Origin of the sequence: Streptococcus shenyangsis (assembly GCF_006385785.1) — a bacterium.
GTDB lineage: Bacteria > Bacillota > Bacilli > Lactobacillales > Streptococcaceae > Streptococcus > Streptococcus shenyangsis.
The window spans coordinates 1-57,671 of the sequence record NZ_VFSH01000011.1 but is presented as its reverse complement, the minus strand read 5'-3'; the positions used below and the strand labels follow the sequence as shown (position 1 = coordinate 57,671).

Below are 57,671 nucleotides of genomic sequence, written 5' to 3'. Positions count from 1 at the left end.
TAGCCTCTCCAAGAAAGGGAAGGAGAAGGTTGTTCTCTATGCTCGCAACCTGGCTCAAGAAGAACAAGCCCAGAAAGTGATAGCTATGCCAGAGCGCCTCTACGAGTACCGTGTTTATGAACGCATGTCAGCAGGGATTGGGGCTTCGGTCTACGATGATCAGAATTTTGATACGGTTTACTTTAATGAGGAGTTGGCCCACGATTTTGCGTCTTGGGTGTCTGGGGACTCCATGGAACCTAAATACCAAAATGGTTCAGTAGCTCTGATTCGAGAGACAGGATTTGACTATGACGGGGCGGTTTATGCAGTGGTTTGCAACAACCAGACCTATATCAAACGGGTCTATCGAGAGGAGAATGGATTGCGTCTGGTCTCTATCAATCCTAAATACAAGGATATTTTCATCTCCTATGAGGAAGATCCTCGGATTGTTGGCATTATCGTTGGGAACTTTGTGCCGATGGAGGGCTAGCCAATGGGCTACTTTGATTATTCTAGAGAGCCCAAAAGTGACATTGCCTTTGTCGATATGAAATCTTTTTATGCCAGTGTCGAGTGTGTGAAAAGGGGCTTGCATCCACTGAAGACCTCGCTTTGTGTCATGAGTCGCGCGGATAATTCAACTGGCCTTATCCTAGCCTCCTCTCCCCTGTTTAAGAAGATTTTTGGCAAGTCAAATGTTGGTCGAGCCTATGATTTGCCTTTTGATATCAAAACGCGAAAATTTTCCTATTACAATGCTCGAAAGCAAGGGCTACCTAACGACTCAGACTATGTTCGCTACATCGAAGATTGGGCTCAAGTGACCTTGATTGTGCCACCTAGGATGGATGAGTACATCGCAGTCAATATGGAAATCCAGCGAATCTTTCAGAATTATGGCAGTCCAGATGATATTTATCCCTACTCTATCGATGAGGGGTTTATTGACCTGACTAGTTCACTTAATTATTTCATTTCAGACAAGAGTCTCTCTCGCAAAGACAAGCTGGATATGCTTTCTGCTCGTATTCAGAGGGATATTTGGAGGCAGACAGGGATCTACTCTACAGTAGGTATGTCCAATGCCAATCCCTTACTGGCCAAGTTGGCTCTGGATAATGAAGCCAAGCACACTCAGACCATGAGGGCCAACTGGTCTTACCAGGATGTGGAAGAGAAGGTCTGGTCCATTCCCAAGATGACGGATTTTTGGGGGATTGGCAGGCGGATGGAGAAACGCTTGCATGCTCTGGGGATTTTTTCAATCAAAGAATTGGCTATCAGCAATCCAGACCAGATACAGAAAGTTCTCGGTCAGGCTGGCCTGCGTTTGTGGTTTCATGCTAACGGGATTGATGAGAGCAATGTTCATAATCCCTATAAAGCCAAGTCCCAAGGTTTGGGAAATTCTCAAATCTTGCCGAGAGACTACGTGAAGCTACGGGATATCGAAATTATTCTTCGAGAAATGGCTGAGCAGGTGGCTATTAGACTGAGAAGGGCGGGCAAGAAAACAACCCTTGTCTCTGTCTATGTCGGTTTCTCTAAACAGGAAGTCAGGCCCTCTATACACACACAAATGAAGGTCGAACCGACCAATAATACAGCTGTCTTAACGGACTATGTTTTGAAGTTATTTCATAATAAATACACTTCAGGAGCGGTCAGAAGTGTTGGAATCAACTATTCAGGCTTTGTGGATGAGTCCTTTGGTTTGATATCTCTCTTTGATGATGTTGATAAGTTAGAAAAAGAAGAAAGGCTCCAGACGGCCATTGACTCCATTCGGGAACAATTTGGTTTCACTTCTCTTTTAAGAGCCAATGCACTGGAAGAAGCCTCTAGGAGTCTTGCCAGAAGCAAGCTGATTGGGGGACATTCTGCTGAAGGATTAGATGGATTAAAATGATTGATCGTTCTTATTTACCCTTTCAATCCGCGAGAGATTATCAAGATCCAGGTATGCAGAAGTGGATGGGATTTTACCTTTCAGAACACACCAGTTCGCTCAGTGAAGAAAAAAATCGGGTTGATTTTTCGACAGATTTGATTCTAGATGAGAAACTACACTTGCTTTCTCAGCTTTATGTTGGCCAACTGAAGGGAAGTTTTGTGGTCAAGGAAAAGAAGCAGAAAGCCACTATCATCGGTAAGGTGAGAGAGTTATCTTCTAAATCATTATCTATTAGAACAAGCGAGGGCTACAGGCTGATAGAGCTTGCAGATATCCTAGAAATTCGACTGTGGGAGGAAGGGGTGTATGACTAGAAAAGAGTTGTATGAAAACAAACTGCAGATGGATTATTTTTCAGATGCCTATATTCGTTTTGAAGAGGATTTTCAAAAATACTCTGCTATGAATGTACCACTGACTTTTTTGATCGATGACATCCTACGCACTATGGCCTTGAATCAGAAAAACTACTTTGTCCTAAACAAGGAGAATGCCAAGGATGGGCGGGAGCATCGCTTTTATTTTAGGGTAGTAACGGAAAAAGAGTGTCCTAGAAATAGAACCTATGCATATGCTGGGGTTAAAAATAGTAGTCAGTAGAGGGTTGTCTGCTGTAAAATGTATCATTTTTATAACACTTCATGTTTCATATCATGGGGTGTTTTTTTATTTGAGTCACAGCCAATCAAAAAATCTCACTATTCATTAGGCTAAAGGAGACCTAATCATAGTGAGATTGTGAATTATAGTAGGTTTTGTATGGCCTCTTCAATTTGTTTTGGGTCTGTTTTGGAAGAGAAACGCTCAAAGACCTGCCCATCTCGACCGATGAGAAATTTAGCGAAATTCCATTCAATTCGTTTTCCTAGTGGGCCAGATTTCTGGTCTTTTAGCCAAACATAAAGAGGATCTGCTTCCTTACCGTTGACCTTGACCTTTGCAAGACGTGGGAAGGTGGTTTGATAGTGTAGGCTACAGAAACTATTTATTTCCTCTGCACTACCTGGTGCTTGTCGCATAAACTGATTGCAAGGGAAGTCTAAAATTTCAAAGCCCTGATTTTGATAGCGGTCATAGAGTTCTTGGAGTCCTTGATACTGGGGCGTTAAACCACATCCAGTAGCAGTATTGACAACCAAGAGAACCTTACCACGATAGGCATCTAATGGGGTTTCTTGATTGTCTTGGTTTAAGACTAAAAAATCGTAGATTGAGGTCATTGTTTGCTTTTCTCTTTCTGCTTGGTATTTTTAGGCGTTTTCTCCTCCTGTAGGGATAGAAAGCCGTAGGTCAGGGTTCCAAAAATGCTACCGATAATTAGACCATACATCAGTAAAGGAACACTTTTATCGAATTGCATGAGTAACTTCACAAAATCTGAAAGGGACATCTGCTGAACGAAGACTTTATGAAAGATGAGTAGGGTAAAGAGGCCAATCTGAAGACTGATAAACACAATCCAGCTTCGGAATTTGATTTGGGCTTTGCTGTAGGTTTTGAGGATGATTTCTGACTTGTCATCTTTTTCCAAGTGGAGTTCTTTGACGGCTCTTTGAGTTTTTAAGGTAATGAAAAAAATGAGTCCAGAGTAAACATAGGGCATGGCATAGCGAACGACCTCTATGAAGCGTCCAAATAATAGATAAAACAAGAAGAGAAAGAAGGAAGAATAAACGATTTGGACCATGGAACGGGCACAAGCCTTGTAGATAATTTCTTGTCGGCATTCATCAAAAGGGCCTTGGATATGAAAGAGATTTCGGAGTAGGCGAGTGGTTAAGTCATCTTTTTTCATACTAGTAACCTCCTAAATGAGCAGTTTTACTGACTTTCTTTTACGAATTGATAGAGATAATAAAGATAAGTGATAGAAGAAAGGCTAGCGATAGTGAGCAGTAAATAATATTTCCAATTGCTTGAGATGACCATCAATTGTGGTAAAGATAGAATCATAAAGCACAGTGCTAAGTTGAGTATGCTCGTTTTTTGGGAGTCAATCTTTAGATAAGTCAATCCTTTGTTGAGGGCTGGAACAAAGACTGGAAGGAGGACTATATCGTAGATTGGCAAGTTCCCTGAAACGATGATGAAGATGAGCAGAGAACTGAACAAAAGATGATAGGTCAGTAAAGTTAGTAATGATTTCATAGGTACCTCCTAATCCTGGTCTTTTTTAGCTCTTGCAATACGAAGTGAGTCGACAATATGCATCATCACTCCGAAAAAGAAAGCTCCCAGTATAGTTTTAAAAATATGTTTTGTATTTAGAAGAGAAGTGATAAAATTTGGATTTTCACTTGTTAGGGTATCAATGAGTGGAATTATAAAAAATATCACTATTCCATAAATCGAACCTGCTTTCAGACCAGGATAACGTAACTGTTTCTTTTCTTTTTTCATAGGGCACCTCCTAATCCTCATCTTGATCTTTCTTAGTTTTTGCAATGCGACGGGAGATGAGGAACTGTATGCTCGCTCCGAAGAAAATAGAACCTAGAATGCTTGATACACCATTTCTTATAGTGAGAAGAGAATGAAAATAGTCCTGACCTTCACCTATGAGTATACCGAGAAGAGGAGTTATAAAAAACATCCATAGACCAAAGAACAAACCTGCTTTCAGACCTGGGTAGTGTAGTTGCTTACTTTCTTTCTCACTCAGCATATCTGGTTCAATAGTTGTAATCCCTGTTTTTTGCATTTGGTAGGTGACATAGCCAGCAGCGATGAGGGCAATCACTAAAATCAGAGGAGGATAGATTAGAGCCACTTCTTGAGGGTATTTATAGGCCAGAAGGAGTGGAATAAGATTTCCGAAAATCATCAGATAAAAGAGGATGATAAAGACTTGATTGCCGATACGATCAGCCTCGCGTCGTTTGTATTCGTCAAGTGGATCAGAAATACCGTATGTGCGCTTGATCAGTTTTTCAGTGAAGGTTTCTTTTTTCATGAGTTGGCTCCTTTTTTAAAAATTATCCTCCCAAAAGAGACTGTTGAGGTCAGTTTGGAGGCTGCGGGCGAGATTGAGACAGAGTTCCAGGGTTGGATTGTACTTGTCGTTCTCAATCATATTGATGGTCTGTCTCGAGACACCGATATCCTTGGCGAGTTCGAGCTGGGAAATGCCCAGTTCCTTGCGAAATTCTTTCACACGATTCATCTGGTCTCCTTTCTGATTTGTGTCGCATATATTTGACTACATTATATTCTTCTATAGAGTGAATGTCAAGCATATTTGACATATTTCTTAAAGAAATCTTACTTGTTTTTGGCCTATTTGTCTGACTAGTGCAAGCTAGTCAGATTTGTGGTAAAATAGATAAGATATGACAAAAGAATTTCATCATGTAACGGTCTTACTCCACGAAACGATTGATATGCTCGACGTAAAGCCTGACGGTATCTACGTTGATGCGACTTTGGGTGGAGCAGGCCATAGCGAGTATTTATTAAGTAAATTAAGTGAAAAAGGCCATCTCTATGCCTTTGACCAGGACCAGAATGCCATTGACAATGCGCAAAAACGTTTGGCACCCTATATCGAAAAAGGGATGGTAACCTTTATCAAGGATAATTTCCGTCATTTACAGGCACGTTTGCGCGAAGCTGGTGTTCAGGAAATTGATGGAATTTGTTATGACTTGGGAGTGTCTAGTCCTCAGCTGGACCAGCGTGAGCGTGGTTTTTCTTATAAAAAGGATGCGCCACTGGACATGCGCATGAATCAGGATGCTAGTCTGACAGCTTATGAAGTAGTGAACCACTATGACTATCATGACTTGGTTCGTATTTTCTTCAAGTATGGTGAGGATAAATTCTCTAAACAGATTGCGCGTAAGATTGAACAAGCTCGGGAAGTCAAGCCAATCGAGACTACGACTGAATTGGCAGAAATTATTAAGTCGGCCAAACCGGCCAAGGAACTCAAGAAGAAGGGGCATCCTGCCAAGCAGATTTTCCAGGCTATTCGAATTGAAGTCAATGATGAACTGGGAGCGGCAGATGAGTCCATCCAGCAGGCTATGGATATATTGGCTCTGGATGGTAGAATTTCAGTGATTACCTTTCATTCACTAGAAGACCGCTTGACCAAGCAATTGTTCAAGGAGGCTTCAACTGTGGAAGTTCCAAAAGGTTTGCCTTTCATCCCAGATGACCTCAAGCCCAAGATGGAATTGGTATCCCGTAAGCCAATCTTGCCAAGTGCAGAAGAACTAGAAGCCAATAACCGCTCGCACTCAGCCAAGTTGCGCGTGGCCAGAAAAATTCACAAGTAAGAGGAAAAAATGGTAGATAAAAAAGAAACAACCAGTCAATTCTTGCAGAATCGTATAAAAAAATTCTCCCGTGTGGAGAAGGCTTTTTATCTTTCCATTGCGTTTACAGCTCTCGTTTTGGCGCTTAGTATTATCTTTATGCAGACCCGACTCCTACAAGTACAAAATGATTTGACAAAAATCAATGCGCAGATAGAGGAGAAGAAGACAGAGTTGGATGATGCCAAACAAGAGGTAAATGAATTGTTGAGGGCAGAACGCTTGAAAGAAATCGCAAATTCTAAGGACTTAAAATTGAATAATGAGAATATTCGATCAGCGGAGTAAGATATGAAGTGGACAAAAAGAATAATCCGATTTGCGATTAGAAACCGTAAATCTCCAGCAGAAAACCGTAAAATAGTGGGGAAGTACATCAGCTTGTTAGCTGTCGTACTTTTCGCTGTCTTTTTGGTCAATTTTGCTGTTATTATCGGGAGTGGTAGTAAATTTGGAACGGATCTAGTCAAAGAGGCTAAGAAAGTTCACCAAATAACTCGTACAGTCCCTGCCAAACGTGGGACTATTTATGACCGAAATGGAGTCCCGATTGCTGAGGATGCAACCTCCTATAATGTCTATGCTGTTATTGATAAAAAATACAAATCAGCAACGGGTAAAATTCTTTATGTAGAAGATGCCCAGTTTAATAAGGTAGCTGAAGTCTTCCATAAATATTTGGATATGGATGAAGCTTATGTGAAAGAGCAATTAGCTCAACCAAATCTAACCCAAGTTTCCTTCGGTGCCAAAGGAAATGGAATTACCTATGCCAATATGATGGCTATTAAAAAGGATTTGAAAGACGCTAGTGTTGAAGGAATTGACTTCACAACTAGCCCTAATAGAAGCTATCCAAATGGACAATTCGCTTCTAGTTTTATTGGTTTAGCTCAACTCCATGAAAATGAAGATGGAAGCAAGAGTTTGCTGGGAACTTCTGGGATGGAGAGTTCCTTGAATAGTATTCTTGCAGGGAAAGACGGTATTATTACCTATGAAAAAGATCGTCTGGGTAATATTGTCCCTGGAACAGAACTGGTATCGCAACAAACTGTGGATGGCAAGGATGTTTATACAACATTGTCTAGTCCGCTACAATCTTTCATGGAAACTCAGATGGATGCCTTTCTAGAAAAAGTAAAAGGTAAGTATATGACCGCGACCTTGGTCAGTGCAAAGACCGGTGAAATCCTCGCTACCACCCAACGACCTACCTTTAATGCAGATACTAAAGAAGGAATCACTGAGGACTTTGTTTGGCGTGATATTCTTTATCAAAGTAACTATGAACCAGGATCAGCCTTTAAGGTCATGACGTTAGCTTCTTCTATTGATAATAATACCTTCCCAAGTGGAGAATACTTCAATAGCAGTGAATTCAAAATAGCGGATGCGACGACTCGAGATTGGGATGTTAATGCTGGTTTGACTACTGGTGGGATGATGACTTTCTCACAAGGTTTCGCTCACTCCAGTAATGTTGGAACGAGTCTACTTGAACAAAAAATGGGAGATGCTACTTGGTTGGATTATCTAAAACGCTTTAAATTTGGGGTTCCAACTCGCTTTGGCTTGACAGATGAATACGCTGGTCAACTTCCAGCTGATAATATTGTTAGTATTGCTCAAAGCTCATTTGGGCAAGGAATTTCAGTGACACAAACACAAATGCTTCGTGCCTTTACAGCTATTGCTAATGATGGAGTTATGCTGGAGCCAAAATTTATAAGTGCTATTTATGATACTAACAATCAGTCTGTACGTAAGTCACAAAAAGAAATAGTAGGAAATCCTGTTTCCAAAGAGGCAGCAAGCACAACTCGAAATCACATGATCTTAGTTGGGACGGACCCTCTATATGGAACTATGTATAATCACTACACAGGAAAGCCAATTATAACAGTTCCTGGACAAAATGTAGCAGTTAAATCCGGTACGGCTCAAATCGCTGATGAGAAAAATGGAGGATACTTGGTTGGTTCTACCAATTATATTTTCTCAGTTGTGACTATGAATCCTGCTGAAAATCCTGATTTTATCTTGTATGTAACGGTTCAACAGCCTGAGCATTTTTCAGGTATCCAGTTGGGAGAATTTGCCACCCCAATCTTGGAGCGGGCTTCAGCTATGAAAGAATCTCTCAATCTTCAATCTCCAGCCAAAAATTTAGATAAAGTTACGACAGAATCTTCTTATGCAATGCCTAGCATCAAGGATATTTCACCTGGTGAGTTGGCGGAAGCCTTACGCCGAAATATTGTGCAACCAATCGTTGTAGGTACTGGAACAAAGATTAAAGAGACTTCTGTAGAAGAAGGGACCAATCTTGCACCAAACCAACAAGTTCTCCTTTTATCGGATAAGGTAGAAGAAATTCCAGACATGTATGGCTGGAAAAAAGAGACTGCCGAGACCTTTGCTAAATGGTTGGATATTGAACTGGAATTTGAAGGTTCAGGTTCCGTTGTTCAGAAGCAAGATGTTCGGACTAATACAGCTATCAAAAACATTAAAAAAATTAAATTAACTTTAGGAGACTAATATGTTTATTTCCATCAGTGCTGGAATTGTGACATTTTTACTAACTTTAGTAGGAATTCCGGCCTTTATCCAATTTTATAGAAAGGCGCAAATTACAGGCCAGCAGATGCATGAGGATGTTAAACAGCATCAGGCAAAAGCTGGGACTCCTACAATGGGGGGGCTTGTTTTCCTCATTGCTGCAGTTGTGGTGAGTTTCCTCGTCGCTCTTTTTTCAAAACAATTGACCAATAATGTTGGTATGATTTTGTTTATTTTGGTCTTGTATGGTTTGGTTGGTTTTTTAGATGACTTTCTCAAGGTCTTCCGAAAGATCAATGAGGGGCTAAACCCCAAACAGAAATTGGCTCTTCAGCTGCTAGGTGGCGTCATTTTCTACCTTTTTTATGAGCGTGGGGGCGATATGCTCTCTGTCTTTGGCTACCAAGTGCATTTAGGGATTTTCTATATTATCTTCGCTCTTTTCTGGCTAGTCGGTTTTTCAAACGCAGTCAACTTGACAGATGGTATTGACGGTCTAGCTAGTATTTCCGTTGTGATTAGCTTGTCTACCTATGGAGTTATTGCCTATGTGCAAGGTCAGATGGATATCCTTCTAGTGATTCTTGTCATGATTGGTGGTTTGCTTGGTTTCTTCGTCTTTAACCATAAGCCTGCTAAAGTCTTTATGGGGGATGTGGGAAGTTTGGCCTTAGGTGGAATGCTGGCAGCTATCTCTATGGCCCTCCATCAAGAATGGACTCTCTTGATTATCGGAATTGTTTATGTCTTTGAAACAACTTCGGTTATGATGCAAGTCAGTTATTTCAAACTGACTGGTGGCAAACGTATTTTTCGTATGACGCCTGTGCATCATCATTTTGAGCTTGGAGGATTGTCTGGTAAGGGAAGTCCTTGGAGCGAGTGGAAGGTCGACTTCTTCTTTTGGGGAGTGGGACTCCTAGCAAGTCTCTTGACCCTAGCAATTTTGTATTTGATGTAAGAATGGCACCCTGACGTTTCAGGGTGTTTTTGCATTCTAAAAAATATTGGTCAATCAAAGTCAAATTTCTTGACCTTTTTTGACTAATGTAGTATATTATGAACGTAAGGTAAATAAAAGCCTTACGTGAACACTTATGCTCAATGAAAATCAAGAGCAAACTAAGAAGTGCTCAAAACACTGTTTTGAGCTTACAGATAGAACTGACGTGGTTTGAAGAGATTTTCGAAGAGTATAAAAAATATTGGTCAGTCAAAGTCAAATATCTTGACCTTTTCTGACTAATGTAGTATATTATGAACGTAAGGTAAATGAAAGCCTTACTAGAACACTTATTTAAAGTAAAGTAGAAAGAGGTGTGTCTATGTTTCATCTAGAAATCTTTAGAAGTAAAGATAGTCTACTCCTGCTTGAAAAAGAAAAGCCAGAAATAGTACCTAGAGTAGCGATTTAGCTAGTCTAAATTTTTTAAAACAAAGGTCAAAGATAGTCAATATCAGTAATCATAACTAAGTAAACAAAAGAGGTAAAGAATATGAATAACAACTTTAATAATTTTAATAACATGGATGATTTATTTAACCAATTGATGGGTGGTATGCGAGGATACAGTTCTGAAAATCGTCGCTACTTGATTAATGGACGTGAAGTCACACCTGAGGAATTTGCTCACTATCGTGCAACCGGTCAATTGCAAGGGAATGTAGAAGCTGATGGACAAATGCAACAACAGGCTTCAGGTATAAAACAAGATGGTGTCCTTGCTAAACTGGGTCGAAACTTGACTGCAGAAGCGCGTGAGGGCAAGTTGGATCCTGTTATCGGACGAAACAAGGAAATTCAAGAAGCATCTGAAATCCTTTCACGCCGTATTAAGAACAATCCTGTTTTAGTCGGAGACGCAGGTGTTGGTAAGACAGCAGTTGTCGAAGGCTTAGCGCAAGCCATTGTGAACGGCGATGTCCCAGCTGCTATCAAGAATAAGGAAATTATTTCCATTGATATTTCAGGTCTTGAGGCTGGGACTCAATACCGTGGTAGTTTTGAAGAAAACGTTCAAAATTTAGTCAATGAAGTGAAAGAAGCAGGGAATATTATTCTCTTCTTTGATGAAATTCACCAAATCCTCGGTGCAGGTAGCACTGGTGGAGACAGTGGTTCTAAAGGGCTTGCAGACATTCTTAAGCCAGCTCTCTCTCGTGGAGAATTGACAGTGATTGGGGCAACGACTCAAGATGAATACCGTAACACCATCTTGAAGAATGCAGCTCTTGCTCGTCGGTTCAACGAAGTCAAGGTCAATGCTCCTTCAGCAGAGGATACATATAAAATTCTTCAAGGAATTCGTGACCTCTATCAGCAACACCACAATGTCATCTTGCCAGACGAAGTTTTGAAAGCAGCGGTGGATTATTCTGTTCAGTATATTCCTCAACGTAGCTTGCCAGATAAGGCTATCGACCTTGTAGATGTAACTGCAGCTCACTTGGCAGCTCAGCATCCAGTAACAGATGTTCATGCTGTTGAACGTGAAATTGAGGTAGAAAAAGACAAGCAAGAAAAAGCTGTTGAGGCAGAAGATTTTGAAGCAGCTCTAAACTATAAAACACGCATCGCAGAATTGGAAAAGAAAATCGAAAACCACACAGAAGATATGAAAGTAACTGCAAGTGTCAACGATGTGGCTGAATCTGTAGAACGAATGACGGGTATTCCAGTTTCACAAATGGGAGCGTCAGACATCGAACGTTTGAAAGATATGGCACATCGCTTGCAAGATAAGGTAATCGGCCAAGACAAGGCGGTAGAAGCAGTAGCTCGTGCTATCCGTCGTAACCGTGCTGGTTTCGATGAAGGCAATCGCCCAATCGGTAGTTTCCTCTTTGTAGGACCAACTGGGGTCGGTAAGACAGAGCTTGCTAAGCAATTGGCGCTGGATATGTTTGGGACCAAGGATGCGATTATTCGTTTGGATATGTCTGAATACAGTGACCGCACAGCCGTTTCTAAGCTAATTGGTACAACAGCAGGTTATGTGGGTTATGATGATAATAGCAATACCTTGACAGAACGTGTTCGTCGCAATCCTTACTCTATCATTCTCTTGGATGAAATTGAAAAGGCTGATCCTCAAGTCATTACCCTTCTCCTCCAAGTTCTAGATGATGGTCGTTTGACAGATGGTCAAGGAAATACAGTAAACTTCAAGAACACTGTCATTATCGCAACATCAAATACTGGATTTGGTTATGAAGCCAACTTGACAGAAGATGCGGACAAACCAGAATTGATGGACCGTTTGAAACCATTCTTCCGTCCAGAATTCCTTAACCGTTTCAATGCTGTCATCGAATTCTCACACTTGAGCAAAGAAGATCTTTCTAAGATTGTAGACCTTATGTTGGTTGAAGTCAACCAAACCTTGGCTAAGAAAGATATTGATTTGTCAGTCAGTCAAGCGGCTAAAGACTATATCACTGAAGAAGGCTATGACGAAGTCATGGGGGTTCGTCCTCTCCGTCGCGTGGTTGAACAAGAAATTCGTGATAAGGTGACAGACTTCCACTTGGATCATTTAGATGCCAAACATCTGGAAGCAGATATGGAAGATGGTGTTTTGGTCATTCGTGAAAAAGCCTAAGACAGAATTTTGAGGATAAAAAAGAAGGAGCCAGCTGAAAAAACTGGTTCCTTTTTTACGTTTAAATCACATGACGTTCAAAGGCATCATCTGAAATCCCTTGTTCAAGGATGAGTTTAGCCCATTCTTTAGCAGAGAAGAGGCTGTGGTCCTTATAGTTTCCGCAAGATTCGATGGTTGTTCCAGGGACATCTTCCCAAGTAGTGGTTTCAGCGATTTCCTTGAGCGAATCCTTGATAACAGCCGCAATTTCAGCACTGGTATGACGTCCCCACATAATCATGTGGAAGCCTGTACGGCAACCAAATGGTGAACAGTCAATCATACCGTCAATGCGGGTACGGATAAGTTTTGCCAAGAGGTGCTCGATAGTGTGAAGTCCAGCAGTAGGGATTGAGTCTTCGTTTGGTTGCACCAAGCGAATATCAAAGTTGGAGATAACGTCTCCCTTTGGCCCGGTTTCTTCCCCAATCAAGCGAACATAGGGTGCTTTAACAATAGTGTGGTCAAGTTCAAAACTTTCAACAATAACTTCTTTTGACATGGTATATCCTTTCAGTTTTCTTTTTTTATTATATCATAAAGCTGGCTCCTGAGACAGAGAGAAAACCTCTCCGAGGCTGGAGAGGTTGAAATCGTTACTTACGATACAAGCGGTCGTATTGGTAGTATGGGTCAAAGGTTACGTTGATACCTAGTTTACGAAGGACATTCTTGTCTTCATCGGTCAAGATGATGGTTGAGTGGGCTTCGCTTCCTTTGAGATTGCCAAGTTCTTTCATAGCGCGGGCAGCATCAGGATTTTCCGTAGCTGTGATAGCCAGTGCAATCAAAATTTCATTTGAATGTAGGCGTGGATTGCGGCTACCTAGATGATCGATTTTAAGACCTTGGATTGGCTTGACAACTTCTGGTTCGATTAGTTTCACTTCTTTAGCAATATCAGCTGATTTCTTGATAGCGTTGATAAGAGCAGCGGCTGTAGGGCCAAAGAGTTCTGAGTTTTTACCAGTCACGATTTCGCCAGTTGGCAATTCAAGGGCTAGGGCTGGTCCGCCAGTTTCTTCAGCTTTTTGACGGGCAACGACAGCAACCTTACGGTCTGCAGGTGTGATGCCGAGGTCATTCATAAGCAACTCGATTTTCTTGACAGCAGCTTCGCCAACTTTTTCGGCTTTGAAATCAAGAACAGTTTGATAGTAGCGACGGATGATTTCTTGTTTAGAGGCTTCGATAGCAGCCTCATTATCTGTAATAGCGAAACCAACCATGTTGACTCCCATATCTGTTGGAGAAGCGTATGGAGACTCTCCTAGGATACGTTCCAACATGCGCTTGAGCACTGGGAAGATTTCGATATCACGGTTGTAGTTGACAGTGGTTTCTCCATAGGTTTGAAGATGGAAAGGATCAATCATGTTGACATCATCAAGGTCAGCTGTGGCAGCTTCATAAGCCAAGTTAACTGGATGATGAAGGGGAAGATTCCAAACTGGGAAGGTTTCAAATTTAGCGTAACCAGACTTGATACCATTGATTTGGTCGTGGTACATATTGGACATACAGGTTGCCAATTTTCCAGAACCAGGTCCAGGAGCGGTTACGACAATCAGGTTGCGACTGGTTTTGATGTAGTCATTTTTTCCCATGCCTTCTGGAGAAATGATGTGATCCATATCCGTCGGATATCCTTTTATTGGATAATGAAGATAGGAATCAATTCCGTTTTTCTCAAGTTGGTTGCGGAAAGCATCTGCAGCGGGTTGGCCAGCGTATTGTGTAATGACCACTGAGCCGACAAAAATCCCTAATTCATTGAATTTATCAATCAAACGAAGAACTTCTTGGTCATAAGAAATGCCCAAGTCACCACGTGCTTTAGAATGCTCGATGTTGCTAGCGTTAATGGCAATCACAACCTCAACCTGCTCTTTCAACTCTTGCAAGAGCTTGATTTTGTTGTCAGGCTCATAGCCAGGAAGCACACGAGCAGCGTGGAAATCTTCTAGCATTTTGCCACCAAACTCCAAGTAGAGCTTGCCGTCAAATTGGTTAATGCGCTCCAAAATGTGGTCGCGCTGTAGATTCAAATATTGTTCAGAACTAAAAGCTTGTTTTTTCATTTTTTTACCTCTGACCTCTATTATAATAAAAAATTGGCAGTTAGGAAACTATGGAGTTAAAAAAGGAAGTAAAAAGATTAGGCAAACGCTTGCACAAAACTCAGAAAAGCGCTATCATAGACTGTAGATTATTAAAATAATGAGGTAAGAAAATGCAAGAAAAATGGTGGCACAATGCCGTAGTCTATCAAGTCTATCCAAAGAGTTTTATGGATAGCAACGGAGATGGAATTGGCGATTTGCCAGGAATTACCAGTAAGTTAGACTATCTAGCCAAGTTAGGAATCACAGCGATTTGGCTTTCTCCAGTTTATGACAGTCCTATGGATGATAATGGCTATGATATTGCTGATTATCAAGCGATTGCAGCTATTTTCGGAACCATGGAGGATATGGATGAGCTGATCGCGGAAGCTAAAAAACGTGATATTCGTATCATCATGGACTTAGTGGTCAATCATACCTCAGATGAACATGCTTGGTTTGTCGAGGCCTGTGAAAATCCCGACAGCCCTGAGCGAGACTACTATATCTGGCGCGATGAGCCCAACGACCTAGATTCTATCTTTAGCGGATCAGCTTGGGAATACGATGAAAAGTCAGGTCAATACTATCTCCACTTTTTCAGCAAGAAACAACCTGATCTCAACTGGGAAAATGAAAAACTTCGCCAGAAAATTTATGAGATGATGAATTTCTGGATTGATAAAGGGATTGGCGGTTTCCGTATGGATGTTATTGATATGATTGGGAAAATTCCTGACGAGAAAGTAGTCAATAACGGTCCTATGCTCCATCCTTATCTCAAGGAGATGAATCAGGCTACCTTTGGAGATAAGGATCTCTTGACAGTAGGGGAGACTTGGGGAGCAACGCCAGATATTGCCAAGTTTTACTCTGATCCAAAGGGGCAAGAGTTGTCTATGGTCTTCCAGTTTGAACATATCGGTCTTCAGTATCAGGAAGGGCAACCTAAATGGCACTATCAAAAAGAGCTGAATATCGCTAAGTTGAAAGAAATTTTCAATAAATGGCAGACAGAGTTAGGAGTTGAGGATGGCTGGAATTCGCTCTTCTGGAACAATCATGACCTCCCTCGTATCGTCTCAATCTGGGGAAATGACCAAGAATACCGCGAAAAATCTGCCAAAGCCTTTGCCATCTTACTTCATCTCATGAGAGGAACTCCTTATATCTACCAAGGTGAGGAAATTGGCATGACCAACTATCCCTTTGAAACGCTAGATCAAGTAGAAGATATTGAATCCCTCAATTATGCGCGTGAAGCTCTTGAAAAAGGCGTTCCGATGGAAGAAATTATGGATAGTATCCGTGTTATCGGACGTGATAATGCCCGTACTCCTATGCAATGGGATGAGAGCAAAAACGCCGGTTTTTCGACAGGTCGACCTTGGTTGGCAGTAAATCCAAACTATCAAGCAATTAATGTTCAAGAAGCGCTGGCAAATCCAGATTCTATTTTCTATACTTATCAGAAACTGGTTCAAATCCGTAAGGAGAATAGTTGGCTGATTCGAGCTGACTTTGAACTATTGGAAACAGCTGACAAGGTCTTTGCTTATATCCGTAAAGATGGTGATCGTCGTTTCCTAGTTGTGGCCAACTTGTCCAATGAAGAGCAAGACTTAACAGTAGAAGGAAAAGTTAAATCAGTCTTGATTGAAAATACTGTGGCTCAAGAAGTCTTTGAAAAACAAATCTTAGCTCCATGGGATGCTTTCTGTGTGGAGTTGGGCTAAATATTTCTGAACAGAAAAATCTAAAATCGAAATCGTATAAAAACAAGGGAGGACTGTATGAAAGACAGAAATTCTTTGTTTTTTTATGCCTACATTTATAAACTTTCATTCTAAAAATTCAATTAACTTTACAAATCCGGGCTATTTTGGTAAAATAAGTTTATGTTATAAAAACTAACATAAAGGAGAAAGACGATGAATACAAAAAAGCGTGTTCTTAGTGCAGGCCTAACTTTTGCGGCTGCCTTGCTTTTGGCTGCCTGTGGACAATCAGGTTCAGATACAAAAACTTACTCATCAACCTTTAGTGGAAATCCAACTACATTTAATTACTTATTAGACTACTACGCTGACAATACATCGATTATCACCAACCTAGTGGATGGTTTGCTTGAAAATGACAATCATGGGAACCTAGTTCCGTCTTTGGCAGAAGACTGGTCTGTTTCGAACGACGGCCTGACTTATACCTATAAATTGAGAAAAGATGCCAAATGGTTCACGGCTGACGGTGAAGAATACGCCCCAGTTAAGGCACAAGATTTTGTGACAGGGATCAAGTACGCAGTGGATAATAAATCTCAGGCCATTGACTTGATTCAAAACTCGATCAAGGGCTTGAATGATTATATTACAGGAGCGGATTCTGACTTTTCTAAGGTTGGGGTGAAGGCCATCGACGACCAGACTATTGAGTATACTTTGGCACGCCCAGAACCTTACTGGAACTCAAAAACAACCAATAGTATTCTTTTCCCAGTAAACGAAGAGTTTTTAAACTCAAAAGGGAAAGATTTTGGTACCCTGTCTCCAAATAGTATTCTCTATAGCGGACCTTATTTGTTAAAAGATTTCACATCAAAATCATCGATCGAGTATGTGAAAAATCCGCATTACTATGATCATGACAAAGTATCGATTGAGCGCGTGAAATTGGCTTATTTTGACGGCTCAGACCAAGAATTGACTATCCGTAACTTTGAAAGCGGAGCTTATTCAATCGCAGGTGTTTATCCAAATAGTTCAAACTTTGCTAAGACAAAGGAAAAATATAAGAATAATATCATTTACAGTTTGCAGGACAAGACTTCTTGGTATTTTAATTTTAACGTCAACCGTAAGGCTTACAATCACACTGCTAAAACGACAGATGAGCAGAAGAAGTCAACTGAGACAGCTGTCTTGAACAAAAACTTCCGTCAAGCAGTGAACTTCGCCTTGGACCGCACAGCCTATTCTGCCCAGTCAAATGGGGAAGAAGCTGCTAGCAAGACTCTTCGTAACACCTTGGTGCCTCCAACATTTGTCCAAGTTGGAGATAAGACCTTTGGAGAAGTAGTCGCTTCTAAATTGGTCAACTATGGCACAGAATGGTCAGATATTAACTTGGCAGATGCCCAGGATGCCTATTTCAACAAAGAAAAAGCCCAAGCAAAATTTGCGGAAGCTAAAAAAGAATTGGCAAGTCAGGGTGTGACTTTCCCTATTCACTTGGATGTGGCAGTTGATCAGACGAATAAAAATGCTGTGACAGGTATGAACTCAGTTAAGCAGACCCTTGAATCAGTTTTGGGTGCTGATAATATTGTCATTGATGTTCAGCAACTGTCAACAGATGATTTTAATAATGTAGCCTTCTTGGCACCAACACCAGCTGATCGAGACTACGATTTGAACTTTGATGGCTGGGTAGGTGACTATCAGGATCCATCAACTTATCTCAATCCTTTCAATGCAGAGGATGGATTCTACCTCAAGATTTTTGGTCTAGATGCCAAGGAAGATAAAGCAAAAATTGCTAGCCTAGGTCTTGACACCTACACTAAGATGCTTAAAGATGCAGATAGTGAAAATAAAGATGTAGCTAAGCGTTATGAAAAGTATGCTGAAGCTCAAGCTTGGATGATCGATAACTCTCTCCTTATGTCAGCTATGTCAAATGGTGGTACAGCTTCTGTAACTAAAGTGACACCATTTACAAGAGGTTATTCATTGGTTGGTATCAAGGGTGATGGAAATAACTACAAGTACATGAAACTGCAAAAAGATACTGTTACAACTAAACAGTATGAAGAAGCCAAAACTAAATGGGAGCAAGAAAGCAAAAAAGCAATCGAAAAAGCTCAAAAAGAAGCAGAAAAGCATGTTAAATAATGATGAGTGGTTCTATTGGATGGTTTTTATAAAGCCATCTTAATAGAGCTGTTTTTTGCTGTACGGGCTAGTAGTTGTCTAGTTGTGTTGAATTGTAAATGAAATGCTGTATTGATTTTGATGGTCTAATGCTCAATGAAAATCAAAGAGCAACTAGGAAGATATACACAGAATCTCAAAGACTTGTTTTGAGATTGTCCCCAGCAACATATAACTATGATACGGTGGTACTGATATGCTTTGAAGAGATTTTAGAATAGTATCAGTGCTTATGATGTCCAAATAATCTATATCGAAGGATGTCTATAAACTCGTAAATGTAGAGTTTATCGTAAAAAAGTGATATAATAGTAGCATTAAATGTATAGGTGTTAATCATGAGTAGACGTTTTAAAAAATCACGTTCACAGAAAGTGAAGCGAAGTGTTAATATAGTCTTGTTGACTATTTATTTATTGTTAGTTGGTTTTTTATTGTTCTTAATCTTTAAGTACAATATACTTGCTTTCAGGCACGTTAATATAGTGGTCGCAGTTTTTGCTTTGGTGGTTGCTGTCAGTGCTACACTACTAATAATCTATAAAAAAGCAGAAAAGTTCACGATTTTCTTTTTAACACTTGCTGTGTTAGTGAGTTCAGTTTCTGTATTTGCTCTGCAACAATTTGTAGGATTTACAAGCCATATTAATGCAACTTCAAATTATTCAGAGTATTCTCTCAGTGTTGTAGTTTTAAAGGATAGTGATATCAATAATGTTGCTCAATTATCTAGTGTTATAGGGCCAACTGGGACGGATAATGAGAATATTCAAAAGTTAATCGCTGATATTAAGACGAGTCAAAATAAGGATTTGACGGTTGATAAAAGTACTTCTTACTTGTCAACTTATAAAAGTTTGATTTCTGGAGAAGCTAAAGCTATTGTCTTAAATAGCGTGTTTGAGAATATTATTGAGGCAGAGTATCCGGATTATGCTTCTAAAATCAAGAAAATTTACACTAAAAAGATGACTAAAGAGGTTGAGACTCCTAAGGTATCTAAAGATCGCTTTTTCAATATCTATGTTAGTGGTATTGATACTTACGGTGCCATTAGCTCAGTTTCTCGCTCAGATGTTAATATCTTGATGACGGTCAATAGGGATACGAAGAGAATCCTTCTGACAACAACTCCTCGAGATTCATATGTTCCTATTGCTGATGGTGGTAACAATCAAAAGGATAAATTGACTCATGCTGGTATATACGGGGTTGACTCATCCATTCACACCCTCGAGAATCTTTATGGTGTAGATATTAATTATTATGTTCGTTTGAACTTTACATCATTTTTGAAATTAATTGACTTGTTGGGTGGAGTAGATGTTGATAATGAACAAGAGTTTTCATTGCAAAATGGGAAGTTCCATTTTCCAGTCGGGAATGTTCACCTTAATTCCGAGCAAGCTCTTGGCTTTGTTCGTGAACGGTATTCATTAGCGGATGGAGATCGTGACCGTGGTCGAAACCAACAAAAGGTTATTGTAGCAATTATTCAGAAGCTGACTTCAACCGAGGCCTTAAAAAACTACAGCAATATCCTTCAAGGCTTGCAGGATTCCCTTCAGACAAATATGCCGATTGAGACGATGATGGATCTAGTGAATACTCAATTGGAAAGTGGAGGGAACTATAAAGTAAATTCTCAAGATTTAAAAGGGACAGGTCGGATGGATCTTCCTTCTTATGCAATGCCAGACAGTAACCTCTATATGATGGAAATAGATGATAGTAGTTTAGCTGCAGTTAAAGCAGCTATACAGGATGTGATGGAGGGTAGGTAAAATGATAGACATCCATTCGCATATCGTTTTTGATGTAGATGATGGACCAAAGTCAATAGAAGAAAGTAAAGCACTGTTAAAGGAAGCTTATAATCAAGGAGTTCGAATGATTGTGTCTACTTCGCATCGTCGAAAAGGAATGTTTGAGACTCCCGAAGAAAAGATTGCAACAAATTTTATGAAGGTTCGTGAAATTGCAAAAGAAGTAGCAGATGATTTAGTCATTGCTTATGGCGCAGAGATATACTATACTCTGGATATTCTAGAAAAGCTAGAAAAAAAAGAAATTCCTACCCTTAATGATAGCCGCTATGCTTTGATTGAGTTTAGCATGCATACTCCCTATCGTGAGATTCATACGGGATTGAGCAATATTTTGATGTTGGGAATCACGCCAGTAATTGCTCATATTGAACGTTACGATGCATTAGAGGATAATGAAAAACGTGTTCGTGAACTGATTGATATGGGGTGCTATACTCAGATAAATAGCTATCATGTTCTAAAACCTAAGTTCTTTGGAGAAAGATATAAATTTATGAAAAAACGAGCGAGGTATTTTTTGGAACGTGATTTAGTTCATGTAATCGCAAGTGACATGCACAATTTAGATGTTAGACCTCCATATATGGAACAGGCATACGATATCATTGCTAAGAAATATGGAGCGAAAAAGGCGAAAGAACTTTTTGTGGAAAATCCCAGAAAAATTATAATGGATCAATTAATTTAGGAGAAAATATGAAGGATAAAAACACTTTGGAAATCGATGTATTGCAACTATTCAGAGCTTTATGGAAAAGAAAGTTAGTCATTTTATTGGTGGCAATTATAACTTCTTCAGTTGCTTTTGCTTATAGTACTTTTGTTATCAAACCTGAATTTACTAGTACGACTCGGATTTATGTAGTTAGCCGGAATCAGGAAGAGAAATCTGGTTTGACCAATCAAGACCTACAGGCAGGATCATACTTGGTTAAAGACTATCGTGAAATTATCCTATCGCAGGATGTTTTGGAGAAAGTTGTGTCTGATTTGAAACTAGATTTGACGCCAAAAGGCTTGGCTAATAAAATTAAAGTGACAGTACCAGTTGATACCCGTATTGTGTCTATTTCAGTTAATGATCGAGTTCCTGAAGAGGCAAGCCGTATTGCTAACTCTTTGAGAGAAGTAGCTGCTCAAAAAATTATCAGTATTACTCGTGTTTCAGATGTAACAACCCTTGAGGAAGCACGTCCAGCAATTGGTCCATCATCACCAAATATTCGTCGTAATACTGTGATTGGAGCAGGTCTTGGAGCAAGCCTAGTGATTGTAGTAGTGCTATTGATTGAACTATTTGATGATCGTGTAAAACGTCCAGAAGATATAGAAGATGTTATGGAGATTTCACTCCTTGGAGTCATTCCAAATCTGGATAAAGTAAAGTAAGGGAGAAGAGATGGCAAAGTTAGAATTATCACAACAGAAACTTAACACTGTAAAAAAAGCAGAAGAGTATTATAATGCTTTACGAACAAATGTACAATTGAGCGGCAATAACTTGAAAGTTATTGCAGTCACCTCAGTTGATCCTAGTGAAGGGAAATCTACAACTTCTACTAATATTGCTTGGGCTTTTGCGCGTGCAGGCTATAAGACTCTTTTGATTGATGCAGATATCCGGAATTCAGTTATGTCTGGAGTATTTAAGTCAAGAGAAAGAATTACAGGTTTGACAGACTATTTAGCTGGAACTCAGGATTTGTCAAATGGGCTTTGTGAGACAAATGTTGACAATTTGTTTGTCATCGAGTCAGGAGTGGCTTCTCCTAATCCAACAGCTCTTCTTCAAAGTGATAACTTTGAAATTATGATTGAAACCTTACGTAAATATTTTGACTATATTATTGTTGATACGGCACCAATTGGAGTTGTAATCGATGCAGCTATTGTTGTACAAAAATGCGATGCATCTATTTTAGTTGTAGAGGCAGGAGTTGCAAAACGAAGAGAAGTACAAAAAGCGAAAAGCCAGTTAGAACAAACAGGAAAACCATTTTTAGGTGTCGTTCTCAATAAATTTGATATTCAACGTGAAAAATATGGCTCTTACGGTGGTTATGGTAATTATGGTAAAAGATAAAATGAGGTTAGGGAGTCCATATAGAAGGACGGGGGTTCTACAATATAACTATGGTAATCTTATAGAATGTACCTGTTAGTTTACTAGCTTATATACTGATTGCAATTTCAGAGACCGATATTTCTTCAAATTAAATATTAGATCTGTTTGGAAGAACAATTGAATTGAACCTTCTAATACATTATTGATAATTCATATATTACTGAAACAAATAAATTTTCTTTAGATGGAGAAAAGTTTTATTTGACATAGAGGATAAAAGAATTATATTTTTGAAAATTATTGAGTGTTCAAATATATATTGAGTTTTTGTGCTTTCATAGGCTGAAAAATTTAATTTGATAAATGGAAATAAGATGAACTTTGTATTTATAGTGAGAGATAATTTATGTACAGTATATTAAAACGATTAGGAGATATATCTATATCTTTAATAGCGATAACGTTATTTTGTCCAGTTTTTATCCTAATTGCAATTGCGATTAAGTTGGATTCAGAAGGACCGGTAATATTTAAACAAAAACGTTTTGGAATTCACAAGAAAACTTTTTATGTTTTTAAATTTCGGACTATGAAAGTGGAATCACCAAAATATGTGGCAACTCGAGATTTACAAAATCCAGAGCAGTGGATCACTAGAGTGGGAGCTTTCTTAAGGAAAACATCTCTAGATGAATTACCTCAATTATGTAATATTCTTGTTGGTGATATGAGCATTGTGGGTCCTCGACCAGTAGTGGTAAGTGAACGTGATGTAATAGAGGCAAGAGAAAAATACGGTGCAAATGATGTTTTACCAGGATTAACTGGATGGGCGAAAATCAATGGTAGAGACAATCTGTCTACAGATATGAAAGCAAAATTGGATGGTTACTATGTGAAGAATAGGTCATTAATAATGGACATAAAATGCATAGTAAGAACAATACCTTATGTATTGAAACGAAAAGGAATTGTAGAGGGGAGTAAACGAGAGAGTTAAGATAGTGAAATGAAAATTTTATTTGTGAGTCAACATTATAGACCCGAACCTTTTAGATTATCAGATATTTGTGAGGATCTTGTTGAGAGAGGTCATGAAGTTACTGTTTTAACAGGAGTTCCTAATTATCCTGAAGGTAAAATATATGCAGATTATAGGAATAGGCAAAATAGACGAGAGACTATAGAAGGAGTTACTGTTTTTCGTTCCTATACAATTCCAAGAGGAAAAAATACTTTACATAGGATATTAAATTATTTTAGTTTTGCTATTAGTTCATCGATAGGAGTTCTACTCGGACAGTATAAAGCAAAAGATGGATCAGAATTTGATTGTGTTTTTGTAAATCAAACATCTCCAGTTATGATGGCATGGGCTGGTATGGCTTATAAAAATAAGTATAAGAAGCCTTTGTTTCTATATTGTATGGATGTTTGGCCAGATAGTTTAACTGTAGGAGGAGTAAAACAAGATAGCTTGATTTTCAAACTGTTTAAATTTATCTCAAAAAAAGTTTACCGAGCTAGTGATTATATATTTGTCACTAGTCCATCATTTAAGAATCATTTTGTGAACCAATTTGACATAACAGAACAAAAGATTACTTATTTGCCACAATATGCAGAAGATCTTTTTATCCCTGATGAATCGAGAGTTAATAAAGAAAGTGTTGACCTAACTTTTGCTGGTAATATTGGTAAAGCACAAAATTTGGAAACTATTTTGAAAGCTGCCAGTTTGATAGAAAAGAATACCGATTTACCCAAGAAAATTCATTTTCATTTTGTTGGAGATGGTACGGAATTGCTAAGTATGAAAGCATTAGCACATGAATTGGAGTTAAAGAATGTTTCCTTCTATGGAAGACGTTCTTTGGAAGAAATGCCAACCTTCTATAAAAAATCAGATGCTATGTTAGTTTCTTTAATAGGAGACTCGATAGTTTCTCGTACTATACCTGGAAAGGTACAATCTTATATGGCAGCAGGAAAACCAATTATAGGTGCAATTTCAGGAGATACTAAAACCATCGTAGAGGAAGCAAATTGTGGTTATGTTAGTTCTGAACAAGATGTGGAACAATTAGCACAAAATATTTGTGAGTTCAGTATGTTATCTATAGAGGAACAAAAGGAGTTAGGAAAGCAAGCTCGTTCTTACTATGAAAAGCACTTTTCTAAAGAGCAGTTTATGACACAGTTGGAAAAGTATTTGAGAGAGGAATTTTCCTCATGAAAATTTTGATGATTAATACTGTTTGTGGTATTAGGAGTACAGGAAGAATTTGTACGGATATCGCAACCGCTTTAACAAAGCAGGGGCATGAAGTTAAGATTGGATATGGACGTGAGCATGTGCCGACACAGTATCGAGATTACGCGGTTAAAATAGGCTCTAGAGTGGATGTCAATAGGCATGTCTTACAAGCTAGAATTTTTGATAATGCTGGTTTTGGAAGTAGAGCAGCAACTAGAAAATTTATCACTTGGGTGAAAGAATATGATCCGGATATTATTCATCTGCATAATTTACATGGATACTATATTCATGTAGGAGAATTATTTTCCTATTTGAAAACTTGCGGAAAGAAAATTTTATGGACTTTGCATGATTGTTGGGCTTTTACTGGACATGGTGCTTACTTTGATACTTTAGAATGTGAAGAAATTGGACAGTGCTATCATTCGAGTCAAAAAAATGATTATCCAAAGTCATTAATTGATTTTTCATCTAGAAATTTTGAACGTAAAAAAAATTTGTTTACAGGTGTTCCAAACTTGACACTTATTACACCATCAGAGTGGTTGGCAAATTTGGTAAGCAATTCATTTTTGAAAGAATATCCCGTAACAGTTATTCATAACGGTATTGATACTACTATATTTAAACCAAGGCTATTTGAGGCTCAGGAATTGAGAAAAAAATTTAGCTTAGAAGGCAAACAGGTACTGCTTGGTGTGGCTTCTATCTGGGATCAGCGTAAAGGCTTGGATGATCTATTAGAATTATCTACACAGCTAAAATCTTATCAACAATTAGTTTTGATAGGATTATCAAAAGAACAATTGGATAAACTTCCTAAAGAGATTATTGGTCTGACCACAACAGATAGTGTGGAAGAACTTTCTGCTTGGTACACGTTGGCAGATGTATTTATCAACCCGACAACACAGGATAATTATCCGACAACTAATTTAGAAGCTATTGCCTGTGGGACACCAGTTGTGAGCTACCCAACTGGGGGGAGTATAGAAAGTACACATATGTACGGTATAGTGTGTAGTGATAGAACTGTTACTTCTATACTAGGATCCCTAAAAGAAGTGAGTCAATGTAAAAGGAATCCTAATTTTAATTTGTCAAAAGAGTATTTTGTAGAAAATATACTCAATTTATACTAGTGGAACTGGAGTTGATATGATAAAGATTTTATACGTTAACGGCGGGAGTATGGATAGAGGCGGTGTATCTACCTTTATGATGAATGTTTATGAAAAAATGCATTCTGAAAACATTCAAATTGATTTTTTAGTCCATACATTGTCCAAAGGTGTACGCGATGAAGATATTTTAAATCTTGGAGGTAAAATCTTTAGAGTTCCTGCCAGAGGAAGGAATCCTTTAAAAAATTATCGTCAAATTAAGCAAATTATGCTGAATGGAAAATATGATGTAGTTCATGCGCATGCTGATGCAGGAAATAGTACAATTTTATCTATTGCAAAAGAGTGTAATATTCCTATTCGTATTTCACATTGCCATAATACAAACTATACAAACAAAAGTTTATTGAAGAGGTTTTTGAATGACCAATTCAAGAAGCAAATTCCGAAATATGCTACTCATCTATGGGCTTGTTCGGAAAAAGCAGGAGAGTGGTTGTATGGTAATCACTCTTTTGAAGTTATTCCTAATGCTATTGATGTTCAAAAGTTCATCTATAGTCCACAATTATCTAAAGATTTGCGTAAGGAATTAAATTTAGAAAATAAGTTTGTTATTGGTCATGTAGGACGATTTGATTATCAGAAAAATCATGATTTTCTTCTTAAAGTTTTTGTGGAAGTTGTACATGAAAGAGAAGATGCTCATCTCGTTCTGATCGGTAAAGGAGAATTGGAAGAGATTATTAAAAAGCAAGCAAATCAATTAGGAATATTGGATAAGATTAGTTTTTTAGGTGAGTCTTCTAATGTAAACAAATTGATTAATGTATTTGATGTAGGTGTTTTCCCATCTCTTTTTGAAGGTTTTGGTATAGCTGTGCTAGAGATGCAAATCAACGGTTTACCATTAGTAGTTTCTGATAATTTTCCAAGTGAGATTAATTTAACTGACAATATACGTTTTTTATCATTGGATGAAACAGTTAAATATTGGTGTGAAACGATTTTGGATACCAAAGGACGGGATAGTGGGGCAGTTGATAAAATTATTGCTAAGGGTTATAACCTGTCTGATATGGTTAATAAGTTAACAAAAACTTATGAAAGAATTGTAGATAAATCATGAAAAAAGTATTATTTGTAACTAATATTCCATCGCCTTATCGTGTGGATTTCTATAATCAACTTGGGAAATTTGTAGATTTAACTGTTATTTTTGAAGCAACAGGAGCTCAAGATATTAGATTTGATTATCGTGAGACTTTTAAAAATTTTACCGCCATTTTTTTAAGTGAAGGTAATATTGATGAGAAGAAATTAAATTCAGCTATATTCCAGTATTTAATTCCTGAAAAGTATGACTATATTTTTTTGACTAACTATTCTTATCGAACAGAATTATTTGGTTATTTAAAGTGTATTTTTTCTAAGATACCGTTTGTATTAGAAATTGATGGCGGTAAGATACCAGAAAGCGAGAATTTTTTAAAATACCAGTTTAAAAAATTTATTCTTACGAAACCCTACTATTATTTTAGCCCAAGTCAGTCCAGTGATGATTTCTTAGCGTATTATCATGTGAATAAAGAAAATATTTATCGGTATTCATTTACTTCCTTATCAGAGAAAGACATACGACATCAAATTGTCGATGAGGAAGAAAAACAATTTTTAAGAAAGAAACTGGGATTCAGTCCAACTAAAAAAACAATTTTATTTGTTGGTAGAATCATCCCTGGTAAAGGTGTGGATGTTTTAATCAAGGCTGTTCAGAATTTATCAGACAATGTACAATGTTTGATTGTAGGAGCAAGTCCTGATAGTGAATACAAACAATACTTGCTTGATCTTATTGGACAAGATAGCCGTTTTCATTTTATTGATTTTTTACAGACATCTGAACTGAAACAATACTACAAGCTATCTGATATATTTGTTTTACCAACAAAGTCTGATGTTTGGGGACTTGTTGTAAACGAGGCAATGTCGCAGGGACTTCCTGTTATTTCTACATCTGCATGTGTTGCTGCAATTGAACTTGTTTCGAATGGTTATAATGGATATGTTATTGATAGGGTCGATGACTGGAAAGCTATTTTTCAAAAGTTAAGCCAAGTATTACAAGATGATTCATTACGAGTTCAATTATCTCAAAACGCTTTATCTACTATTAAACACTATACTATTGAAACAATGGTTGAAGAGCATTTGAAATTTATGGAGGAAAAATGAGGATATCTATTGCAATGACAACTTATAATGGAGCTGATTATTTGCTAGAGCAGCTAGAATCGCTTCGTACTCAGAGTTTAATGGCTGATGAAGTTATTATTGTTGATGATTGTTCAACAGATAATACAGTTGATTTACTTAATATGTATATTCAGAAGTATCATCTCGATAATTGGGTATTGATAAAAAACTCATCTAATATAGGTTGGAGAAAAAACTTTAGAAAAGCGCTTCAAAAGACAACAGGAGATGTAGTTTTTCTTTGTGATCAAGATGATATTTGGAATAAAGATAAAATTTCACTGATGGTAAAAGAGTTTCATAAATCGCCGTCAATAGAACTATTGGCTAGTAACTATGAGATTCTCGATTTTGGTAGAAATGATAAAGTCAAGATTAGGGATGTTGAGTTAGATAATGGTGCTGTAGTCCCGTTTTCGTTAAAAAACAAGAGTATTTCTGTTATGAGACCAGGATGTACTTTTGCAGTTAAGCGTGAGTTAATAGTTCTGTTAGAAAAGTATGATATAGATAGATTTGGCCATGATAATATTTTATGGAATCTAGCTATGATAAGAGGAACTCTATATCTATACTTAAAACGCTTAATACATTTTCGTCGCCACGAAACAAGTGCTTCTGCTCCTAACCAATCTCTTAATCGTGAACGGCGAGTTGTTGAAGTGGATACTAGTTATCAAATTGCAGTTTTCTTACTTGATGTGGCTCGTAAAGAATATTTAGACATAAAAATAATTTCTCAACTTGAAAATATGGCAATGGTTCTTGAGAGACGTAGAGATATTTTAAAAGATGGTACTCTTATGCAAATAGTTCATTTCCAATTGAAGTATTATGCTTATTATCCTACATTCCGCAATTTAATATCAGATATATTAGTGTTTTTAAAAAAATAATGAGAGAGAAGAGTTTTGAGTAAAATTTCTAAAAATTATCTATATAACTTAATTTATCAAGTGGTAGTTTTAATATTACCACTATTGATTACTCCATATGTTGCTAGAATATTGGGCGCACACCAGTTGGGAATTTACGATTATGCCAATTCAATCGTTACTTTGATTTATACTTTAGGTTTACTAGGTATCGGTCACTATGGAAATCGCGAATGTGCCTATACTAGAGATGATAAAGAGGAACTATCAGAGACATTTTGGAGTATTTTGGCTATTCAGATTATTTTAGGATTTTTTTCACTATTCTTCTTATACATTTTTTCTAACATAAATTCAAATTATCAAGTTTATTTTCAACTTTTTTCCATTTGGCTTTTTGGGTCTATTCTTGATTGTACGTGGTTCTATCGTGGCTTAGAGGAAATGCAGTATGTTGTATTAAAAAACATTATTGCTAAGTTATTATTTACGATAGCGACCTTCTTATTTGTAAAAAGCGAAACAGATCTAGCTCTATATGTGCTCATATATGGTCTCTCTGTTTTAGTAGCCAATTTATCAGCTTATAGTCAACTAAGGATGTTTATTAGTAGACCAAAGATAAATATTAATCGTTTTACGGAGATTATTTTAGGGAGTCTCAAACTATTTTTACCAAGTATCATCATGCAAATTATGTTATCTGCTGATAAAATTGTTCTAGGGTCTTTAAGTTCTGGAATCAGCAATGTTTCTTACTATAGTAATGCAGAGAAGATTATACAGATACCACTCTCTTTAATAGTGGTATTAAATTCTGTTATGATGCCCCGAATAGCAAATGAATTTCGTAATAGACGGTTAGAAAATATGAAAAAGTATCTGACAACTGCAGCTGAATTTTCTTTGTTCTTAGCTGTTCCATTGTCGATTGGTCTTTATGCTATTGCAGATACTTTTGTTCCGTGGTTTTTAGGCGAAAGTTTTATGCCATCTATAGATGCTCTTAAATGGCTTGCTCCTATTGCTGTTGGCAATGCTTTACTAGGAGTCTCAGGTAGTCAGTATTTTGTTGCAGTTAATAAAACAAAAGTATTATTCTTTTCTAATACTTTAGCTGCAATTTTAAATATTCTATTAGATTTGTTACTTGCTCCAATGTTTGGAGTAGTAGGTGTTTGTTTAGCAACTATAGTATCACTTACTTCATCTGTTATAGTTCAATACTATATAATGTCAAAGGATATACCTGTTTTACCTATTTTGAAGTCATTATTTAAATATCTTATTTATTCTATGATAATGGGGATAATTATTATTGTTCCCTTCAGAGGATATCCAGCAAATTATGGAACAACTATTAAGCAAATCGTTCTTGGGATAGTAGTTTACTTTGGCTTGAGCTTGTTGACACGAGATGTATTTGTTTTTCAAGCATTAGATTTTGTAAAGAAAGGATTCAAAAAAAGTAGATGATTTCAGCTTTATTTTATATAAGTTTTTTAACAAATCTATTAGTCGTAGTCAATAGGATACGTATAAATTTTCTAGCATTTTTATCTTGGTTGGTTTTGTTTTTTATCTATGCAGGAAATATCCGAGAAGGATTTTCAGATTTAACTCATTATCGTGCAAGATATGCTGTAGGAAAAAGTAGTCTGTATTTTTCAGACCATGCGTATAATTTTTTTGCAGATTGGTTTTCACATCACTCCATCTCTTTTCAAGTTTTTTTAGCATGTATTTTTCTATTCTCCTCAGCATGTTTCTATTTTGTTGCTAAAAAATTGCATTGTAATTATAATCTTCTGATTTTATTGTTATCTCTTTTTTACTTCTTTTATACTTTAGAAGTTCTAAGATTCTTTTTAGCAGCTAGTGTAGCACTTATAGCGCATTATTATCTTTCACAAAATCATCGATTCATATTCATAGGATTGATGTTCATAGCGTTTCTATTTCATGGATCTATTATTTATTTCTTACCATTTGTTATTTTTTATAGACAAAAAAATACCAGTAAGATGCTATGGGCATTGGTATTTATATCTACGGTGTTAATTGTGACAAATCTATTGGTAGGTAATAATTCTAGCTACTTGACTAAAATATTTGAACTGTTAGGGAGCGAGGCAACTAAAAGTCGTGTTATGTATTATACAGCGAAATCGACTCGTCTTGGTTTTATATTGTATGATAGTTACTATGTTTTCAACCTACTAATTAGTATTAACCTCAAAAAGATTGCAAAAACAGTTTCAAATGTCCCTCAGGAAGTGACCAATTTTATAAACTTGGTGTATCAACATAGCTTTTTTAGTACAATTTTTTTACCCCTAATTATGTTTAGTACAGCATTTACTCGCTATTTAATTTTTACTGTTGTTTTAAATTTTATAGCTATTGCAGCTTTACAACCATTTATGCAACAATCATTTATAAAATTAAAGAATGGGCTTTATATTATTTTCGGAGTTTTAGGTGCTACTTGTTTTTGGTGGTATCTAAGAGAAAATGTCCTTTATTTTTATGAGGCACTTTTGCCAAATTTATTTAACTGATTTTATATTCTTTATGTCTGTACTTTGCAAACACTATGAGAGTGGTTTATAATATAAAAATATAAAGAAATACGGTATAGCTATTTCTTTAGAAAGTGGAAATTTAAATGATTAATTACAGCGCAGATGAATTAGATATGATTCAGAAGCTTGAACTCAAAATATTAAAAGAAATTATTCGAATATGTAAAAAAGAAAATATAGAGTATTTTTTAATTGGTGGAAGTGCTCTTGGAGCAATACGTCATGAAGGATTTATACCATGGGATGACGATATTGATGTTGGTATGACACGTGAGAATTATGATAACTTTTTAAGAGTAGTTGAACAGTATTTAGGAGAAGAGTTTTATTTACAATCACCATCCTCTGATAGAAATTCTCCCTATTCTTACAGTAAACTAATGTTAAAAGGGACTTTGTTCTTAGAGTATGCTCAAAGGAATTTAAAAACACAAAGTGGTATTTATGTAGATATTTTTCCATTTGATGAGGTTCCAGATAATGAGTCAGAAAATGAGAGACAATTTAAAGCGGTACAGTTTTATAAAAAGTTATATGTGATGAGGATGTTACCAACAGTTTCTAAGGCTCCTGAGAATTTGATTCAAGGTTTAAAAGCTATTCTAAGGAGATGCATTCATTATAGCTTAAGATTAATTCCTAAAAGTTTAATACTAAAAAAAATTGATCAATTTTCTAGATTATATAATGGAACAAATCAATCTGCATTTGCTTGTTTAGATTTTCCAGTAAGAAATGTAGAATATGTTTTAAAAACAACACTATATCCCCTAATTGAACATAAATTTGAGGAAATCACAATTTTATTACCTGGTGATTTTCATCAATACTTGACTACACATTATGGTGAGTACATGAAATTGCCACCTTTAGAAGAACGTGTTGGGCATAGACCATATTTGATTGATTTAGGAACATATGGAAAGGAAGAAAAATGAAGAGAGTGATTACTTACGGGACTTTTGATTTGCTTCATTACGGTCATATCAATTTATTGAAGCGTGCTAAAGATTTAGGAGATTATTTAATAGTAGCTCTATCTACTGATGAATTTAATCTTCAAAAAGATAAGATTTCATATTTTGATTATCAACAACGTAAAATTTTGCTTGAATCTATTCGTTATGTAGATCTGGTGATTCCTGAGATTTCATGGGAACAAAAACGAGAAGATGTAAAGAAATATTATGCTGATATCTTTGTTATTGGTGATGATTGGGAAGGTAAGTTTGATTTTTTGAAAGATGAGGGTGTAGAAGTAGTATATTTACCTCGTACTGAAGAAATTTCTACTACACAGATTAAAGAAGATTTAAACAAGACCAAAGGTGGAAAATAATATGTCACAATTTACAGGAAAAACTCTCCTAATTACAGGAGGGACAGGTTCATTTGGGAATGCGGTTCTCAAGCGTTTTTTAGAAACAGATATCTCAGAGATTCGTATCTTTTCGCGAGATGAAAAAAAACAAGATGATATGCGTCATGAGTTTCAGGTAAAAGTACCAGAAGTAGCTGGGAAAATCCGTTTTTACCTCGGAGATGTGCGGGACTTGGCTTCGGTAAAAAATGCTATGCATGGTGTGGATTATGTTTTTCATGCTGCTGCTCTGAAACAGGTACCTTCTTGTGAATTTTTCCCTGTAGAAGCGGTAAAAACTAATATTTTGGGAACTGAGAATGTTCTTACTGCAGCTATCGAAGCTGGTGTAAAGCAAGTTATCTGTCTTTCTACAGATAAGGCAGCTTATCCTGTTAATGCTATGGGAACATCCAAGGCTATGATGGAAAAGATTGCTGTTGCTAAGTCCCGGACGGTAAATCCTGAGCATACAAAGATATGTGTGACTCGCTATGGGAATGTTCTATGTAGCCGAGGATCTGTAGTTCCTCTTTGGATTGAGCAAATTAAGCAAGGAAATGCTCTTACAATTACTGAACCTAGCATGACACGTTTTGTAATGACATTGGAAGAAGCAGTAGATTTAGTTTTATTTGCATTTAAAGAAGGAAAATCTGGAGATATACTAGTTCAGAAAGCACCAGCATGTACGATTGAAGTTTTGGCTAAGGCTGTATCAGAAATTTTTGTCTCAAAACAAGATATTAAGATTATAGGTATTAGACACGGAGAAAAGATGTATGAAACACTACTAACTAATGAAGAGTGTGCAAATGCAATTGATTTGGGTGATTTTTATAGAGTTCCTAGTGATAATCGTAATCTTAACTATGATAAGTATTTCAAAGATGGTAGTACGAATAGAAATTTGTTGACAGAATTCAATAGTAATAATACTGATTTGATGGATGTAGAGCAAGTTAAAAGAAAGTTGCTAGAATTAGATGAAATACAGACAGCAATTCGTGATATGGTAGCAGATGAAGAGATGTAAAATCTTTTAAGATACATTAAATTATCAAGGATATATAATGTATCATGTATTGTCGAGAGAGTTGATTATTAAAATAGCATATAAAACAAGGAGGGTGCATGATTAAAAATGTTTTAATCACAGGAGCGAAAGGATTTGTAGGAAAAAATCTTATCTGTACTCTGGAAGCTTTGAAGGATGGGCGAGATAGAACTCGTCCTAATTTAGAGATTGGAGAGATTTTTCAGTATGATCGTGATACAGATCCAATTTTATTAGAAGAATATTGTAAGAAGGCCGATTTTGTATTCCATTTAGCTGGTGTCAATCGTCCACAGAATCCTGATGAATTTATGGAGGGAAATTACGGTTTTTCAAGTAGATTATTAGAGATTTTAGAAAAGTATGAAAACACTTGTCCTGTTCTACTCTCGAGCTCTACTCAAGCTAGTTTAGAAGGCCGATTTGCGAACTCTGTATATGGGCAATCTAAGCTAGCAGGGGAAGAACTCTTCTTTGAATATGGAAAGAAAACGGGAGCACCTGTCTTAGTTTACCGTTTCCCGAATCTTTATGGGAAGTGGTGCCGTCCTAACTACAATTCTGCTGTAGCAACTTTCTGTCATAATCTAGCCCATGATTTACCTATTCAAGTAAATGATCCAAGTGTAGAATTGGAGTTGCTGTATATTGATGATTTGATACAAGAGTGTCTAACTGCATTGGAAGGAAATCCTCATCGTTGTAATCTAGATGGATTACAAATCTTACCTAGCCCATCAGGAAACTACTGCTATGTACCAACGACTTATCATGTAACTTTAGGAAAGATTGTTACTCTGTTAGAAACATTTAAAAAACAGCCAGATAGTTTAGTTATGCCTGAAATTCCTCAAGGATCTTTTGAAAAGAAATTGTATTCTACCTACCTATCTTATTTACCAGTGGATAAGTTTAAGTTTCCTCTAAAAATGAATATAGATGAACGAGGTAGTTTTACGGAACTATTAAAAACAGAAAATGCGGGTCAATTTTCTGTCAATATTTCTAAACCTGGCATTACCAAAGGGCAACATTGGCATCATTCTAAATGGGAATTTTTCATGGTTGTTTCTGGTCGTGCTTTAATACAAGAGCGTAGGATAGGGCTGGATGAAAACGGACAAGAATATCCTATTCTGAACTTTGAAGTGTCGGGCGATAAGATTGAAGCCATACATATGATACCGGGTTATGCACATAATATTATTAATCTTTCCGATACAGAAAATCTAGTTACTGTAATGTGGGCTAATGAGTCATTTGATCCTAGCCATCCAGATACTTTTTTTGAACAAGTGGAGAAATAAATGAAAATTAAGACGGATTATAGTGATATTCGCTTTAAAGATAATGGCAAACTTAAGTTATTGATTATTGTGGGAACACGTCCAGAGATTATACGTCTAAGTAGTGTTATCACTAAATGTCGAAAGTATTTTGATGTTGTTTTGGCACATACTGGACAAAACTATGATTATAATTTAAATGGTATTTTCTTTGATGATTTAGGTTTAGACACTCCAGATGTATATATGGATGCTGTCGGAGATGATCTTGGTGCTACTGTAGGGAATATTATTAATACTTCCTACAAATTGATGAATCAAATTAAATCAGATGCTTTATTGATTTTAGGGGATACAAATTCTTGTTTATCCGCTATTGCTGCCAAACGTTTACATATTCCAATTTTTCATATGGAGGCTGGCAATCGCTGTAAGGATGAGTGTCTACCGGAAGAGACTAATCGTAGGATTGTTGATATTATTTCAGATGTTAACTTGGCATATTCTGAACATGCTCGTAAGTATTTACATGAGTGTGGTTTACCTAAAGAGCGCACGTACGTAACTGGTTCTCCTATGGCAGAAGTGTTACATAAAAATTTATCTGCCATTGAGTCTTCAGATATCCATGAACGTTTGGGATTGAAAAAAGGAGGTTATATTCTACTTTCAGCTCACCGTGAGGAAAATATTGATACAGATAAAAATTTTCTCTCTCTCTTTACGGCAATTAATAAATTAGCTGAAAAGTATAATATGCCAATCTTGTATTCTTGCCATCCTCGATCTAAGAAAAGGCTAAAAGAGAGCGGTTTTGAACTAGATAAACGTGTGATTCAGCATGAGCCACTAGGATTCCATGATTATAATTGTTTACAGATGAATGCGTTTGTTGTAGTATCTGATTCGGGAACTTTACCAGAAGAAAGTAGTTTCTTTACTAGTCAAGGTTATCCTTTTCCTGCTGTATGTATTCGTACAAGTACAGAACGTCCTGAGTCCCTAGATAAGGCAGGATTTATTTTGGCAGGTATTGATGAAAATTCTCTTCTTCAAGCAGTTGAAACTGCTGTTAGCTTGGCAGAAGATGAGGATTTTGGCTTACCTGTACCAGACTATGTTGAGGAAAATGTCTCTACTAAAGTTGTTAAGATAATACAGAGCTATACAGGGATAGTGGATAAAATAGTTTGGCGGAAAAACTGAATTGTATATTTTTAATAAAATAATCAATTCTTAATAGAAGAGGAATAAAATTGAACGTATTTGATGGAAATGTCTTACTTGATAGTCGAGAGATAGCCAATCTATTGGATTTTTGCCTTGTTTTTGCGCCCTATGTTTGATAGAATGAAGTAACAACACTTTAACAATTGCAGTGAGGTGATAATGATGGCAGTATTTTTTAAAGATGTACTTATTGAAGAGAATACTGATGAAGAAAAACAACATATTTTATCCATTTTAAATGGTGAGTATGACTTATCTGATGATGTAAGTCGTAGATTAAGACAACTGAATGAGGAAAGTAATCGCTTGGAAGTGTTTGTTAAGGAGACGAACTCACTTGTCTAGTTCACATTTTGTTAATGAATTGAAATCAATAAGTATCTCATTGTCATTTTTTTACGACGAGGAAGTTAGAGATTTCTAATAGCTCTCCGGTTACTATGTAATTTAGCATTGAAAAACTAAGAAATGGTGAAATTATGTTTTTTACACAGTTATTTGAAATATCCTTAGGAATTGATTTTTAATTGTATACAAACAAAGTAGAATTCGCTTATTTCATTTTATGCTAAATATAATATGAAATAAGTGAATTTTTATAGATAAAGAAGAGTTTTTCTGTATTTTTTTAGATAATAATTTGAAAAAATGTGATGATTATTTTCCTTTTGGAGCAGTACATAATTAATAGTAATTGACTCTAAAACAACAAAGAAAGGTACCCTACTATGAAAGGTATTATTCTAGCAGGTGGTTCGGGGACACGTTTATATCCTTTGACCCGAGCTGCATCAAAACAACTTATGCCGGTTTATGATAAACCGATGATTTACTACCCACTTTCAACATTGATGTTGGCTGGGATTAGGGATATTTTGATTATTTCAACTCCACAAGATTTACATCGATTCCAAGAGCTTCTTCAAGACGGATCTGAGTTTGGGATTAAACTTTCTTATGCAGAGCAACCAAGTCCAGATGGTTTGGCACAAGCTTTTATCATTGGGGAAGAGTTTATTGGTGGTGATAGCGTTGCGCTAATCTTAGGTGACAATATCTACCACGGGCCTGGCCTTTCTAAGATGCTACAAAAGGCAGCTAGTAAGGAGTCAGGAGCAACTGTCTTTGGCTATCATGTGAAGGATCCAGAACGCTTTGGTGTTGTTGAGTTTGACAAGGATATGAACGCTATTTCTATCGAAGAAAAGCCAGAGCATCCACGTTCAAATTATGCAGTTACAGGTCTCTATTTCTATGATAATGATGTAGTAGAAATTTCTAAAAGTATAAAACCAAGCCCTCGTGGTGAATTGGAAATTACAGACGTTAACAAGGCTTATCTGAATCGTGGAGATTTATCCGTTGAGCTTATGGGACGTGGCTTTGCTTGGCTGGATACTGGAACTCATGAAAGTTTATTAGAGGCTTCACAGTACATCGAGACAGTGCAACGTATGCAAAATGTTCAGGTAGCAAACTTGGAAGAAATTGCTTACCGCATGGGCTATATCAGTCGCGAAGATGTTTTGGCCTTAGCTCAACCGCTTAAGAAAAATGAATACGGGCAGTATCTGCTCCGTTTGATAGGAGAAGCATAGATGACAGATGAATTTTTCGGCAAGAGGCTTGCAGCACGCAAGGTTGAGGCTATTCCAGGCATGTTGGAATTTGATATCCCTGTTCATGGCGATAATCGTGGCTGGTTTAAAGAAAATTTCCAAAAGGAAAAAATGCTCCCACTTGGATTTCCAGAGTCTTTCTTTGCAGAAGGGAAATTACAAAACAATGTATCCTTCTCACGCAAAAATGTCCTTCGTGGCCTCCACGCAGAACCTTGGGATAAGTACATCTCTGTAGCAGACGGAGGGAAAGTTCTGGGGTCTTGGGTTGATCTACGCGAGGGTGAAACCTTTGGGAATACCTATCAGACAGTAATTGATGCAAGCAAGGGAATTTTTGTTCCTCGAGGCGTGGCCAATGGCTTTCAAGTTCTATCAGATACAGTTTCTTATAGTTATCTGGTCAATGATTACTGGGCTCTTGAACTCAAACCCAAGTATGCCTTTGTGAACTACGCTGATCCAAGTCTTGGCATCGAATGGGAAAATCTTTCAGAAGCAGAGGTTTCAGAAGCAGATAAAAATCATCCACTACTTAAGGATGTAAAACCTTTAAAAAAAGAAGATTTGTAAAGTATGAAGGAATTTTTAGAATCTAGAGAATCAAAAAAAATACAATTACATTTAGGATTATCAATTATCCTCTTGTCTCTAGTTGCGACAATAAAAGGGGGAGTTAATTCAGGAAATACATTTCAATTTTTGGAATGTTTATCAATCGGTGTCTCAGCATTTTTGATTACTTTTATAGGAATGTTTGGGAATGAAAAAATTTTTGATAATTGGAAGGGAATTTTTAATAAAAAGAGTAAGGGGGAGAAAATATTCTTTCTTATAATTCCAATTGTTTTGTTATTATTACTTTCTGTTTTTTATTATTTATTTAATAAAGTTCCTGATTTTTTCAAATTCTTGAATAAAGAGCTTGATTTTCCTCAAGAAGATTATTTGATAATAAGTATTAATGATATATTTAGATACTTTATGGTTTTAGTATGGAACTTTGTATGTTACATAGTAACTAGTATGATGATTTCGATGGAATTAACATTTATTGGGATAATATTTTTTGATAGAATTTCAGAGTATTATTCACAGATTGGAGAAAAGAAAATAAATGACTGAATACAAAAATATTATCGTGACAGGTGGAGCTGGTTTTATCGGTTCTAACTTTGTCCATTATGTTTACGAGAACTTTCCAGATGTTCACGTGACAGTATTAGACAAGTTGACTTATGCTGGGAACCGCGCTAATATTGAGGAAATTTTAGGTGATCGTGTTGAGTTAGTTGTTGGGGACATTGCGGATGCAGAGTTGGTAGACAAGTTGGCAGCTCAAGCAGATGCTATTGTTCACTATGCTGCTGAGAGTCACAATGATAATTCACTCAATGATCCATCGCCATTTATTCATACTAACTTTATCGGAACCTATACTCTTTTGGAAGCTACACGTAAATACGATATTCGTTTCCACCATGTATCGACAGATGAAGTTTATGGGGATCTCCCTCTACGTGAGGATTTACCAGGTCATGGTGAAGGTCCAGGTGAGAAATTTACTGCTGAAACAAAATACAATCCAAGTTCTCCGTACTCATCAACCAAGGCTGCCTCAGACTTGATTGTCAAAGCCTGGGTGCGTTCTTTTGGAGTCAAAGCAACGATTTCTAACTGTTCAAATAACTATGGTCCTTATCAACACATCGAAAAATTTATCCCACGTCAGATTACCAACATCCTAAGTGGAATTAAGCCAAAACTGTATGGTGAAGGAAAGAACGTTCGTGATTGGATTCATACCAATGACCATTCTTCAGGTGTTTGGACAATCTTAACAAAAGGTCAAATCGGTGAAACCTACTTGATTGGTGCTGATGGCGAGAAGAACAACAAGGAAGTTTTGGAACTTATCCTTAAGGAAATGGGACAAGCTGCGGATGCCTATGATCATGTGACTGACCGTGCAGGACATGATCTTCGTTATGCGATTGATGCAAGTAAACTCCGTGATGAATTAGGTTGGAGACCAGAATTTACTAACTTTGAAGCTGGACTCAAGGAAACAATCAAGTGGTATGCAGATAATCAAGAATGGTGGAAAGCAGAGAAAGAAGCTGTTGAAGCCAATTATGCTAAGACTCAGGAGATTATTACATTATAAAAAGCAGGAAATAACTGCTTTTTATTGCTATATTGGAAAGGGTTACATATTAGAAAGGGCTATAGATGATTTTAATTACAGGAGCAAAAGGCCAATTAGGAACTGAACTTCGTTATTTATTAGATGAACGTAATGAAGAATATGTGGCAGTAGATGTGGCTGAGATGGACATTACCAATGCAGAAATGGTTGAGAAGGTTTTTGAAGAGGTGAAACCAACTTTAGTCTACCACTGTGCAGCCTACACAGCTGTTGATGCAGCAGAGGATGAAGGGAAAGAATTGGATTTTGCCATCAATGTGACGGGGACAGAAAATGTCGCAAAAGCATCTGAAAAGCATGGTGCGACTTTAGTTTATATTTCTACCGACTATGTCTTTGACGGTAAGAAACCAGTTGGACAAGAGTGGGAAGTTGATGACCGACCAGATCCACAGACAGAATATGGACGCACTAAGCGTATGGGAGAAGAATTAGTTGAGAAGTATGTGTCTAATTTCTATATTATCCGTACTGCATGGGTATTTGGAAATTATGGCAAAAACTTCGTTTTTACCATGCAAAATCTTGCGAAAAATCATAAGACTTTAACAGTTGTAAATGACCAGCACGGTCGTCCGACTTGGACTCGTACCTTGGCTGAGTTCATGACCTACCTAGCTGAAAATCGCAAGGAATTTGGTTATTATCATTTGTCAAATGATGCGACAGAAGACACGACTTGGTATGATTTTGCAGTTGAAATTTTGAAAGATACAGATGTGGAAATCAAGCCAGTAGATTCCAGTCAATTTCCAGCAAAAGCTAAACGCCCCCTAAACTCAACGATGAGCCTGACTAAAGCTAAAGCTACTGGATTTGTCATTCCAACTTGGCAAGATGCCTTGAAAGAATTTTACAAACAAGAAGTGAGATAAGTAGTGGAATGATTTTCTAGTCTAATAAAAGAGGCAGATAATAAACTCCAAAGGAGCATAAGATGTACGATTATCTTGTTGTTGGTGCTGGTCTCTTTGGTGCAGTCTTTGCCCATGAAGTAGCCTTAAAAGGAAAAAAAGTAAAAGTCATTGAAAAACGAAATCATATCGCGGGTAATATCTATACTCGTGAAGAGGAAGGAATTCAAGTTCATCAGTATGGTGCTCATATCTTCCATACTTCTGATAAGGAGATTTGGGATTATGTAAATCAGTTTGCAGAGTTTAACCGTTACACAAATTCTCCTGTTGCAAACTATAAGGGAGAGATTTATAACCTTCCTTTTAATATGAATACTTTCAATAAACTCTGGGGAGTTGTAACGCCAGCAGAAGCACAAGCGAAGATTGATGAGCAACGTGCTGTTTTAAATGGCAAAACTCCTGAAAATTTGGAAGAACAGGCGATCTCTCTTGTAGGTACAGACATCTACGAAAAATTAATCAAAGACTATACAGAGAAACAGTGGGGCAAGCCAACTACGGAACTTCCAGCCTTCATCATTCGCCGTTTGCCAGTACGCCTGACCTACGATAACAACTATTTTAACGATACCTATCAAGGGATTCCGATTGGTGGATATACTCAAATAGTTGAAAAAATGTTGGATCATGAAAGCATTGATGTAGAAACAAATGTTGATTTCTTCGCGAATAAAGAGCAATATCTGAAAGATTTTCCTAAGATTGTCTTTACGGGTATGATTGATGAATTCTTCGACTATGAGTTGGGTGAACTAGAGTACCGTAGTCTTCGTTTTCAAAACGAGACCTTGGATATGGAGAATTACCAAGGAAATGCAGTTGTCAACTATACAGATGCTGATACCCCATATACTCGCATTATTGAACACAAACATTTTGAGTTTGGAAATCAAGCAAAGACTATCATTACTAAAGAATATTCTAAAACATGGGAAAAAGGTGATGAGCCTTATTATCCAGTAAATAATGATCGTAATAATCATTTATATAAATCATATAAAAAATTGGCTTATGAGCAAGGCAATGTTATCTTTGGTGGCCGTTTAGGACACTATCGTTATTACGATATGCACCAAGTAATTGGAGCAGCCTTACAGTGTGTGAGAAATGAGTTAGATTAAACAAGTAAAACTGACTCCCAGTTATTATTTAGAAATAGTATAAAAAATTCCTTGACTATGTAATGTAGTTGAGGGATTTTTTGATATTATTCATATTTTTGCAAAGTTGTTGTTTAAAAAATAATTTTCTAAAATTCAGAAAATTCTATTGACAGAACATGAAAAAGGGTCTATAATGAATAAAAAAACAAAGGAGAAGACTATGAAAACAAGAAAAGTATTGGCTCTTGCGGGAGTGACTTTATTAGCAGCGGGTGTTTTAGCTGCTTGTTCAGGGGGCTCAGGCGCTAAAGGTGAGCAGACCTTCGCATTTACCTACGAGACAGACCCAGATAATCTTAACTATTTGACAACCAGTAAGGCAGCTACTTCAAATATTACTAGTAACGTCATTGATGGCTTGCTTGAAAATGATAAATATGGGAACCTTGTTCCTTCATTGGCAGAAGACTGGTCGGTTTCTAAGGATGGCTTGACTTATACTTATAAGATTCGTGAGGATGCCAAGTGGTACACATCTGAGGGAGAAGAGTATGCTCCTGTTAAGGCACAGGACTTTGTGACAGGTCTTAAATATGCAACAGATAAGAAATCACAAGCCCTTTACTTGGTACAGGATTCGATTAAAGGTTTGGATGCCTACGCTAAAGGGGAAAATAAAGATTTTTCTCAAGTTGGGATTAAAGCGCTTGATGATCAAACAGTTCAATACACATTGAACAAACCTGAAAGTTTTTGGAATTCTAAAACAACAATGGGTGTCTTGGCACCAGTTAATGAAGAGTTTTTGAACTCAAAAGGGGATGATTTTGCCAAAGCTACGGATCCAAGCAGTATCTTGTACAATGGTCCTTATTTGTTGAAATCTATTGTGGCTAAATCTTCCGTTGAATTTGCGAAAAATCCGAACTACTGGGATAAGGACAATGTTCATGTTGACAAGATCAAATTGTCATTCTGGGATGGTCAAGACACCAGCAAACCAGCAGAGAATTTTAAGGATGGAAGCTTTACAGCAGCTAGACTTTATCCAACAAATGCAAGTTTTGCAGAGCTTGAGAAGAGTATGAAAGACAATATCGTTTATACTCAACAAGACTCTACGACTTATTTAGTAGGGACAAATATTGACCGTCAATCTTATAAACACACATCTAAGACCAGCGACGAACAAAAGACTTCTACCAAAAAGGCTCTCTTAAACAAGGATTTCCGTCAGGCTATTGCCTTTGGTTTTGACCGTACAGCCTATGCTTCACAAGTGAACGGTGCTAGTGGTGCCAGCAAAATCTTGCGTAATCTCTTTGTTCCACCAACATTTGTTCAATCAGATGGTAAAAACTTTGGCGATATGGTCAAGGAAAAATTAGTAACTTATGGAGATGAATGGAAGGATGTTAATCTTGCCGATGCCCAAGATGGTCTTTACAATCCAGACAAGGCTAAGGCTGAATTTGCGAAGGCTAAGTCAGCTTTACAGGCAGAAGGCGTGACCTTCCCAATTCATTTGGATATGCCAGTTGACCAGACAGCAACTACAAAAGTTCAACGCGTACAGTCTTTTAAACAATCGGTTGAAGAAACCTTGGGTGCAGATAATGTCGTAATTGATATTCAACAATTACAAAAAGATGAAGTCTTGAATATTACCTACTTTGCTGAGACAGCAGCTGGGGAAGATTGGGATATTTCAGATAATGTTGGTTGGAGTCCTGACTTTGCCGATCCATCAACTTACCTCGATATTATCAAACCATCAGCTGGTGAAAACACTAAAACCTACCTTGGCTTTGATGCTGGTACAGATAATGCTGCAGCTAAAACTGTTGGTCTAAACGACTATGAGAAATTAGTAACTGAAGCTGGAAATGAGACAACAGACGTAGCAAAACGTTATGATAAATACGCAGCTGCACAAGCTTGGTTGACAGATAGTGCCTTGATTATCCCAACAACAACACTTACTGGTCGCCCAATCTTGTCTAAGATGGTACCATTTACGATGCCGTTTGCCTTCTCTGGTAACAAGGGGACAAGCGATCCGCTCCTATACAAATACTTGGAACTTCAAGACAAGGCAGTCACTGTAGAGGAATACCAAAAAGCCCAAGAAAAATGGATGAAAGAAAAAGAAGAATCCAATAAAAAAGCGCAAGAAGACCTTGTGAAACATGTGAAATAAAGGTAAGGGAGTTTGGTTTGTAGCCGACTCCTTTATATGTCTTTCTAGTAGAGGGAGTTGAATCTAGAATAATACAGCCTATTGAGTCTACAATACTACACCATTGTTTCTAGAACATTGTTAGAAATTATACTCAATGAAAATCAAAGAGCAAACTAGAAATCCAGTCGCAGACTGCTCAAAAAACTGTTTTGAGGTTGTAGATAAGACTGACGAAGTCACTCACACACACATATATATATATATATAGCAAGGTGAAGCTGACGTGGTTTGAAGAGATTTTCGAAGAGTAGAGTTTGAATTTCCCAATCAATTTGTTCACATTTTATTTCAATCTACTATATAAAAATCCTGAGAATTTCTAGTTCTCAGGATTTTCGTTTACTGTTGTGGTTGTTGTTGAACTTGAGGGGCCTGTGGTTGCTGTTGGATTTGTTGGCCAGGTTGTCCCTGATTTGGATTTGTTGGAGCAGGATTATTTGATTGTTGACCAGGAGTAGGTGTTACTTGGGTAGTTGAACTTTCAGTTGTTGTAGAGGGATTCTCTACATCTGATTGTGTTTGTTGTGTATCAGGAGTACTCCATGTATTTCTTGCTCCGTTTAGGAATACGAACTGCCCGTTTCTATATAGTCCCTCAGGCATTGTCCAATCTCCAGGATGGTTATTTTGAGCAAGGTAGCTCATCATGCTACGATAGACTCTAGCAGCAACTGTGAGGCCATCACCTACAATAGGAGTGAGACGGTTGGTATAACCTGTCCAAACGGCCATAGAATACTTACGAGTATAACCAACAAACATTTCATCTGGAGCTACATAGCCAGTGTTCTTGATGTGTTTTTCAATTTCATCATCTGTGTAGTTAGAAGTACCTGTTTTACCTGCTTGAGGAATTCCAGGCAGATAGGCGTTGTAACCTATTCCAGATGTCAAGACTGTTTTCATCATTTCTGTCATCATGTAGGCAGTAGACTCTTTCATAGCTCTTGTACCAGCGTCAGAAAATTCTTTTTCACTACCATCACTAAAGACGATTTTATTGATGTACATTGGTTTGTGGTAGATACCGCCATTAGCGAATGCAGCGTAAGCCGCAGCCATTTTCTCACTGCTTGCACCGTACTGTTTACCAGATTCAGTTGTATTACTTGAAATAGCATTTGAATAGTGCATTACAGGATAGTCGATGCCTAAACCATTTAGGAAGTTTTTAGCTCTATCTAAACCAACCTTGTTTAGTGTTTCAACAGCAGGTACGTTACGAGATTGTTGAAGGGCATATTGCAGAGTAATGTTACCAAAATATGCTCTATCCCAGTTGTAGAGAGGGGTACTTGTTCCAGGATAGTTATAAGGAATATCGTGGACAGTAGCTGCAGTTGAATCATATACACCGTATTCTAAGGCTGGGGCATAATCAGTGATTGGCTTCATGGTTGATCCCCAGTCACGGTTGGTTTCCACAGCTTGGTTAGTACCGAATGAAACATTGCTTGCTTGGTGACGAGCTCCAAGTTGGGCGATGACTTTACCATTGGAAGTATCTACGATAGTTGAGGCTACTTGAAGGTCATCATCTGGATAAGAGACATATTCATCTGTATTGTAAATATCCCAAAGTCTTTGTTGAATGTCCTTGTCTACATTGGTGTAGACTTCCATTCCAGTAGTAAGAAGATTATATCCCGTTTCGTGCTCTACTTGTTCAATAACCTCTTTTAGATAGTTATCCATATACGCTGGATAAGTAGCAGCTGACTTAAGACTTTGTAAACCATCAGTGATAGGTGTGTTGATAGCTTTTTCATATTGTTCAGCACTAATGTAATCTTGTCCTCTCATTTCTGAAAGAACCAAATTACGACGGTCCAACGCTGCATCTGGATGAGAGTAAGGATCGTATTGGTTTGGTGCCTGAGGCATACCTGCTAGCAAAGCTAATTGAGGTAGAGAGAGGTCTTTTAAGTCTTTTCCGTAGTAATTTTGGGCTGCTGTCTGCATACCATAGTTACCATTTGACATATAGACCTTATTGATGTAGTAGGTAAGGATTTCTTGTTTGGTAGCTTTTTGTTCCAATTGGACAGCTAACCATGCCTCTTGTGCTTTTCGGGAGATATTTTGATCCGAAGTTGATGTTGAGAAATAGGTTAACTTAATCAACTGCTGGGTTAAGGTTGACCCTCCTTGTAAAGAGTTGCTTTGTAAGTTACGTAAGAAGGCCCCCATGATCCGAATCGTATCTACCCCTCTGTGGTCAAAGAAGCGATGGTCCTCGATAGACACGATGGCTTTGACTAAATCAGTAGGAATTTCGTTGGCCTGAGCGTTTACTCGGCGTTCAGAGCCCAGATCGGCAATGAGTTCGTTATTATTGTCGTAAATCTTGCTCGAAGTTGTTGCAACTAATTTACTATCTGATAGTGCTGGAGCTTTACTTACAAAATAGAGGAAAACACCCCCACCCAATAGAAATAATGCGATAAAGAGAGTTAGGAAAAAGATTCCAGTATACTTTAATATTCGCATAAGAATGTATTTATTCATCTTGTTTACCACCTAGTAAATGTTCTTTGATGACATCGAGATAGGGAATTTGTGGAAATGCTCCTAGTTTTATCTGGTAACCGTATTCTCGTATGTATCCAAGTGGCATTGATTTTTGCCCCTTATCTTGATGATAGAAGCGAATCAAATCATATGCCGGTAATAAGTAGGTTTCTTGCTGAGAAGAAAAGTGAAGAAGGACAAAGCAGATTCCTTGTTGAGCAAGGACTTGTTCCATATGCTGAATCTGATGTGGATGGAAATTTTTCATCGGAATCGCATGTTTTTGTTTTGTTTCCTTGGCTTCAAAGTCGATGTAATATCCCTTATAAACGCCAGAATAGTCTGTCGTTGAAGCTTGTCGAAAATAGGCTTCAACAATCTTGGCACGACTTCGTTGTGGATAGTCCACTCGTACGATTTGAATAGGGGTTGGTTTCTTGTGTATAACAGCCAAGCCCTGAGACAAATAGTAGTCGTTGGTAGCATTAATCATCTTTTCAAAAGACATTCCTCGATTTGCGAAATTTTGGGGTTGAGAAAGCGATGTTTGTCTTTTTTGGGATGAAATTTTATGAGGATAGTTGACCATAATTCTCCTTATTGGTACAATAACATCACTCTATTATACCATAATTTTACACAGAAAGGGTTAAAAATGACTACAGCTTTGGTTTTAGGCTATTCTGCTTTTGATTTGGGTTTGTTTTCGGACAAGGATCCTCGTCTTAAATTGATTAAAAAAGCGATACGTAGGGATTTAGAAGCTATGGCAGAAGATGGGGTGACTTGGCTTGTATTTACCGGAACTTTGGGCTTTGAATATTGGGTTTTAGAGGTTGCTCAGGAAATGAAGACCGAATACGGTTTCCACTTGGCCACCATTTTTGCTTTTGAAACTCATGGGGAAAATTGGAATGAAGGTAATCAGATGAAACTGAGCCGCTTTAAGCAGGTAGACTTTGTCAAATATGCTTATCCTCGTTATGAACACAAGGGGCAGTTAAGAGATTACCAGCAGTTTTTACTGGAAAATACGAATAGTTCTTATCTTTTTTATGATGAGGAAAATGAAACGAGACTAGCTTATATTTACCAAATGATGAAAGAGCAGGAAGACTATTTTATAAAGAGACTAACATTTGATCAGCTAAATGAACTTGCAGAAAATTTTTCCGAAAATTGAAGCTTTGACCTTGATTTTTGTTTGTCTTTTTTTATATAATAATACTAGCAACTGAGAATGGAGAGAGACATGGCAGGTATTATTTTTTCGGCGAAAGATATTTTTGAACAAGAGTTTGGACGTGAGGTCCGTGGCTATAGTAAGGTAGAAGTTGATGAGTTTTTAGACGATGTCATCAAGGACTATGAAACCTATGCTGCCTTGGTCAAGTCACTTCGTCAGGAAATTGCTGATTTGAAGGAAGAATTAGCTCATAAACCAAAACCTTCACCAGTTCAAACAGAACCTCTTGAAGCTACAACAACAAGTTCTATGACGAACTTTGATATTTTAAAACGTTTGAATCGTCTTGAAAAAGAAGTGTTTGGTAAACAAATTTTAGATAACTCAGGATTTTAAGAGCTTATTTAAAAAGTGCAATTTTTGGATAATCGCGTGAAGAGAATTTCTTTTCATGAGGAAAGTCCATGCTAGCACAGGCTGTGATGCCTGTAGTGTTTGTGCTAGGCGAAACCATAAGCCTAGGGACGAGAAATCGTTACGGCAGTTGAAATGGCTAAGTCCTTGGATAGGTCAGAGTAGGCTTGAAAGTGCCACAGTGACGGAGTCTTTCTGGAAACAGAGAGAGTGGAACGCGGTAAACCCCTCAAGCTAGCAACCCAAATTTTGGTCGGGGCATGGAGTGCACGGAAACGAACGTAGTACTCTGACTGCTATCAGCTAGAGCTGTTAGTGGTAGACAGATGATTATCGAAAGAAGTGGTCCTAGTCACTTCTGGAACAAAACATGGCTTATAGAAAATTGCATATAGGTTGGGGCTGAGAAATTTTCTCAACCTCATTTTTTAAAGTGGACATATAGAAAGGTCTTGTAAGACTGTAAAATGAAAAAAGAATTTAATTTAATTGCAACTGTGGCAGCTGGTTTGGAAGCTGTCGTGGGAAGAGAAGTGCGAGAGTTGGGCTACGATTGTCAAGTTGAAAATGGACGTGTGCGTTTTCAAGGAGACGTGAGAGCTATTATCGAAACCAACCTCTGGCTTCGGGCAGCAGATCGTATCAAAATTATCGTAGGAACCTTTCCAGCTAAGACTTTTGAGGAACTGTTTCAGGGAGTTTTCGCTTTAGATTGGGAAAATTATTTACCACTCGGAGCTCGGTTCCCGATTTCAAAAGCCAAATGTGTTAAGTCCAAACTTCACAATGAACCAAGTGTACAGGCAATTTCTAAGAAAGCTGTTGTCAAGAAATTGCAGAAACACTATGCTCGTCCAGAAGGTGTTCCTCTGATGGAGAATGGCCCAGAGTTTAAGATTGAGGTTTCTATTCTAAAGGATGTGGCAACTGTCATGATTGATACGACAGGATATAGCCTCTTTAAACGAGGTTATCGTACCGAAAAGGGTGGCGCTCCTATCAAGGAAAATATGGCGGCAGCCATTTTGCAACTTTCTAACTGGTATCCAGACAAGCCTTTGATTGATCCGACCTGTGGTTCGGGGACTTTCTGTATCGAGGCTGTCATGATTGCTCGAAAGATGGCACCAGGACTTCGTCGCTCTTTTGCATTTGAGGAATGGAACTGGGTCAGTGATCGTTTGATCCAAGAAGTGCGCACAGAAGCGGCCCAAAAAGTGGATCGTGAACTGGAACTGGATATCATGGGTTGTGATATTGATGCTCGCATGGTGGAGATTGCTAAGGCTAATGCTCAGGCAGCTGGTGTTGCAGGAGACATTACTTTTAAGCAGATGCGCGTGCAGGATTTGCGTTCTGATAAAATCAACGGTGTGATTATCTCCAATCCGCCTTATGGTGAACGTTTATCAGATGATGCAGGGGTGACCAAGCTTTATGCTGAGATGGGTGAGGTTTTTGAACCTCTCAAGACTTGGAGTAAGTTTATCCTAACTAGTGATGAAGCCTTTGAAAGCAAGTATGGTAGCCAAGCGGACAAGAAGCGTAAACTGTATAACGGAACCCTGAAAGTGGATCTGTATCAATATTTTGGTCAGCGTATCAAACGCCAAGAAGTAAAGTAGGAAGGTAAACTCATGACTAAGAAGAGACGGGATCGTCATAAAAATGAAGGACAAGAACCGCGATTTGATTTTGATGAAGCAAAAGAGTTAACAGTTGGTCAAGCTATTCGTAAAAATGAAGAAGTAGAAGCAGGGGTATTGCCTGAAGATTCCATTTTAGATAAGTATCTCAAGCAACACAAAGATGAAATTGAGGCAGATAAGTTTGCGACTCGCCAATACAAAAAGGAGGAATTAGTCGAAACGCAGAGTTTGGACGATCTTATCCAAGAGATTCGGGAGGAGACAGCTGTTGAGCCTACGATAGTAGAGAATGATTTCATCCAGTTTGATGACTTAGAATCTACACAAGTGACAGAAACTCCTTTTGATGAGGAATTTGACACTGAGGAGGCAGTCGAAACAGAGTATCCAATGGTGGATAGTGAAGATGGGAAAAGCGTTAAGAAACAGATTCTTTATGGCTTGTTAGCTGCCCTAGGAATTCTTATTATTGGGACTGGTTATTATGTTTATCGTCAAGTTACTCGCTCAACACAGGAAATCCAAACGGCTCAATCATCGTCTAGTGAGCAGAATGTTCAGCCTATTTTAGAAGATTTTAATAGTCAATACGATGCCTTCTACACAGATAGCAATAAAACAGCTTTGAAGAATAGCCAGTTTGAAAAGCTACCTCAACTCAAGGCTTTACTTGATAAGCTGGAAGGTACTCGTGAACATACGCTTGCCAAATCGAAATATGACAGCTTAGAAACGCAAATCAAGGCCATCCAAGAAGTCAATGCACAATTTGAAAAACCAGCTATTGTGGATGGTGTTCTAGATACCAGTGTCAAAGCCAAATCGAATGCTAAATTTACAGATATTAAAACTGGGAATACTGAGATTGATAAAGTGCTAGATAAGGCTATTAGCCTCGGTAAGAGCCAGCAAACAAGTACGTCTAGCTCAAGCTCAGGTCAAACTAGCAGTTCTAGTCAAGCAAGTTCAAATTCTTCTACCGACAGTACTACAAGTAACGCCAGTCCATCTTCAAGCGCCTCATCAAACAATTCAGTTTCTGCGCGGGATGATAGCTATGGTGGTTTATCAAGTTCTGGAGTCAACCTACAAAGAGCTTCAAGCCGTGTACCGTTCAATCAATCAGCTGTAGATGATAGTAACAACTCTGCCTGGGATTTTGCTGATGGTGTCTTGGAACAAATTCTAGCGACTTCACGTTCACGTGGTTATATCACTGGTAACCAATACATCCTTGAACGTGTCAATATCGTTAATGGCAATGGTTATTACAACCTCTACAAGCCAGACGGAACCTATCTCTTTACCCTTAACTGTAAGACAGGTTACTTTGTTGGAAATGGTTCAGGACATGCGGATGACTTGGACTACTAAGCAGTCGTTACAAAATTCTTTCTTTTCAAAAGTAAAAATGATAAAATAAAACAAATTAAACAAGAGGAGTGTCAAATGACAAAAGCTAACTTTGGTGTCGTAGGTATGGCCGTAATGGGTCGTAACCTTGCCCTTAATATTGAATCTCGTGGTTACACAGTTGCTATCTACAACCGTAGTAAAGAAAAAACGGAAGATGTAATTGCTTGCCATCCTGAAAAGAACTTTGTACCAAGCTATGACGTTGAAAGTTTTGTAAACTCAATTGAAAAACCTCGTCGTATCATGCTCATGGTTCAAGCTGGACCTGGTACAGATGCGACTATCCAAGCCCTTCTTCCACACCTTGACAAGGGTGATATCTTGATTGACGGTGGAAATACTTTCTACAAAGATACAATCCGTCGTAATGAAGAATTGGCAAACTCAGGTATCAACTTTATCGGTACTGGGGTTTCTGGTGGTGAAAAAGGTGCCCTTGAAGGTCCTTCTATCATGCCTGGTGGACAAAAAGAGGCCTACGAATTGGTTGCGGATGTTCTTGAAGAAATCTCAGCTAAAGCACCAGAAGATGGCAAACCATGTGTGACATATATCGGTCCTGATGGAGCTGGTCACTACGTGAAAATGGTTCACAACGGTATTGAGTATGGTGATATGCAATTGATCGCAGAAAGCTATGACTTGATGCAACACTTGCTAGGCCTTTCTGCAGAAGATATGGCTGAAATCTTTACTGAGTGGAACAAGGGTGAATTGGACAGCTATTTGATCGAAATCACAGCTGATATCTTGAGCCGTAAAGACGATGAAGGTCAAGACGGACCAATCGTAGACTACATCCTTGATGCTGCAGGTAACAAAGGAACTGGTAAATGGACTAGCCAATCATCACTTGACCTTGGTGTGCCATTGTCACTCATCACTGAGTCAGTATTTGCACGTTACATCTCTACTTACAAAGAAGAACGTGTACATGCTAGCAAGGTTCTTCCAAAACCAGCTGCCTTCACATTTGAAGGAGACAAGGCTGAGTTGATTGAAAAAATCCGTCAAGCCCTTTACTTCTCAAAAATCATTTCATACGCACAAGGTTTTGCTCAATTACGTGTAGCTTCTAAAGAAAACAACTGGAACTTGCCATTTGCAGACATCGCATCTATCTGGCGTGATGGCTGTATCATCCGTTCTCGTTTCTTGCAAAAGATTACAGATGCTTACAACCGTGATGCAGACCTTGCTAACCTTCTTTTGGATGAGTACTTCTTGGATGTTACTGCTAAGTACCAACAAGCAGTGCGTGATATCGTAGCCCTTGCAGTTCAAGCTGGTGTGCCAGTGCCAACTTTCTCAGCAGCTATTACTTACTTTGATAGCTATCGTTCAGCTGACCTTCCAGCTAACTTGATCCAAGCGCAACGTGACTACTTTGGTGCCCATACTTACCAACGTAAAGACAAAGAAGGAACATTCCACTACTCTTGGTATGACGAAAAATAAGTAGGTCTGCCATGGGGAAACGGATTTTATTACTTGAGAAAGAACGAAATCTAGCTCATTTTTTAAGTTTGGAACTCCAAAAAGAGCAATACCGAGTTGATCAGGTTGAGGAGGGGCAAAAAGCCCTCTCCATGGCTCTTCAGACAGACTATGACTTGATTTTATTGAATGCTCATCTGGGGGATATGACAGCCCAGGATTTTGCAGACAAGCTGAGTCGGACTAAGCCAGCTTCAGTCATTATGGTCTTGGACCATCGCGAAGACTTGCAAGATCAGATTGAGGCAATCCAACGCTTTGCCGTTTCTTACATCTATAAGCCAGTTATTATTGAGAATCTGGTAGCTCGTATTTCAGCGATTTTCCGAGGTCGGGACTTTATCGACCAACACTGTAGTCAGATGAAGGTTCCAACGTCTTACCGCAATCTGCGTATGGATGTAGAACATCATACTGTTTATCGTGGCGAAGAGATGATTGCTCTGACGCGTCGTGAGTATGATCTTTTGGCTACTCTTATGGGAAGCAAGAAAGTCCTGACGCGTGAGCAGTTGCTGGAAAGTGTCTGGAAGTATGAAAGTGCGACCGAAACCAATATCGTGGATGTCTATATCCGTTATCTACGTAGCAAGCTTGATGTAAAAGGTCAAAAAAGCTACATTAAAACCGTGCGTGGTGTTGGTTACGCTATGCAAGAATAGAAAGGCAGTCACGGTCGTGTAACTGCTGTTTGAGCTCTATACTATCTGTAACAGGAATTCCTGAACTCCAGATAGTATGGGGCTTTTTTTGAAGAGGCAAAATTGTAGACCCCTAGATGTCTTGTAAGGCTTCAAAGAGATGGTCAGAGAGAATGATTTCTTCTTGACCATAGTTTATACCCAATGAAAATGAAAGAGCAAACTAGGAAGCTAGCTGCAAGTTGCTCAAAACACTAGTTTTGAGGTTGCAGATGGAAGCTAACGTGATGTGAAGAGATTTTCGAAGAGTATTGGTATCTGATAAGCTTTCCTTTCATAGTTCTCTACTTTTTGACACTCAAAAGGGATGAGTTAGCTGTGGGTAAGATTAATATATTCTTTATAAGTATTCAAAAAATGGCATTTATCATAGTTTTGAAGGAAAGGGAGATTTTATTTTTAGTGCAATATTATAATATAGCAAATGATTTAAATCCTGAAATATTCTGAAAATACTGGAAAAAAATAAAAAATAATTAATATAATTGACAAATCCGCATATATAAATTATAATGTTGAGTGTATGTGTATGTGTATGTGTATGTGTATGTGTATGTGTATGTGTATGTGTATGTGTATGTGTATGTGTACTACATGCTATTTTTAGAAATTAAAAGGAGAAAATATAGTGTATTTTAATCGTAAAAATGCAGAGCAAAAGAACTGGAGAATGATCAAAAAAGGAAAGCATTTCCTATTCGGTTGTTCTCTTGTTTTTGCGGTCGGTGCTAGCTTAGCTACTCAAGTGGTTCATGCAAACACAGCAGAAACTACTGTAGCAAACAACTCGACTACTGGGGATGTTAACCCTACACCGAACGGAGATGGCAAGACTTATGAGGCACCTGCTGCTGTAGCAGAAATCAAGCCAGAAGTTACTACAACACCAGCTGTAGCAGCCAAACTTGATGAAGAAACTGCAAAAGAAGTTAAAGCTTTAGATAAAACTAAACTTGAAAACTACATTGCAGAAATCGAAGCGAAACTTGCAAATGGAACGTATGATAACAAAACAGAAGAGAGTGTTGCGGTATTAAAAGCTGACTTAGAAGCTGCAAAAGCTACATTAGCAAACGCAACAACTCAAGATGAAATCACAAAAGCTTATAATAAACTTGTAACTACAGCAAACACTAAATTAAAAAACAAACCTGTAGAGAAAAAAGAAACTCCAGCAGTAGACACTACTAACGGACAACTAACTGTAGGTAAAAAAGCAGAAAACACTGAGAAAAAATCAGAATCTAACTCAATCGAAAACACAGGATCTAACGACTCACGTAACGGTAAAGCATTAGATAAGAATAATGCTTTTAGAGCGGAAGTTGCCTATTCAGAAGGTACAAATGCAGCCGCAAATGGTCATAGTGATACCTATATCCTTAATGATGTTAATAAAGCCACGTCTACAGATGACGCTGTTAATGCAGTTTCTAGAGTTACAAATTATAAAGTTAAATATAATAAAGACGCTAGTGGGAAGATTACTTCATTAGATTGGCTTGTCTTTTATAATGATCATGCAGAAAATCTATCTAATACGTATAATACAGATGGAGGAGATGTATATCGAAATTTCATCCAAATTCCTGCAGAAGTTAATATGCCAACTAGCATTACACGTGCAAAATATAACTCTCCAATCCAAGGTAAATTAAATCCTAAAACTAAAAAACTTGAACGTAGAAAACCTGATGGTTCAGCATTGAGTAGTTCTGTAACGTTTGAAAATCCAGCACCAGCTACAGCTGCTGGATTACCATTAGACAAAAAAGATACCTTTTCTCTGGCTTCTGGTTGGGAAAGTGGTATCTATGGTCGTTCTATAGAAAAACTTGCCGGTCAGGAGGACAGATATTTCAAGAGTGCGGCATCTAATTCTTCTCCGAGAACTAAAGAGTTATTGGATAATGTTGCCTTGAATGACAAACGTTTGATTGTGGATCGTTCGACTACGGGTGGTTCAGGTTATGATGGCTATGCATGGAGTTTTAGAACTGAAGTTCCTGCAACAACATCTAACGAACAGTTGAAAGATATGAAGGTTGTATTTGGTATGATGCGTAGTGCCACTGCTGGTGCCAATGCAGGTTTCGCCAACATTGCAACTAACCCTATAAAAATGTGGCAGTCTGATGTTTCCACACCAACAGCGAAAGATCAAACTGTAAAAGTTGGTCAAAAACCAGATGCGACAAAATCAATTGGAAACTTAGACACTCTTCCAAAAGGAACAACAGTTAAGTACAAGGATGCAGTAGATACAAAAACTCCAGGTGAAAAACGAGCAACAGCAGTTGTAACTTACCCGGATAAATCTACAAAAGAAGTTCCTGTAAAAGTAATTGTTGAAAAAGAAGCAGTAGCACCAGCTAAGCCAGTTACTCCAAAACCAGAAGCACCCAAACCAAGCACACCAGCGCCAGATGCAGCAACTAACAAACCAGCGGCAGGTGCAGCGACTAACAATCCAGCAGCAACACCAACAACTAGTGGTCCAGAAATTGTCAATGATTTGGCAGGTAAAGCAAGTACGCCAGCGGATGTGACTATCAAAGCACCAGCAGGTTCAACTGTTAAGCTTTACAACACAGATGGTGTTGTGATCGGTGAAGCGGTAGCTAACGACCAAGGTGTAGCAACTGTTCACCCTACAAACAGTCTTCCAGAAGGAGAGATTACAGCTACTTCAACACCAGCAGGTGGAACAGAGTCAGCTAAGAGTGCACCGATTACAGTTACGAAAACACCATTAACTATTATTGATGGTGGGGTTACTGGTAATAATGATACTAGACTATTAGTAAGTAAAGAGACTATTACAGTATATCCTGGTGATAAAATTGATGTTGATGTTGTAGCTCAAGCTACAGCTTTAGAGAAATTTTCAGTTGAGAAAAATCCGACAGCTATAAAAGGAGTATTACCATCAGGGGGATACCTAGGAACTTCAAATGGAGCTACGATTAACCAACGTGATGCTAAATATAGTGGTACTGTTGCAATGGATCAGCCAGCAGGAACTAACAGTATTGTCTTTCATGCAAGTAATCGAGATAAACCAACAAAGATATACAGAGAACTTAAAGTAATAGTCCTTGAGACTGCTAAGAAATATGAACCAGTTGCAGGTACAAAAGTAGATATTGCAGATTCTAACGGCGTTAGTGAAACTGAAAAGAACAAGATTATCGAAGCAGTGAAATCTGCTAACCCGAGTCTTCCAGCAAATTCACAATACAGTGTGGATGAAAAAGGAAATCTTACTATCACTTATCCTGATGGATCAAAAGATAAGATTGCAGCAGCATATCTAGTAAATCCAGCAACTCCAGTAGTAGCTCCAACAGTAGAGATTCCTTACTCTAATAAAGCTACTAAAGAAGTTTATGTATACGGTGGGGAAGAAAATTCATTCGATATCAAATTCAAAGATGATAGCGGAAAAATTGCAAGTGCTACTGTAAAACAAGGTGGTAACAAAGCATTTGCTGATGTTGCAGGTGAAGCAAATACTATCAACACTCAGTATGGATTTAAAGCAAATGTTATCAATGCTGAAACTCCAGCGACAGCAGATGCACCAGCAGTCATTACTTACTCAGGTACTCCAGCAGCAACAGATGGTTTAGCAAAAGACAAACTAGAGGCAGCAACTAAAGGAGAAAATCCAGAAGGTATGGCTTTAGGATGGCGTTATGCAACTGCAACGGATAAAGATGGTGCATTTATTGAGAATAAAGCAGTAGGTAGCTCAACTGCAACTGATCCAGGTG

At 37.8% G+C, this 57,671-nt stretch carries 53 protein-coding genes and 1 other RNA gene (1 of these 54 running past the window's edge); 44 read left to right on the top strand and 10 right to left on the bottom strand.

Translation table 11 applies throughout. The annotated features are described in order from the left end of the window. The 4 genes in view from FJR77_RS08245 to FJR77_RS08230 are tightly spaced (at most 3 nt apart) and all read left to right on the top strand, a layout consistent with a single transcriptional unit that may run on beyond the window. Nucleotides 1–475 carry the 3' portion of an XRE family transcriptional regulator gene (locus FJR77_RS08245; RefSeq protein WP_140834324.1) on the top strand. It extends 212 nt beyond the left edge of the window, so 475 of the gene's 687 nt are visible here — the last part of the coding sequence; its start codon lies off the left edge, out of view; it ends in the stop codon at nt 473–475. Between the two features lie 3 nt (nt 476–478). Continuing rightward, a complete protein-coding gene (locus FJR77_RS08240) occupies nt 479–1,894 on the top strand; it encodes a Y-family DNA polymerase (protein ID WP_140834322.1) in 1,416 nt (471 codons plus the stop codon). Beyond that, a complete protein-coding gene (locus tag FJR77_RS08235; protein ID WP_049546733.1) occupies nt 1,891–2,253 on the top strand; it encodes a hypothetical protein in 363 nt (120 codons plus the stop codon). The genes FJR77_RS08240 and FJR77_RS08235 overlap by 4 nt, the downstream gene beginning before the upstream one ends. Continuing rightward, the gene (locus tag FJR77_RS08230) at nt 2,246–2,539 is read left to right on the top strand and encodes a DUF5960 family protein (RefSeq protein WP_140834320.1); all 294 of its coding nucleotides are present in this window, start codon (nt 2,246–2,248) and stop codon (nt 2,537–2,539) included. Before FJR77_RS08235 ends, FJR77_RS08230 begins: the two co-directional genes overlap by 8 nt. 143 nt (nt 2,540–2,682) lie before the next feature. Here the strand turns inward: FJR77_RS08230 and FJR77_RS08225 are convergent, their stop codons facing one another. The 6 genes from FJR77_RS08225 to FJR77_RS08200 are packed head-to-tail and all read right to left on the bottom strand — an operon-like array spanning nt 2,683 to nt 5,102. Beyond that, a complete protein-coding gene (locus FJR77_RS08225; protein WP_101776554.1) occupies nt 2,683–3,159 on the bottom strand; it encodes a glutathione peroxidase in 477 nt (158 codons plus the stop codon). After that, nucleotides 3,156–3,734 (bottom strand): DUF3278 domain-containing protein, encoded by a 579-nt coding sequence (locus FJR77_RS08220; protein WP_101776553.1) that lies wholly within the window; start codon nt 3,732–3,734, stop codon nt 3,156–3,158. The genes FJR77_RS08225 and FJR77_RS08220 overlap by 4 nt, the downstream gene beginning before the upstream one ends. Before the next feature lie 26 nt (nt 3,735–3,760). Then, the gene (locus FJR77_RS08215) at nt 3,761–4,087 is read right to left on the bottom strand and encodes a hypothetical protein (protein ID WP_101785408.1); all 327 of its coding nucleotides are present in this window, start codon (nt 4,085–4,087) and stop codon (nt 3,761–3,763) included. Nucleotides 4,088–4,096: 9 nt separating this feature from the next. Next, nucleotides 4,097–4,339, bottom strand: coding sequence for a hypothetical protein (locus FJR77_RS08210; protein WP_101776551.1), 243 nt, complete (start codon nt 4,337–4,339; stop codon nt 4,097–4,099). A gap of 10 nt (nt 4,340–4,349) precedes the next feature. After that, entirely contained in the window at nt 4,350–4,892 is a 543-nt protein-coding gene (locus FJR77_RS08205; RefSeq protein ID WP_101776550.1) for a DUF3278 domain-containing protein, read from the bottom strand. A gap of 15 nt (nt 4,893–4,907) precedes the next feature. Then, nucleotides 4,908–5,102, bottom strand: a complete 195-nt coding sequence (locus FJR77_RS08200) for a helix-turn-helix transcriptional regulator (RefSeq protein ID WP_001082471.1) — start codon at nt 5,100–5,102, stop codon at nt 4,908–4,910. Nucleotides 5,103–5,268: 166 nt separating this feature from the next. Here FJR77_RS08200 and rsmH point away from each other — a divergent pair, with 166 nt between their 5' ends. From rsmH to FJR77_RS08175, 5 genes are all read left to right on the top strand, one after another. After that, entirely contained in the window at nt 5,269–6,219 is a 951-nt protein-coding gene (rsmH, locus tag FJR77_RS08195) for a 16S rRNA (cytosine(1402)-N(4))-methyltransferase RsmH (RefSeq protein WP_050279758.1), read from the top strand. A 9-nt stretch (nt 6,220–6,228) separates the two neighbouring features. After that, nucleotides 6,229–6,546, top strand: coding sequence for a cell division protein FtsL (gene ftsL / locus FJR77_RS08190; RefSeq protein WP_000227822.1), 318 nt, complete (start codon nt 6,229–6,231; stop codon nt 6,544–6,546). Between the two features lie 3 nt (nt 6,547–6,549). Further along, the gene (gene pbp2x, locus FJR77_RS08185; protein WP_140834318.1) at nt 6,550–8,802 is read left to right on the top strand and encodes a penicillin-binding protein PBP2X; all 2,253 of its coding nucleotides are present in this window, start codon (nt 6,550–6,552) and stop codon (nt 8,800–8,802) included. A 1-nt stretch (nt 8,803) separates the two neighbouring features. Then, nucleotides 8,804–9,784 (top strand): phospho-N-acetylmuramoyl-pentapeptide-transferase, encoded by a 981-nt coding sequence (mraY, locus tag FJR77_RS08180; RefSeq protein WP_140834316.1) that lies wholly within the window; start codon nt 8,804–8,806, stop codon nt 9,782–9,784. A 535-nt stretch (nt 9,785–10,319) separates the two neighbouring features. Further along, nucleotides 10,320–12,425 carry an ATP-dependent Clp protease ATP-binding subunit gene (locus tag FJR77_RS08175; protein ID WP_140834314.1) on the top strand — a complete coding sequence of 702 codons (2,106 nt, stop codon included), beginning with the start codon at nt 10,320–10,322 and terminating at the stop codon, nt 12,423–12,425. A gap of 61 nt (nt 12,426–12,486) precedes the next feature. Here FJR77_RS08175 and FJR77_RS08170 read toward each other — a convergent pair whose 3' ends face one another. Continuing rightward, complete coding sequence (locus tag FJR77_RS08170; RefSeq protein WP_000032557.1) at nt 12,487–12,969, bottom strand: S-ribosylhomocysteine lyase; 483 nt, start codon at nt 12,967–12,969, stop codon at nt 12,487–12,489. A gap of 94 nt (nt 12,970–13,063) precedes the next feature. Further along, on the bottom strand, nt 13,064–14,548 hold the full coding sequence (locus FJR77_RS08165; RefSeq protein WP_140834312.1) for a DUF1846 domain-containing protein: 1,485 nt from the start codon (nt 14,546–14,548) through the stop codon (nt 13,064–13,066). A 152-nt stretch (nt 14,549–14,700) separates the two neighbouring features. On the opposite strand from FJR77_RS08165, the gene FJR77_RS08160 reads away from it, so the two are divergent. The 27 genes from FJR77_RS08160 (at nt 14,701) to FJR77_RS08030 (ending at nt 44,479) form a co-directional block, all read left to right on the top strand. Continuing rightward, on the top strand, nt 14,701–16,308 hold the full coding sequence (locus FJR77_RS08160) for a glycoside hydrolase family 13 protein (RefSeq protein WP_140834310.1): 1,608 nt from the start codon (nt 14,701–14,703) through the stop codon (nt 16,306–16,308). Nucleotides 16,309–16,503: 195 nt separating this feature from the next. Beyond that, nucleotides 16,504–18,462 (top strand): peptide ABC transporter substrate-binding protein, encoded by a 1,959-nt coding sequence (locus FJR77_RS08155; RefSeq protein ID WP_140834308.1) that lies wholly within the window; start codon nt 16,504–16,506, stop codon nt 18,460–18,462. Between the two features lie 377 nt (nt 18,463–18,839). After that, complete coding sequence (gene cpsA / locus FJR77_RS08150) at nt 18,840–20,285, top strand: LCP family glycopolymer transferase CpsA (protein ID WP_140834306.1); 1,446 nt, start codon at nt 18,840–18,842, stop codon at nt 20,283–20,285. A gap of 1 nt (nt 20,286) precedes the next feature. Further along, on the top strand, nt 20,287–21,018 hold the full coding sequence (gene cps4B / locus FJR77_RS08145) for a capsular polysaccharide biosynthesis protein Cps4B (RefSeq protein WP_140834304.1): 732 nt from the start codon (nt 20,287–20,289) through the stop codon (nt 21,016–21,018). An 8-nt stretch (nt 21,019–21,026) separates the two neighbouring features. Beyond that, entirely contained in the window at nt 21,027–21,719 is a 693-nt protein-coding gene (locus tag FJR77_RS08140; protein ID WP_000653383.1) for a capsular polysaccharide biosynthesis protein, read from the top strand. A 10-nt stretch (nt 21,720–21,729) separates the two neighbouring features. After that, entirely contained in the window at nt 21,730–22,413 is a 684-nt protein-coding gene (locus FJR77_RS08135; RefSeq protein WP_061758839.1) for a tyrosine-protein kinase, read from the top strand. A 388-nt stretch (nt 22,414–22,801) separates the two neighbouring features. Then, nucleotides 22,802–23,395 (top strand): sugar transferase, encoded by a 594-nt coding sequence (locus FJR77_RS08130; protein ID WP_140860109.1) that lies wholly within the window; start codon nt 22,802–22,804, stop codon nt 23,393–23,395. A gap of 9 nt (nt 23,396–23,404) precedes the next feature. Beyond that, a complete protein-coding gene (locus FJR77_RS08125; RefSeq protein ID WP_140834299.1) occupies nt 23,405–24,631 on the top strand; it encodes a glycosyltransferase family 4 protein in 1,227 nt (408 codons plus the stop codon). After that, a complete protein-coding gene (locus FJR77_RS08120) occupies nt 24,628–25,797 on the top strand; it encodes a glycosyltransferase (protein ID WP_140834297.1) in 1,170 nt (389 codons plus the stop codon). Before FJR77_RS08125 ends, FJR77_RS08120 begins: the two co-directional genes overlap by 4 nt. Nucleotides 25,798–25,813: 16 nt before the next feature. After that, nucleotides 25,814–26,908 carry a glycosyltransferase family 1 protein gene (locus FJR77_RS08115; RefSeq protein WP_140834295.1) on the top strand — a complete coding sequence of 365 codons (1,095 nt, stop codon included), beginning with the start codon at nt 25,814–25,816 and terminating at the stop codon, nt 26,906–26,908. Continuing rightward, the gene (locus FJR77_RS08110; protein ID WP_140834292.1) at nt 26,905–28,014 is read left to right on the top strand and encodes a glycosyltransferase family 4 protein; all 1,110 of its coding nucleotides are present in this window, start codon (nt 26,905–26,907) and stop codon (nt 28,012–28,014) included. The genes FJR77_RS08115 and FJR77_RS08110 overlap by 4 nt, the downstream gene beginning before the upstream one ends. After that, on the top strand, nt 28,011–28,931 hold the full coding sequence (locus FJR77_RS08105; RefSeq protein WP_140834290.1) for a glycosyltransferase family 2 protein: 921 nt from the start codon (nt 28,011–28,013) through the stop codon (nt 28,929–28,931). Before FJR77_RS08110 ends, FJR77_RS08105 begins: the two co-directional genes overlap by 4 nt. A gap of 15 nt (nt 28,932–28,946) precedes the next feature. Beyond that, nucleotides 28,947–30,386: a flippase gene (locus FJR77_RS08100; RefSeq protein WP_140834288.1), complete on the top strand. Its 1,440-nt coding sequence runs from the start codon at nt 28,947–28,949 to the stop codon at nt 30,384–30,386. Then, the gene (locus FJR77_RS08095) at nt 30,383–31,471 is read left to right on the top strand and encodes an EpsG family protein (protein WP_140834286.1); all 1,089 of its coding nucleotides are present in this window, start codon (nt 30,383–30,385) and stop codon (nt 31,469–31,471) included. The genes FJR77_RS08100 and FJR77_RS08095 overlap by 4 nt, the downstream gene beginning before the upstream one ends. A gap of 107 nt (nt 31,472–31,578) precedes the next feature. Then, nucleotides 31,579–32,433, top strand: a complete 855-nt coding sequence (locus tag FJR77_RS08090) for a LicD family protein (RefSeq protein ID WP_140834284.1) — start codon at nt 31,579–31,581, stop codon at nt 32,431–32,433. Beyond that, nucleotides 32,430–32,834 carry a glycerol-3-phosphate cytidylyltransferase gene (tagD, locus tag FJR77_RS08085; RefSeq protein ID WP_000832255.1) on the top strand — a complete coding sequence of 135 codons (405 nt, stop codon included), beginning with the start codon at nt 32,430–32,432 and terminating at the stop codon, nt 32,832–32,834. The genes FJR77_RS08090 and tagD overlap by 4 nt, the downstream gene beginning before the upstream one ends. Nucleotide 32,835: 1 nt before the next feature. Next, complete coding sequence (gene cps4J, locus FJR77_RS08080; protein ID WP_140834282.1) at nt 32,836–33,891, top strand: capsular polysaccharide biosynthesis protein Cps4J; 1,056 nt, start codon at nt 32,836–32,838, stop codon at nt 33,889–33,891. A gap of 98 nt (nt 33,892–33,989) precedes the next feature. Next, nucleotides 33,990–35,219, top strand: coding sequence for a capsular polysaccharide biosynthesis protein Cps4K (gene cps4K, locus FJR77_RS08075; protein WP_140834280.1), 1,230 nt, complete (start codon nt 33,990–33,992; stop codon nt 35,217–35,219). Beyond that, nucleotides 35,220–36,404, top strand: coding sequence for a capsular polysaccharide biosynthesis protein Cps4L (gene cps4L / locus FJR77_RS08070; RefSeq protein ID WP_140860107.1), 1,185 nt, complete (start codon nt 35,220–35,222; stop codon nt 36,402–36,404). A 186-nt stretch (nt 36,405–36,590) separates the two neighbouring features. Further along, complete coding sequence (locus FJR77_RS08065) at nt 36,591–36,773, top strand: hypothetical protein (RefSeq protein WP_140834330.1); 183 nt, start codon at nt 36,591–36,593, stop codon at nt 36,771–36,773. A 383-nt stretch (nt 36,774–37,156) separates the two neighbouring features. After that, nucleotides 37,157–38,026 (top strand): glucose-1-phosphate thymidylyltransferase RfbA, encoded by an 870-nt coding sequence (gene rfbA / locus FJR77_RS08060; RefSeq protein WP_140834278.1) that lies wholly within the window; start codon nt 37,157–37,159, stop codon nt 38,024–38,026. Next, the gene (locus tag FJR77_RS08055) at nt 38,027–38,620 is read left to right on the top strand and encodes a dTDP-4-dehydrorhamnose 3,5-epimerase family protein (protein WP_140834276.1); all 594 of its coding nucleotides are present in this window, start codon (nt 38,027–38,029) and stop codon (nt 38,618–38,620) included. It begins immediately after the preceding gene. Between the two features lie 3 nt (nt 38,621–38,623). Further along, complete coding sequence (locus tag FJR77_RS08050) at nt 38,624–39,172, top strand: hypothetical protein (protein WP_140834274.1); 549 nt, start codon at nt 38,624–38,626, stop codon at nt 39,170–39,172. Beyond that, nucleotides 39,165–40,214 (top strand): dTDP-glucose 4,6-dehydratase, encoded by a 1,050-nt coding sequence (gene rfbB / locus FJR77_RS08045; RefSeq protein ID WP_140834272.1) that lies wholly within the window; start codon nt 39,165–39,167, stop codon nt 40,212–40,214. The genes FJR77_RS08050 and rfbB overlap by 8 nt, the downstream gene beginning before the upstream one ends. A 65-nt stretch (nt 40,215–40,279) precedes the next feature. Next, complete coding sequence (gene rfbD, locus FJR77_RS08040; protein ID WP_140834271.1) at nt 40,280–41,131, top strand: dTDP-4-dehydrorhamnose reductase; 852 nt, start codon at nt 40,280–40,282, stop codon at nt 41,129–41,131. A 62-nt stretch (nt 41,132–41,193) separates the two neighbouring features. Then, nucleotides 41,194–42,297, top strand: a complete 1,104-nt coding sequence (gene glf, locus FJR77_RS08035; protein WP_140834269.1) for a UDP-galactopyranose mutase — start codon at nt 41,194–41,196, stop codon at nt 42,295–42,297. A 202-nt stretch (nt 42,298–42,499) separates the two neighbouring features. Continuing rightward, nucleotides 42,500–44,479 carry a peptide ABC transporter substrate-binding protein gene (locus FJR77_RS08030; protein WP_140834267.1) on the top strand — a complete coding sequence of 660 codons (1,980 nt, stop codon included), beginning with the start codon at nt 42,500–42,502 and terminating at the stop codon, nt 44,477–44,479. A 381-nt stretch (nt 44,480–44,860) separates the two neighbouring features. Here the strand turns inward: FJR77_RS08030 and pbp1a are convergent, their stop codons facing one another. Then, nucleotides 44,861–47,029: a penicillin-binding protein PBP1A gene (gene pbp1a, locus FJR77_RS08025; protein ID WP_140834265.1), complete on the bottom strand. Its 2,169-nt coding sequence runs from the start codon at nt 47,027–47,029 to the stop codon at nt 44,861–44,863. Then, complete coding sequence (gene recU, locus FJR77_RS08020; protein ID WP_140834263.1) at nt 47,022–47,621, bottom strand: Holliday junction resolvase RecU; 600 nt, start codon at nt 47,619–47,621, stop codon at nt 47,022–47,024. Before recU ends, pbp1a begins: the two co-directional genes overlap by 8 nt. A gap of 66 nt (nt 47,622–47,687) precedes the next feature. Here recU and FJR77_RS08015 point away from each other — a divergent pair, with 66 nt between their 5' ends. From FJR77_RS08015 to FJR77_RS07980, 8 genes are all read left to right on the top strand, one after another. Continuing rightward, nucleotides 47,688–48,215, top strand: coding sequence for a DUF1273 domain-containing protein (locus tag FJR77_RS08015; RefSeq protein WP_033680686.1), 528 nt, complete (start codon nt 47,688–47,690; stop codon nt 48,213–48,215). A gap of 69 nt (nt 48,216–48,284) precedes the next feature. Next, nucleotides 48,285–48,614, top strand: a complete 330-nt coding sequence (gpsB, locus tag FJR77_RS08010) for a cell division regulator GpsB (RefSeq protein WP_049539007.1) — start codon at nt 48,285–48,287, stop codon at nt 48,612–48,614. A 20-nt stretch (nt 48,615–48,634) separates the two neighbouring features. Further along, nucleotides 48,635–49,015: RNase P RNA component class B (gene rnpB, locus FJR77_RS08005), an RNA gene on the top strand. A gap of 84 nt (nt 49,016–49,099) precedes the next feature. After that, on the top strand, nt 49,100–50,257 hold the full coding sequence (locus tag FJR77_RS08000) for a THUMP domain-containing class I SAM-dependent RNA methyltransferase (RefSeq protein WP_049533779.1): 1,158 nt from the start codon (nt 49,100–49,102) through the stop codon (nt 50,255–50,257). Nucleotides 50,258–50,269: 12 nt separating this feature from the next. Continuing rightward, nucleotides 50,270–51,655 carry a cell division site-positioning protein MapZ gene (gene mapZ / locus FJR77_RS07995; protein ID WP_140834261.1) on the top strand — a complete coding sequence of 462 codons (1,386 nt, stop codon included), beginning with the start codon at nt 50,270–50,272 and terminating at the stop codon, nt 51,653–51,655. 75 nt (nt 51,656–51,730) lie between these two features. Next, complete coding sequence (gndA, locus tag FJR77_RS07990) at nt 51,731–53,155, top strand: NADP-dependent phosphogluconate dehydrogenase (protein ID WP_033680682.1); 1,425 nt, start codon at nt 51,731–51,733, stop codon at nt 53,153–53,155. 11 nt (nt 53,156–53,166) lie between these two features. Beyond that, nucleotides 53,167–53,856, top strand: coding sequence for a response regulator transcription factor (locus FJR77_RS07985; protein WP_000518026.1), 690 nt, complete (start codon nt 53,167–53,169; stop codon nt 53,854–53,856). Nucleotides 53,857–54,523: 667 nt separating this feature from the next. Continuing rightward, nucleotides 54,524–57,671 (top strand): Rib/alpha-like domain-containing protein (locus FJR77_RS07980; RefSeq protein ID WP_268921686.1); only part of this gene is annotated, 3,148 nt, incomplete at its 3' end.

Coding starts and splice junctions, on each gene's coding strand:
- gndA (WP_033680682.1), top strand. CDS start 51,731: ATGACAAAAGCTAACTTTGGTGTCGTAGGTATGGCCGTAATGGGTCGT.
- FJR77_RS08140 (WP_000653383.1), top strand. CDS start 21,027: ATGAAGGATAAAAACACTTTGGAAATCGATGTATTGCAACTATTCAGA.
- FJR77_RS08225 (WP_101776554.1), bottom strand. CDS start 3,159: ATGACCTCAATCTACGATTTTTTAGTCTTAAACCAAGACAATCAAGAA.
- rfbA (WP_140834278.1), top strand. CDS start 37,157: ATGAAAGGTATTATTCTAGCAGGTGGTTCGGGGACACGTTTATATCCT.
- cps4B (WP_140834304.1), top strand. CDS start 20,287: ATGATAGACATCCATTCGCATATCGTTTTTGATGTAGATGATGGACCA.
- FJR77_RS08240 (WP_140834322.1), top strand. CDS start 479: ATGGGCTACTTTGATTATTCTAGAGAGCCCAAAAGTGACATTGCCTTT.
- cps4L (WP_140860107.1), top strand. CDS start 35,220: ATGAAAATTAAGACGGATTATAGTGATATTCGCTTTAAAGATAATGGC.
- mraY (WP_140834316.1), top strand. CDS start 8,804: ATGTTTATTTCCATCAGTGCTGGAATTGTGACATTTTTACTAACTTTA.
- ftsL (WP_000227822.1), top strand. CDS start 6,229: ATGGTAGATAAAAAAGAAACAACCAGTCAATTCTTGCAGAATCGTATA.
- FJR77_RS08220 (WP_101776553.1), bottom strand. CDS start 3,734: ATGAAAAAAGATGACTTAACCACTCGCCTACTCCGAAATCTCTTTCAT.
- FJR77_RS08115 (WP_140834295.1), top strand. CDS start 25,814: ATGATAAAGATTTTATACGTTAACGGCGGGAGTATGGATAGAGGCGGT.
- recU (WP_140834263.1), bottom strand. CDS start 47,621: ATGGTCAACTATCCTCATAAAATTTCATCCCAAAAAAGACAAACATCG.
- FJR77_RS08000 (WP_049533779.1), top strand. CDS start 49,100: ATGAAAAAAGAATTTAATTTAATTGCAACTGTGGCAGCTGGTTTGGAA.
- FJR77_RS08125 (WP_140834299.1), top strand. CDS start 23,405: ATGAAAATTTTATTTGTGAGTCAACATTATAGACCCGAACCTTTTAGA.
- FJR77_RS08215 (WP_101785408.1), bottom strand. CDS start 4,087: ATGAAATCATTACTAACTTTACTGACCTATCATCTTTTGTTCAGTTCT.
- mapZ (WP_140834261.1), top strand. CDS start 50,270: ATGACTAAGAAGAGACGGGATCGTCATAAAAATGAAGGACAAGAACCG.
- FJR77_RS08165 (WP_140834312.1), bottom strand. CDS start 14,548: ATGAAAAAACAAGCTTTTAGTTCTGAACAATATTTGAATCTACAGCGC.
- FJR77_RS08055 (WP_140834276.1), top strand. CDS start 38,027: ATGACAGATGAATTTTTCGGCAAGAGGCTTGCAGCACGCAAGGTTGAG.
- rfbD (WP_140834271.1), top strand. CDS start 40,280: ATGATTTTAATTACAGGAGCAAAAGGCCAATTAGGAACTGAACTTCGT.
- FJR77_RS08015 (WP_033680686.1), top strand. CDS start 47,688: ATGACTACAGCTTTGGTTTTAGGCTATTCTGCTTTTGATTTGGGTTTG.
- FJR77_RS08065 (WP_140834330.1), top strand. CDS start 36,591: ATGGCAGTATTTTTTAAAGATGTACTTATTGAAGAGAATACTGATGAA.
- FJR77_RS08030 (WP_140834267.1), top strand. CDS start 42,500: ATGAAAACAAGAAAAGTATTGGCTCTTGCGGGAGTGACTTTATTAGCA.
- FJR77_RS08105 (WP_140834290.1), top strand. CDS start 28,011: ATGAGGATATCTATTGCAATGACAACTTATAATGGAGCTGATTATTTG.
- pbp2x (WP_140834318.1), top strand. CDS start 6,550: ATGAAGTGGACAAAAAGAATAATCCGATTTGCGATTAGAAACCGTAAA.
- tagD (WP_000832255.1), top strand. CDS start 32,430: ATGAAGAGAGTGATTACTTACGGGACTTTTGATTTGCTTCATTACGGT.
- rsmH (WP_050279758.1), top strand. CDS start 5,269: ATGACAAAAGAATTTCATCATGTAACGGTCTTACTCCACGAAACGATT.
- FJR77_RS08130 (WP_140860109.1), top strand. CDS start 22,802: ATGTACAGTATATTAAAACGATTAGGAGATATATCTATATCTTTAATA.
- FJR77_RS08230 (WP_140834320.1), top strand. CDS start 2,246: ATGACTAGAAAAGAGTTGTATGAAAACAAACTGCAGATGGATTATTTT.
- FJR77_RS08090 (WP_140834284.1), top strand. CDS start 31,579: ATGATTAATTACAGCGCAGATGAATTAGATATGATTCAGAAGCTTGAA.
- FJR77_RS08120 (WP_140834297.1), top strand. CDS start 24,628: ATGAAAATTTTGATGATTAATACTGTTTGTGGTATTAGGAGTACAGGA.
- FJR77_RS08160 (WP_140834310.1), top strand. CDS start 14,701: ATGCAAGAAAAATGGTGGCACAATGCCGTAGTCTATCAAGTCTATCCA.
- FJR77_RS07985 (WP_000518026.1), top strand. CDS start 53,167: ATGGGGAAACGGATTTTATTACTTGAGAAAGAACGAAATCTAGCTCAT.
- FJR77_RS08095 (WP_140834286.1), top strand. CDS start 30,383: ATGATTTCAGCTTTATTTTATATAAGTTTTTTAACAAATCTATTAGTC.
- glf (WP_140834269.1), top strand. CDS start 41,194: ATGTACGATTATCTTGTTGTTGGTGCTGGTCTCTTTGGTGCAGTCTTT.
- FJR77_RS08135 (WP_061758839.1), top strand. CDS start 21,730: ATGGCAAAGTTAGAATTATCACAACAGAAACTTAACACTGTAAAAAAA.
- FJR77_RS08050 (WP_140834274.1), top strand. CDS start 38,624: ATGAAGGAATTTTTAGAATCTAGAGAATCAAAAAAAATACAATTACAT.
- pbp1a (WP_140834265.1), bottom strand. CDS start 47,029: ATGAATAAATACATTCTTATGCGAATATTAAAGTATACTGGAATCTTT.
- cpsA (WP_140834306.1), top strand. CDS start 18,840: ATGAGTAGACGTTTTAAAAAATCACGTTCACAGAAAGTGAAGCGAAGT.
- cps4J (WP_140834282.1), top strand. CDS start 32,836: ATGTCACAATTTACAGGAAAAACTCTCCTAATTACAGGAGGGACAGGT.
- FJR77_RS08200 (WP_001082471.1), bottom strand. CDS start 5,102: ATGAATCGTGTGAAAGAATTTCGCAAGGAACTGGGCATTTCCCAGCTC.
- FJR77_RS08170 (WP_000032557.1), bottom strand. CDS start 12,969: ATGTCAAAAGAAGTTATTGTTGAAAGTTTTGAACTTGACCACACTATT.
- FJR77_RS08210 (WP_101776551.1), bottom strand. CDS start 4,339: ATGAAAAAAGAAAAGAAACAGTTACGTTATCCTGGTCTGAAAGCAGGT.
- FJR77_RS08235 (WP_049546733.1), top strand. CDS start 1,891: ATGATTGATCGTTCTTATTTACCCTTTCAATCCGCGAGAGATTATCAA.
- cps4K (WP_140834280.1), top strand. CDS start 33,990: ATGATTAAAAATGTTTTAATCACAGGAGCGAAAGGATTTGTAGGAAAA.
- FJR77_RS08110 (WP_140834292.1), top strand. CDS start 26,905: ATGAAAAAAGTATTATTTGTAACTAATATTCCATCGCCTTATCGTGTG.
- gpsB (WP_049539007.1), top strand. CDS start 48,285: ATGGCAGGTATTATTTTTTCGGCGAAAGATATTTTTGAACAAGAGTTT.
- FJR77_RS08205 (WP_101776550.1), bottom strand. CDS start 4,892: ATGAAAAAAGAAACCTTCACTGAAAAACTGATCAAGCGCACATACGGT.
- FJR77_RS08155 (WP_140834308.1), top strand. CDS start 16,504: ATGAATACAAAAAAGCGTGTTCTTAGTGCAGGCCTAACTTTTGCGGCT.
- rfbB (WP_140834272.1), top strand. CDS start 39,165: ATGACTGAATACAAAAATATTATCGTGACAGGTGGAGCTGGTTTTATC.
- FJR77_RS08175 (WP_140834314.1), top strand. CDS start 10,320: ATGAATAACAACTTTAATAATTTTAATAACATGGATGATTTATTTAAC.